Annotated in this window: 52 protein-coding genes (1 of these 52 only partly in view); 19 read left to right on the top strand and 33 right to left on the bottom strand. The window is 69.8% G+C overall.

What is annotated here, in order from left to right; translation table 11 throughout:
- Positions 1-1,515, top strand: partial view of a Stk1 family PASTA domain-containing Ser/Thr kinase gene (gene pknB / locus DEU37_RS08135; protein ID WP_121190136.1) — the 3' portion only. 411 nt of this gene lie to the left of the window's left edge; the window shows 1,515 of its 1,926 coding nt (coding positions 412-1,926); its start codon lies off the left edge, out of view; the stop codon is at positions 1,513-1,515.
- Between the two features lie 92 nt (positions 1,516-1,607).
- Here the strand turns inward: pknB and DEU37_RS08130 are convergent, their stop codons facing one another.
- The 3 genes from DEU37_RS08130 to DEU37_RS08120 form a co-directional block, all read right to left on the bottom strand.
- The gene (locus tag DEU37_RS08130; RefSeq protein WP_121190134.1) at positions 1,608-2,945 is read right to left on the bottom strand and encodes a class II 3-deoxy-7-phosphoheptulonate synthase; all 1,338 of its coding nucleotides are present in this window, start codon (positions 2,943-2,945) and stop codon (positions 1,608-1,610) included.
- 51 nt (positions 2,946-2,996) lie between these two features.
- Positions 2,997-3,680 (bottom strand): 1-acyl-sn-glycerol-3-phosphate acyltransferase, encoded by a 684-nt coding sequence (locus DEU37_RS08125; RefSeq protein ID WP_005049096.1) that lies wholly within the window; start codon positions 3,678-3,680, stop codon positions 2,997-2,999.
- A gap of 66 nt (positions 3,681-3,746) precedes the next feature.
- Entirely contained in the window at positions 3,747-4,685 is a 939-nt protein-coding gene (locus DEU37_RS08120; RefSeq protein WP_121190132.1) for an ROK family glucokinase, read from the bottom strand.
- A gap of 192 nt (positions 4,686-4,877) precedes the next feature.
- Between DEU37_RS08120 and DEU37_RS08115 the strand changes: the two genes are divergently transcribed.
- Entirely contained in the window at positions 4,878-6,713 is a 1,836-nt protein-coding gene (locus tag DEU37_RS08115; RefSeq protein ID WP_121190130.1) for a long-chain fatty acid--CoA ligase, read from the top strand.
- A gap of 61 nt (positions 6,714-6,774) precedes the next feature.
- On the opposite strand, the gene DEU37_RS08110 is transcribed toward DEU37_RS08115, so the two are convergent.
- The 3 genes from DEU37_RS08110 to DEU37_RS08100 are packed head-to-tail and all read right to left on the bottom strand — an operon-like array spanning position 6,775 to position 12,221.
- A complete protein-coding gene (locus DEU37_RS08110) occupies positions 6,775-7,266 on the bottom strand; it encodes a peptide deformylase (RefSeq protein WP_121190128.1) in 492 nt (163 codons plus the stop codon).
- Positions 7,266-8,780, bottom strand: coding sequence for a MinD/ParA family protein (locus tag DEU37_RS08105; RefSeq protein WP_183043633.1), 1,515 nt, complete (start codon positions 8,778-8,780; stop codon positions 7,266-7,268). Before DEU37_RS08105 ends, DEU37_RS08110 begins: the two co-directional genes overlap by 1 nt.
- A 33-nt stretch (positions 8,781-8,813) precedes the next feature.
- Positions 8,814-12,221 (bottom strand): pyruvate carboxylase, encoded by a 3,408-nt coding sequence (locus DEU37_RS08100; protein ID WP_121190483.1) that lies wholly within the window; start codon positions 12,219-12,221, stop codon positions 8,814-8,816.
- A gap of 116 nt (positions 12,222-12,337) precedes the next feature.
- Here DEU37_RS08100 and DEU37_RS08095 point away from each other — a divergent pair, with 116 nt between their 5' ends.
- A complete protein-coding gene (locus DEU37_RS08095) occupies positions 12,338-13,144 on the top strand; it encodes a ParA family protein (protein WP_005049082.1) in 807 nt (268 codons plus the stop codon).
- A gap of 68 nt (positions 13,145-13,212) precedes the next feature.
- On the opposite strand, the gene DEU37_RS08090 is transcribed toward DEU37_RS08095, so the two are convergent.
- The 3 genes from DEU37_RS08090 to DEU37_RS08080 all read right to left on the bottom strand — a co-directional run bounded on the left by DEU37_RS08090 (position 13,213) and on the right by DEU37_RS08080 (position 15,036).
- The gene (locus DEU37_RS08090; RefSeq protein ID WP_005049079.1) at positions 13,213-13,758 is read right to left on the bottom strand and encodes a MerR family transcriptional regulator; all 546 of its coding nucleotides are present in this window, start codon (positions 13,756-13,758) and stop codon (positions 13,213-13,215) included.
- A gap of 103 nt (positions 13,759-13,861) precedes the next feature.
- Positions 13,862-14,545, bottom strand: a complete 684-nt coding sequence (locus DEU37_RS08085; RefSeq protein WP_121190124.1) for a MerR family transcriptional regulator — start codon at positions 14,543-14,545, stop codon at positions 13,862-13,864.
- Positions 14,542-15,036 (bottom strand): FHA domain-containing protein, encoded by a 495-nt coding sequence (locus tag DEU37_RS08080; RefSeq protein ID WP_183043632.1) that lies wholly within the window; start codon positions 15,034-15,036, stop codon positions 14,542-14,544. The genes DEU37_RS08085 and DEU37_RS08080 overlap by 4 nt, the downstream gene beginning before the upstream one ends.
- A 207-nt stretch (positions 15,037-15,243) precedes the next feature.
- Between DEU37_RS08080 and DEU37_RS08075 the strand changes: the two genes are divergently transcribed.
- Positions 15,244-15,588: a hypothetical protein gene (locus DEU37_RS08075; RefSeq protein WP_121190123.1), complete on the top strand. Its 345-nt coding sequence runs from the start codon at positions 15,244-15,246 to the stop codon at positions 15,586-15,588.
- Between the two features lie 21 nt (positions 15,589-15,609).
- Here the strand turns inward: DEU37_RS08075 and DEU37_RS08070 are convergent, their stop codons facing one another.
- Positions 15,610-16,011: a hypothetical protein gene (locus tag DEU37_RS08070; RefSeq protein WP_121190121.1), complete on the bottom strand. Its 402-nt coding sequence runs from the start codon at positions 16,009-16,011 to the stop codon at positions 15,610-15,612.
- A gap of 101 nt (positions 16,012-16,112) precedes the next feature.
- Here DEU37_RS08070 and DEU37_RS08065 point away from each other — a divergent pair, with 101 nt between their 5' ends.
- Entirely contained in the window at positions 16,113-16,691 is a 579-nt protein-coding gene (locus tag DEU37_RS08065; RefSeq protein ID WP_121190120.1) for a copper resistance CopC family protein, read from the top strand.
- Between the two features lie 9 nt (positions 16,692-16,700).
- Positions 16,701-18,101 (top strand): dihydrolipoyl dehydrogenase, encoded by a 1,401-nt coding sequence (lpdA, locus tag DEU37_RS08060; protein WP_121190119.1) that lies wholly within the window; start codon positions 16,701-16,703, stop codon positions 18,099-18,101.
- 190 nt (positions 18,102-18,291) lie between these two features.
- On the opposite strand, the gene DEU37_RS08055 is transcribed toward lpdA, so the two are convergent.
- From DEU37_RS08055 to DEU37_RS08040, 4 genes are read right to left on the bottom strand one after another with little or no spacing between them, the layout of a single operon-like run.
- On the bottom strand, positions 18,292-18,936 hold the full coding sequence (locus DEU37_RS08055) for a CYTH domain-containing protein (RefSeq protein ID WP_121190117.1): 645 nt from the start codon (positions 18,934-18,936) through the stop codon (positions 18,292-18,294).
- Positions 18,933-19,160, bottom strand: coding sequence for a hypothetical protein (locus DEU37_RS08050; RefSeq protein ID WP_039416402.1), 228 nt, complete (start codon positions 19,158-19,160; stop codon positions 18,933-18,935). Before DEU37_RS08050 ends, DEU37_RS08055 begins: the two co-directional genes overlap by 4 nt.
- Positions 19,161-19,214: 54 nt before the next feature.
- Positions 19,215-20,744 (bottom strand): CoA-acylating methylmalonate-semialdehyde dehydrogenase, encoded by a 1,530-nt coding sequence (locus tag DEU37_RS08045; RefSeq protein ID WP_121190116.1) that lies wholly within the window; start codon positions 20,742-20,744, stop codon positions 19,215-19,217.
- Between the two features lie 39 nt (positions 20,745-20,783).
- Positions 20,784-21,719: an NAD(P)-dependent oxidoreductase gene (locus tag DEU37_RS08040; RefSeq protein WP_121190114.1), complete on the bottom strand. Its 936-nt coding sequence runs from the start codon at positions 21,717-21,719 to the stop codon at positions 20,784-20,786.
- 200 nt (positions 21,720-21,919) lie between these two features.
- On the opposite strand from DEU37_RS08040, the gene DEU37_RS08035 reads away from it, so the two are divergent.
- Together DEU37_RS08035 and DEU37_RS08030 are read left to right on the top strand one after the other, a co-directional pair.
- Positions 21,920-22,771, top strand: coding sequence for a LysR family transcriptional regulator (locus tag DEU37_RS08035; RefSeq protein ID WP_121190112.1), 852 nt, complete (start codon positions 21,920-21,922; stop codon positions 22,769-22,771).
- Positions 22,768-23,499, top strand: a complete 732-nt coding sequence (locus DEU37_RS08030) for a glutamine amidotransferase (RefSeq protein ID WP_121190110.1) — start codon at positions 22,768-22,770, stop codon at positions 23,497-23,499. Before DEU37_RS08035 ends, DEU37_RS08030 begins: the two co-directional genes overlap by 4 nt.
- Positions 23,500-23,722: 223 nt before the next feature.
- Here the strand turns inward: DEU37_RS08030 and DEU37_RS08025 are convergent, their stop codons facing one another.
- The 4 genes from DEU37_RS08025 to DEU37_RS08010 all read right to left on the bottom strand — a co-directional run bounded on the left by DEU37_RS08025 (position 23,723) and on the right by DEU37_RS08010 (position 28,165).
- Positions 23,723-26,245, bottom strand: coding sequence for a glycogen/starch/alpha-glucan phosphorylase (locus DEU37_RS08025; RefSeq protein WP_259457208.1), 2,523 nt, complete (start codon positions 26,243-26,245; stop codon positions 23,723-23,725).
- A 74-nt stretch (positions 26,246-26,319) separates the two neighbouring features.
- Positions 26,320-27,336 (bottom strand): YihY/virulence factor BrkB family protein, encoded by a 1,017-nt coding sequence (locus DEU37_RS08020; RefSeq protein ID WP_121190107.1) that lies wholly within the window; start codon positions 27,334-27,336, stop codon positions 26,320-26,322.
- A 60-nt stretch (positions 27,337-27,396) separates the two neighbouring features.
- On the bottom strand, positions 27,397-27,876 hold the full coding sequence (locus tag DEU37_RS08015; protein WP_121190105.1) for an A24 family peptidase: 480 nt from the start codon (positions 27,874-27,876) through the stop codon (positions 27,397-27,399).
- Complete coding sequence (locus DEU37_RS08010) at positions 27,869-28,165, bottom strand: DUF1905 domain-containing protein (RefSeq protein ID WP_121190104.1); 297 nt, start codon at positions 28,163-28,165, stop codon at positions 27,869-27,871. The genes DEU37_RS08015 and DEU37_RS08010 overlap by 8 nt, the downstream gene beginning before the upstream one ends.
- A gap of 202 nt (positions 28,166-28,367) precedes the next feature.
- On the opposite strand from DEU37_RS08010, the gene DEU37_RS08005 reads away from it, so the two are divergent.
- Positions 28,368-29,108, top strand: coding sequence for a hypothetical protein (locus DEU37_RS08005; protein ID WP_121190102.1), 741 nt, complete (start codon positions 28,368-28,370; stop codon positions 29,106-29,108).
- 132 nt (positions 29,109-29,240) lie between these two features.
- Here the strand turns inward: DEU37_RS08005 and adhE are convergent, their stop codons facing one another.
- The 6 genes from adhE to DEU37_RS07975 form a co-directional block, all read right to left on the bottom strand.
- Positions 29,241-31,961 (bottom strand): bifunctional acetaldehyde-CoA/alcohol dehydrogenase, encoded by a 2,721-nt coding sequence (gene adhE, locus DEU37_RS08000; protein ID WP_121190100.1) that lies wholly within the window; start codon positions 31,959-31,961, stop codon positions 29,241-29,243.
- Between the two features lie 176 nt (positions 31,962-32,137).
- Entirely contained in the window at positions 32,138-33,016 is an 879-nt protein-coding gene (locus DEU37_RS07995; protein ID WP_121190099.1) for a hypothetical protein, read from the bottom strand.
- Between the two features lie 51 nt (positions 33,017-33,067).
- Positions 33,068-34,369: a helix-turn-helix domain-containing protein gene (locus DEU37_RS07990; RefSeq protein WP_183043631.1), complete on the bottom strand. Its 1,302-nt coding sequence runs from the start codon at positions 34,367-34,369 to the stop codon at positions 33,068-33,070.
- Positions 34,366-35,784 (bottom strand): NAD(P)/FAD-dependent oxidoreductase, encoded by a 1,419-nt coding sequence (locus DEU37_RS07985; protein ID WP_121190096.1) that lies wholly within the window; start codon positions 35,782-35,784, stop codon positions 34,366-34,368. Before DEU37_RS07985 ends, DEU37_RS07990 begins: the two co-directional genes overlap by 4 nt.
- Positions 35,781-37,622 carry a DUF3556 domain-containing protein gene (locus tag DEU37_RS07980; RefSeq protein ID WP_121190094.1) on the bottom strand — a complete coding sequence of 614 codons (1,842 nt, stop codon included), beginning with the start codon at positions 37,620-37,622 and terminating at the stop codon, positions 35,781-35,783. Before DEU37_RS07980 ends, DEU37_RS07985 begins: the two co-directional genes overlap by 4 nt.
- Positions 37,623-37,739: 117 nt before the next feature.
- On the bottom strand, positions 37,740-39,215 hold the full coding sequence (locus tag DEU37_RS07975) for a class I adenylate-forming enzyme family protein (protein ID WP_220699831.1): 1,476 nt from the start codon (positions 39,213-39,215) through the stop codon (positions 37,740-37,742).
- A gap of 195 nt (positions 39,216-39,410) precedes the next feature.
- Between DEU37_RS07975 and nrdI the strand changes: the two genes are divergently transcribed.
- From nrdI to DEU37_RS07960, 3 genes are read left to right on the top strand one after another with little or no spacing between them, the layout of a single operon-like run.
- Positions 39,411-39,851 carry a class Ib ribonucleoside-diphosphate reductase assembly flavoprotein NrdI gene (gene nrdI, locus DEU37_RS07970; protein WP_121190092.1) on the top strand — a complete coding sequence of 147 codons (441 nt, stop codon included), beginning with the start codon at positions 39,411-39,413 and terminating at the stop codon, positions 39,849-39,851.
- 60 nt (positions 39,852-39,911) lie between these two features.
- Positions 39,912-41,261 carry an NAD(P)/FAD-dependent oxidoreductase gene (locus tag DEU37_RS07965; RefSeq protein WP_121190090.1) on the top strand — a complete coding sequence of 450 codons (1,350 nt, stop codon included), beginning with the start codon at positions 39,912-39,914 and terminating at the stop codon, positions 41,259-41,261.
- Between the two features lie 23 nt (positions 41,262-41,284).
- On the top strand, positions 41,285-41,677 hold the full coding sequence (locus DEU37_RS07960) for an HsmA family protein (protein WP_121190089.1): 393 nt from the start codon (positions 41,285-41,287) through the stop codon (positions 41,675-41,677).
- Here the strand turns inward: DEU37_RS07960 and DEU37_RS07955 are convergent.
- From DEU37_RS07955 to msrB, 6 genes are all read right to left on the bottom strand, one after another.
- Positions 41,658-42,857, bottom strand: coding sequence for a cation:proton antiporter (locus tag DEU37_RS07955; protein WP_121190087.1), 1,200 nt, complete (start codon positions 42,855-42,857; stop codon positions 41,658-41,660). The genes DEU37_RS07960 and DEU37_RS07955 overlap by 20 nt on opposite strands.
- 4 nt (positions 42,858-42,861) lie before the next feature.
- Complete coding sequence (locus DEU37_RS07950) at positions 42,862-43,251, bottom strand: hypothetical protein (RefSeq protein ID WP_121190085.1); 390 nt, start codon at positions 43,249-43,251, stop codon at positions 42,862-42,864.
- A gap of 25 nt (positions 43,252-43,276) precedes the next feature.
- The gene (locus tag DEU37_RS07945; RefSeq protein WP_121190083.1) at positions 43,277-43,672 is read right to left on the bottom strand and encodes a hypothetical protein; all 396 of its coding nucleotides are present in this window, start codon (positions 43,670-43,672) and stop codon (positions 43,277-43,279) included.
- A 104-nt stretch (positions 43,673-43,776) separates the two neighbouring features.
- Positions 43,777-44,241: a hypothetical protein gene (locus DEU37_RS07940; RefSeq protein WP_121190081.1), complete on the bottom strand. Its 465-nt coding sequence runs from the start codon at positions 44,239-44,241 to the stop codon at positions 43,777-43,779.
- A 60-nt stretch (positions 44,242-44,301) separates the two neighbouring features.
- Entirely contained in the window at positions 44,302-44,850 is a 549-nt protein-coding gene (gene msrA / locus DEU37_RS07935; RefSeq protein WP_121190079.1) for a peptide-methionine (S)-S-oxide reductase MsrA, read from the bottom strand.
- Positions 44,847-45,326 carry a peptide-methionine (R)-S-oxide reductase MsrB gene (gene msrB / locus DEU37_RS07930; protein WP_121190078.1) on the bottom strand — a complete coding sequence of 160 codons (480 nt, stop codon included), beginning with the start codon at positions 45,324-45,326 and terminating at the stop codon, positions 44,847-44,849. Before msrB ends, msrA begins: the two co-directional genes overlap by 4 nt.
- A gap of 201 nt (positions 45,327-45,527) precedes the next feature.
- Between msrB and DEU37_RS07925 the strand changes: the two genes are divergently transcribed.
- The 6 genes from DEU37_RS07925 (at position 45,528) to DEU37_RS07900 (ending at position 52,241) form a co-directional block, all read left to right on the top strand.
- Positions 45,528-46,130 (top strand): HD domain-containing protein, encoded by a 603-nt coding sequence (locus tag DEU37_RS07925; RefSeq protein ID WP_121190076.1) that lies wholly within the window; start codon positions 45,528-45,530, stop codon positions 46,128-46,130.
- Positions 46,131-46,200: 70 nt separating this feature from the next.
- Entirely contained in the window at positions 46,201-47,247 is a 1,047-nt protein-coding gene (locus DEU37_RS07920) for a LacI family DNA-binding transcriptional regulator (RefSeq protein ID WP_183043630.1), read from the top strand.
- A 138-nt stretch (positions 47,248-47,385) separates the two neighbouring features.
- Positions 47,386-48,699 carry an ABC transporter substrate-binding protein gene (locus DEU37_RS07915; protein WP_121190072.1) on the top strand — a complete coding sequence of 438 codons (1,314 nt, stop codon included), beginning with the start codon at positions 47,386-47,388 and terminating at the stop codon, positions 48,697-48,699.
- An 87-nt stretch (positions 48,700-48,786) separates the two neighbouring features.
- Positions 48,787-49,779, top strand: a complete 993-nt coding sequence (locus DEU37_RS07910) for a carbohydrate ABC transporter permease (RefSeq protein WP_121190070.1) — start codon at positions 48,787-48,789, stop codon at positions 49,777-49,779.
- On the top strand, positions 49,776-50,702 hold the full coding sequence (locus tag DEU37_RS07905) for a carbohydrate ABC transporter permease (RefSeq protein ID WP_121190068.1): 927 nt from the start codon (positions 49,776-49,778) through the stop codon (positions 50,700-50,702). The genes DEU37_RS07910 and DEU37_RS07905 overlap by 4 nt, the downstream gene beginning before the upstream one ends.
- An 84-nt stretch (positions 50,703-50,786) precedes the next feature.
- Positions 50,787-52,241, top strand: a complete 1,455-nt coding sequence (locus DEU37_RS07900; protein WP_121190066.1) for a glycoside hydrolase family 32 protein — start codon at positions 50,787-50,789, stop codon at positions 52,239-52,241.
- Here DEU37_RS07900 and DEU37_RS07895 read toward each other — a convergent pair.
- Positions 52,231-52,746 carry a MarR family winged helix-turn-helix transcriptional regulator gene (locus DEU37_RS07895; protein ID WP_121190065.1) on the bottom strand — a complete coding sequence of 172 codons (516 nt, stop codon included), beginning with the start codon at positions 52,744-52,746 and terminating at the stop codon, positions 52,231-52,233. The two genes, DEU37_RS07900 and DEU37_RS07895, sit on opposite strands and share 11 nt — an antisense overlap.
- 65 nt (positions 52,747-52,811) lie before the next feature.
- Between DEU37_RS07895 and DEU37_RS07890 the strand changes: the two genes are divergently transcribed.
- Positions 52,812-53,576, top strand: a complete 765-nt coding sequence (locus DEU37_RS07890; RefSeq protein ID WP_121190063.1) for an SDR family NAD(P)-dependent oxidoreductase — start codon at positions 52,812-52,814, stop codon at positions 53,574-53,576.
- 72 nt (positions 53,577-53,648) lie between these two features.
- On the opposite strand, the gene DEU37_RS07885 is transcribed toward DEU37_RS07890, so the two are convergent.
- On the bottom strand, positions 53,649-54,845 hold the full coding sequence (locus DEU37_RS07885) for an MFS transporter (protein ID WP_121190061.1): 1,197 nt from the start codon (positions 54,843-54,845) through the stop codon (positions 53,649-53,651).
- A gap of 109 nt (positions 54,846-54,954) precedes the next feature.
- The gene (locus DEU37_RS07880) at positions 54,955-56,364 is read right to left on the bottom strand and encodes an MFS transporter (RefSeq protein ID WP_183043629.1); all 1,410 of its coding nucleotides are present in this window, start codon (positions 56,362-56,364) and stop codon (positions 54,955-54,957) included.
- Positions 56,365-56,499 lie beyond the last annotated feature (135 nt).

Raw genomic sequence — 56,499 nt, 5'->3', positions numbered from 1 at the left:
ATCGTCCACCGCGACGTCAAGCCCGAGAACGTGCTGCTCGCCGAGGACGGCCGGATCAAGATCGGCGACTTCGGTCTCGCGCGCGCGACCAGCGCGAACACGGCGACCGGGCAGATGCTCCTGGGAACGATCGCCTATCTCGCGCCCGAGCTCGTCACCCGCGGAACCGCCGACGCCCGCAGCGACATCTACGCCCTCGGCATCATGCTCTACGAGATGCTCGTCGGCGAGCAGCCGTACAAGGGCGAGCAGCCGATGCAGATCGCCTACCAGCACGCGACCGACTCGGTCCCGCGCCCGAGCGCACGCAATCCCGGCATCCCTGAGCAGTTCGACGAGCTCGTGATGTGGGCGACCGAACGCAACCCCGACGACCGGCCGGTCGATGCGCGCGCGATGCTCGAGCGTCTGCGCGAGATCGAGAAGGAACTCGGCGTCTACCCGCATGTCGTCCGAGCGCCGGCCGCCGGCGTGGTCGCGGTCGACGACGGGGCCGACTCGGGTGAGCTCACCAAGGTCATGCCGGGGACCTTCACCGCCCCGACGGTCACCGAGACGGTGGACAACTCCACGCGACTGCGGCTGCGCAGCCGCCGCCGAGCGCGACGGGGCGGATGGCTGGTGGTGCTCGTGCTGCTGCTCGCGGCTCTCGCGGGCGGAGCCGGCTGGTGGTTCGGGTCCGGACCGGGTTCGCAGGTCGGCGTTCCGGACGTGGCGGGGCGCACCCTGGACGAGGCGACGACTGCCCTCGCCGCCGACGGACTGACCGCGCGGCCCGTGCAGGATCACAGCCGCGACGTCCCCGTCGATCTCGTCATCCGCACCGACCCCGGCGCCGGCGCCCGCGTCGACAAGAACAGCGCCGTGACCGTCGTGATCTCGCTGGGCCCGGCATCCCACGACATCCCCGCTTTGGCGGGACAGAGTCTGCAGGCGGCCACCACCTCCCTCGGCACGATCTACATCACCCCCTCGGGCGACCCGCCGCAGATCTTCACCGATGCTCCCGCGGGCACCGTGGTGAGCGCGTCGATCACTCCGCCCGGCGGCGGCACTGCGGTGGACTGCTCGAAGGGCTGCACGGCGCTGGAGGGGTCGACCGTGGCGTTCGAGACCTCGGCGGGGCCCGTCCCGGATGTGGCCGGGAAGACCGTGGATGCCGCGACGGCGGCGCTCTCGGCGGTCAATCTGAACGCCACCACGACGCAGGCCTACGACGACGAGGTCGCCGAGGGCCGCGTCATCCGTGTCGCGGACAAGGACGGCGGCGCACCGTTCCGCCCGGGCGACACGGTCACCCTGGTCGTCTCGAAGGGGCCGCAGCCGATCGCTGTCCCCGACGTCACCGGCAAGACCGTCGCGCAGGCCATGGACCAGTTGAAGCAGGCGGGCTTCGAACCGGGAACGGCGCTCCCCGAGATCGTCTGGGGCATCTTCACCGTGTCGAGCACGAGCCCTGCCGCCGGCACCATGCAGCTGCCCGGAACCAAGATCACGGTCCGCTCCACCGGCTGAGCTGGAGCGCCCATGGCGCACACACGACCGCACCCGCTGCAGAGGATTCGGCAGCGGGTGCGGTCGTCTGCAGCGCAGGGCGCTGCCGCGGATCAGCGCTTCTCGAGCTCCTCGGCGACGAGGAACGCGAGCTCGAGGCTCTGCATGTGATTCAGGCGCGGGTCGCACAGGCTCTCGTAGCGCGTCGCGAGAGTGGCCTCGTCGATGTGCTCCGATCCGCCGAGGCACTCGGTCACGTCGTCGCCGGTGAGCTCGACGTGGATGCCGCCCGGGAACGTTCCGACGGCGCGGTGCGCCTCGAAGAAGCCGCGTACCTCGTCCACGACGTCGTCGAAGCGACGCGTCTTGTAGCCGGTCGGGGTCGTGATGCCGTTGCCGTGCATGGGGTCGGTGACCCACAGCGGCGTGGCTCCGGAATCGCGCACGGCCTCCAGCAGCGGCGGAAGGGCGTCGCGGATCTTGCCCGCCCCCATCCGGGTGATGAAGGTCAGCCGGCCCGGCTCGCGCTCGGGGTCGAGCTTGTCGATGAGTTCGAGCGCCGTCTGCGGGGAGGTCGACGGGCCGAGCTTGACGCCGATGGGGTTGCGGATCTTCGAGAAGTAGTCGACGTGGGCGCCGTCGAGCTCGCGCGTCCGCTCGCCGATCCACAGGAAGTGCGCCGACGTGTTGTAGGGCGTGCTCGTGCGCGAGTCGATGCGCGTCATGGGGCGTTCGTAGTCCATCAGCAGACCCTCGTGGCCCGTGTAGAACTCGACGCGACGCAGCTCGTCGAAGTCGGCGCCGGCCGCCTCCATGAACTTGATCGCACGGTCGATCTCGGTCGCGAGCCGCTCGTACTGCTGGTTGGCGGGGTTCTGCGCGAAGCCCTTGTTCCAGCTGTGCACCTCGCGCAAGTCGGCGAAACCGCCCTGCGTGAAGGCGCGGATGAGGTTGATGGTGGACGCCGCCGTGTGGTACCCCTTCAGCAGGCGCTGCGGGTCGGCGGTGCGGGAGGCTTCGGTGAAGTCGTAGCCGTTCACGATGTCGCCGCGGTAGGCCGGCAGCGTGATGTCGCCGCGGGTCTCGGTGTCGCTCGAGCGGGGCTTGGCGAACTGGCCGGCCATCCGGCCCATCTTCACGACGGGCATCGAGGCGCCGTAGGTGAGGACGACGGCCATCTGCAGCACCGTCTTGATGCGGTTGCGGATCTGTTCCGCGGTCGCCCCGGCGAAGGTCTCCGCGCAGTCACCGCCCTGCAGGAGGAAGGCCCGGCCGGATGCCGCGCGCGCAAGGCGGTCGCGGAGGTTGTCGACCTCACCGGCGAAGACCAGCGGCGGCAGCGTCGCCAGCTCGTCGGATACCACGGCGACGGCATCCAGGTCGGTCCAAGAGGGCTGCTGCTTGATCGGGAGCGTGCGCCAGTGATCGAGATCGGCGTGCAGGGTGGGCATCCGGTCAGTCTAGTGGCGCCCCGCAGGGCGGGGATGCCGCATGACGACGGCTCACGCGCGCGCTGCGCGTTCCTTCACGGTGGAGGCGTACACATCGTCGTACTGCTGCTCGCCGAGCCGCTGCAGCGCGACCATGATCTCGTCCGTCACCGAGCGCAGCACGTAGCGGTCCGATTCCATGCCCTGAAACCGCGAGAAGTCGAGGGGCTCGCCGATCACCATGCCCACCCGACCGACGCGGGGGATCGTACGGCCGATCGGCATGACGGCATCCGTGTCCACCATGACGACGGGGATGACCGGTACGCGCGCCTCCAGCGCCATGCGCGCGAGCCCGGTGCGTCCGCGGTAGAGCTTGCCGTCCGGGCTGCGGGTGCCCTCCGGGTAGATGCCCAGGAGGTCTCCCCGCCCGAGCACCTGCAGTCCGGTGTTCAGCGATGCCTCCGACGCTTTGCCGCCGGTGCGATCGACGGGGATCTGCCCGGTCGCCTTCATGAACATGCGGGTCGCCCAGCCCTTAAGCCCCGTGCCGGTGAAGTAGTCGCTCTTGGCGAGGAAGCTCATCGGACGGTCGATCATGAGCGGCAGGAAGATCGAATCGCTGACGGAGAGGTGGTTGCTGGCGAGGATGGCCGCCCCCGACGACGGGACATTCGTCCGCCCGACGATCCACGGTCGGAAGATCGCTTTGACGATCGGGCCGATCACGATGTACTTCATGACCCAGTAGAACATCAGCCGGGACTCACCTCTCTGTGACGTCTGTCCGTGTCCACGATGCGATGAGGATAACCCGACGGCTCACTGACTGCGCAGCCCCGCGAGATCGGCGACGCCCACCATGCCGGCGTCGTTGCCGAGCGTCGCCGTGACGAAGCGCGCGGTCGGCCGGTTGCCGAAACCGGGCAGCGAGGTCTCGTAGGCCAGGCGCGTGGGCTCGAGGAGCACCTCACCGAGGTCGGCGACCCCGCCGCCGATGACGTAGAGGTCGGGATCGAGAACCGCCTGGAACGCCCCACAGGCCTCACCCAGGGCGGTGGCGACGCGGCGCACCGCCTCGACGGCACCCGGGTCGTCCTCGGCGAGGAGTCGGGCCAGGTCAGGCCCGTGGACGATACCGTCCCCGTCGCGGTGTGCGGCCAGCCGCTCGCCGATGCCCCCGGCCTCGGCGATGTCACCCAGTTCGCGCTGCAGGGCGCGTCCCGACGCGTACTGCTCGAGGCAGCCGTTCTGACCGCAGCCGCACGGGCGACCGCCACGGACGAACCGCAGATGACCGAGCTCTGCCGCGCTGCCGTTGGCGCCGATGAGCAGACGGCCGTCGTTGATGACGGCTCCGCCGACCCCGGTGCCGAGGGTCACCATCACCATGTCGGTGGATCCCTGTCCTGCACCGAAGCGGTACTCACCCCAGCCCGCGGCGTTGGCGTCGTTCTCCAGCGTGACCGGACGGCCGATGCGCGCTTCGAACTGGGCGCGCAACGGCTCGTTGTGCCAGTCGATGTTGGGCGAGAGCAGCATCACCGAGCGGCTGCGGTCGATGTAGCCGGCGGCGGCGACACCCACTGCGGAGACCTCGTGGCGGGAGGCCAGCTCGTGCACCATCGCGGCGACGGCGTCGGCGAGCTCACCGGTGTCGACCGGCGTGACGACGCGCGCACGCTCGATGATCGCGCCCGTGTCGTCGACGACACCTCCGGCGATCTTCGTCCCCCCGATGTCGATGCCGACGTTGAGCACGGCGCTCCCTTCCGGCCGGCCCGGGCGGCACGGCATCCGAGAGTCTAGTGTGGACAGGACAGACCCACGGTCGGGGCAGGCCGTGCTTTTTCGGCCGACGCTGTCTTCCATGGGACTGAGTTCCACCAGGAGTTAGACTCGATTCCAGCCGTCGATCGCCGACGCCACCCGGTACCGAAGGAGTTGCCGCCCATGAGCGCCGTACAGTTCGAAGTCCCCGCCGTCGTTGCCGCCGACCCGCAGGCCAACATCGCCGATCTTCTCGTCGAGCGCGTCAAAGCGACGCCGTCGCTGGCGCTGTTCGCCGTCCCGGACGGTGACGGCTGGCGCGACATCACCGCCGCCGAGTTCGAACGAGAAGTGATCGCACTGGCCAAGGGCTTCGCGGCCGCCGGCATCGCCCCCGGCGACAAGGTGGGCTTCATCGCCCGCACCACCTACGAGTGGACGCTCGTCGACTTCGCCCTCTTCTTCGCGGGCGCCGTCATGGTGCCGATCTACGAGACCAGCTCGGCCGCGCAGATCAGCTGGATCCTCTCCGACTCGGGCGCCGTCGCGGTGCTCGGCGAATCGAGCGAGCACGCGGCGCGCATCGCGGAGATCCGCTCGGAGGTCCCGCTCGTCCGCGAGGTCTGGTCGATGGAGGCAGGCGATCTCGACACTCTCCGCGCGGGCGGCAGCGCCATCGAGGATGCCGAGATCGAGCGCCGTCGCCGCATCGCCGTCGGCTCCGACATCGCCACGCTGATCTACACCTCGGGCTCCACAGGGCGACCCAAGGGGTGCGTTCTGACCCACAGCAACTTCGTCGAGCTCTCCCGCAACGCCGCCAAGGCCCTCGCCGAAGTGATGAACACGCCCGGCGGCGCGTCGACTCTGCTCTTCATCACGACGGCGCACGTCTTCGCCCGCTTCATCTCGATCCTCGACGTGCACGCCGGCGTGAAGACCGGCCATCAGCCCGACACCAAGCAGCTGTTGCCGGCCCTGGGCTCGTTCAAGCCGACCTTCCTGCTGGCCGTCCCCCGCGTCTTCGAGAAGGTCTACAACTCGGCGGAGCAGAAGGCGGAAGCCGGCGGCAAGGGCAAGATCTTCCGCGCCGCGGCCCACACCGCGATCGAGCACTCCCGCCTGCTTCAGGAGGGGAAGAAGATCCCGCTGGGCACCAAGGTGAAGTTCGCCCTGTTCGACAAACTCGTCTATGCGAAGCTCCGCGAGGCCATGGGTGGACGCGTCACCTATGCCGTCTCCGGGTCCGCTCCCCTGGGCGCCCGCCTCGGCCACTTCTTCCACAGTCTCGGCGTGACCATCCTCGAAGGCTACGGACTCACCGAGACGACCGCTCCGGCCACCGTCAACCTCGCGACGAAGTCGAAGATCGGCACGGTGGGCCCGGTGCTCCCCGGTGTCGGCGTGCGTCTGGCCGACGACGGCGAGATCGAGGTGCGTGGCGTCAACGTCTTCAAGGAGTACTGGCGCAACCCCGAGGCGACGGCCGGTGCGTTCGACGACGGCTGGTTCAAGACCGGCGATATCGGGGCCTTCGACACCGACGGGTTCCTCACGATCACCGGACGCAAGAAGGAGATCATCGTCACCGCCGGCGGCAAGAACGTCGCCCCGGCGGCGCTGGAAGATCCGATTCGGGCGAACCCGATCGTCGGTCAGGTGGTCGTGGTGGGAGATCAGAAGCCGTTCATCTCCGCACTGATCACGCTCGACCCCGAGATGCTCCCGGCATGGCTGGCGAACAACGGTCTCGCGGCAGACATGTCCCTCTCGGATGCCGCGAAGAACCCCCAGGTGCGAGCCGAGGTGCAGCGGGCGGTCGACATCGCCAACAAGAACGTCTCGCGCGCCGAGTCCATCCGCAAGTTCACCATCCTCGACACCGAATGGACCGAGGCGAGCGGGCACCTCACGCCCAAGATGAGCATCAAGCGCAACGTGATCCTGACCGACTTCGCGAACGAGATCGAGGACATCTACACGGTGCCGGTGACCACGACCAACGTGTCGTTGGGCTGATCGGGCGCAAGCGACGACGGGGCGGGCCTGACGGGCCGCCCCGTCGTCGTTTGTCCAGCGGTCAGAACCAGGAGGACTCGCGGATGCGACGCATCGCGACCTTGCGCTCCTCGGGACTGAGCCGGGAGATGTAGAGCATGCCGTCGAGATGGTCGGTCTCATGTTGCAGCGCCTGCGCCATGAGCCCCTCGCCCTCGAGCACGAGTTCGTTGCCGTCGAGGTCGATACCGACGACGCGAGCCCAGGGGTAGCGCAGCGTCTCGTGCCAGAGATCGGGCACAGACAGGCATCCCTCTCCGACGAGGGCCGGCTCACCCGACACGTCCGTCAGCACCGGGTTCAGCACGTAGCCGATGTCGCCGTCGATGTTGTAGCTGAACGCGCGCAGGCCGACCCCGATCTGCGGGGCTGCCACCCCCGCACGGCCCGGCAGCTCGACCGTGTCGAGCAGGTCCTGGACGAGTGAGCGGATGCCGTCGTCGATCACGTCGATGGTCGCACTGGGCGCCCGAAGGACCGGGTCGCCGAACAGCCGGATCGGACGGACGGCCATCAGGCGGCGACCCGCTGACGCAGGCTTTCGACGACGATGGCGGCGAGTTCGCGCGCGGCCTCGCGTGTCTCGGGCTGCAGGTCGCGGAAGACGATCGCGCTGCCCGACGCGATGTGCGCGTCGTAGGGCACACGCACGACGTGACCCACGCGCGTCTGGAAGTGCGACTGGAGTTCGCCGGCGCGAACGAGCGCAGCTCCCGGGCGGGCCGTGTTCAGCACGACCACGGCGGAGCGAACGAGGTCGGCGTAGCCGTTGCTCTCCAGCCAGGTCAGCGTCTCCGAGGCCAGGCGCGCCTCATCCACGCTCAGACCCGCGACGACTATGAGCTGGTCGGCGCGCTCGAGGGTGGCCGCCATGACGGAGTGGACGATGCCGGTTCCGGTGTCGGTGAGCACGAGGGAATAGAAGTGTGCGGCGACATCGGCCACCGCGTCGTAGTCGCTGTCGTTGAAGGCCTCCGACACATGCGGGTCGGTGTCGGAAGCGATGATGTCGAGCCGGGTGTGATCGCGCGCGACGATCTCCGAGATGTCGTTGAACCCCCGGACGTCGGCGTGGGCTCGCACCAGGTCGCGGACCGTCTTGCCACTCGAGCGCCCGATGCGCTCGGCGAGGGTGCCGCGGTCCGGGTTCGCGTCGACGGCGATCACCCGGTCCTCACGGGCGTCCGCAAGCGCCATGCCCAGCAGCGTCGTGATCGTGGTCTTTCCGACGCCACCCTTTCGCGAGAGGACGGGGACGAACTTCGCTCCCCCGTGCAGCGGCGCGGCGATGCGACGGTCGAGAGCCTTGCGCGCACGCGCGCGCTTGCTGTCGCCGAGGTTGATCCGACGTCCCGACAGCGTGTAGACGAGGTGCTGCCAAGCTCCGTCGGGCTCCGGTCGTACCGCGTGGGCGGGGTCGAGCAGCCGGTCGGGGGTGAGCAGGTCGGAGCTCTCCCGCCCCGCCTCGAAGTCGCCGAGACGGCGCGACTGCAGCGTGATCTCGGACGTGCGAGGACGCAGGCGCTCGTGCTGCGCGGCGTCTGCGGTCGCGACGGAGACCGAGGTCAGCGCGACCGCTGTGGCATCGGACACCTCCACCTCGTCCGTCTCATCGACGACATCGACGTCCTCGACGTGCTCGACGACATCCACCTCCTCGACGTCCTCGACGACGAGAGCGGATGCCGCGGCGGCATCCGGCCGTTCGACGAGACTCCCGTGGATCTCAGCATCATCGTCGAGCACGACATCGTCGTCGAAGTCGTCGTCGTCGACCGCGACGGGCAACGCGACGTCGATCTGCGCGGTGGCACCGTCGACGATGCCGATCCCGGTGGTCTCGACGCCGGTCACACTCTCCAGCACGCCGTTGTCGGCGTCCTCGCTCGCAGTCTCGTTGCGGTCAGGCACGGCTACACACTCCAGTTCCGGGCCGTCGCCGTCGGGCGCCGGCCGATTCGGGTCGTCCTCGGGACGGCGCAGCCGCGGCGTCACCGCCGGGCCGCGGGGCGGGGTCCCGACCCCCATGGCTCGCGGGACGACTCACGCCCCCGCTCCAGGCTACTCGGAGGGTCGGACCACCAGCAAAAGATCGCCGGCCTCGACCGGTGTCGCCGCCCGGACGACGAGACGCTCGACGACGCCATCCACCGGTGCAGCGATGGCCGCCTCCATCTTCATCGCCTCGATGGATGCGACCGGCTGCCCCGCCGAGACCCGATCGCCCACCGCGGCCTTCGGCGTGACGACGCCGGAGAACGGAGCAGCGACATGGCCGGGCACGGCCGTATCGGCCTTTTCCGCCTGACGCACGTCGACCGTGATGGAGCGGTCGCGCACGAACACCGGACGCAGCTGCCCGTTGAGCGTGGTCATCACGGTGCGCATGCCTCGATCGTCGGCGTCGCCGATCGCCTCCAGCCCCACGTACAGCTGTACGCCGCGCTCGATCTCGACGACGTGCTCGGTTCCGGGCGCGAGTCCGTACAGGTAGTCCGCCGTGTCGAGGACGCTCAGGTCGCCGTATGCGTCGCGGATCTCACGGAAGGCCGCCGTGGGGGCGGGGAACAGCAGCGAGTTGAGCGTGGCGCGCCGGGTCGCACTGCCGGCCTCGAGGTTCGCGGCATCGGCGTCGGAGATCTCGGTGATCCCGGTGCGGATCTCGCGCCCGCGCAGCACCTTGGTGCGAAACGGCTCCGGCCAGCCCCCCGGAAGCTCACCCAGCTCCCCCGCCATGAAAGCGACGACGGAGTCGGGGATGTCGTACGTGTCGGGGTTCTCGGCGAAGTCGGCGGGGTCGGCGCGCACGGCGGCGAGATGCAGGGCGAGGTCGCCGACGACCTTGGAGGAGGGCGTCACCTTCGGGATGCGCCCGAGGATCGCGTCCGCGGCGGCGTACATGTCCTCGATGAGCTCGAAATCCTCCGACAGGCCGAGAGCGATCGCCTGCTGGCGCAGATTCGAGAGTTGACCGCCGGGAATCTCGTGCCGATACACGCGTCCCGTCGGCCCGGGAAGACCCGACTCGAAGGGGCGATAGAGGCGGCGCATCGCCTCCCAGTACGGTTCGAGGTCCGAGACGGCGCCGAGGTCGAGGCCGGTGTCGCGCTCGGTGTGCGCGAGCGCGGCGACGAGCGCGGACAGCGAGGGCTGGCTCGTCGTTCCGGCCATCGGGGCCGCGGCGGCATCCACGGCATCGGCGCCCGCGGCGGCCGCGGCCAGCAGGGTCGCGAGCTGTCCGCCGGCGGTGTCGTGCGTGTGCACATGCACCGGGAGGTCGAAGCGGTCGCGCAGTGCCCGCACGAGGCGCGCGGCGGCGCCCGGGCGGAGCAGCCCTGCCATGTCTTTGACGGCGAGCACGTGCGCTCCGGCATCCACGATCTGCTCGGCCAGCCGCAGGTAGTAGTCGAGGGTGTAGAGGTCCTCGGTCGGTGACAGGAGGTCGCCGGTGTAGCAGAGGGCGACCTCGGCGAGAGCGGTGCCGGTGTGCAGTACGGCGTCGATCGCGGGGCGCATCTGGGAGACGTCGTTGAGGGCGTCGAAGATGCGGAAGATGTCCACGCCGGATGCCGCGGCCTCCGAGACGAAGGCATCGGTCACGCGCGTCGGGTAGGGCGTGTACCCCACCGTGTTGCGGCCTCGCAGAAGCATCTGGATCGCCACGTTCGGCAGAGCGGCGCGCAGGGCGTCCAACCGCTCCCAGGGGTCTTCGCCGAGGAAGCGCAGCGCGACGTCGTACGTGGCGCCGCCCCAGGCCTCCACCGAGAGCAGCTGGGGTGTGAGCCGGGCGACGTAGGGCGCGACCGTCACCAGGTCCCGGGTACGCACGCGCGTGGCCAGCAGCGACTGGTGCGCGTCACGGAACGTCGTCTCGGTGACGGCGAGAGGCGTCTGCGCGCGCAGCGCCGCCGCGAACGCAGCGGGCCCTTGTGCGAGGAGTCGCTGTCGCGAACCCGCGGGAGGGGATGCGGACAGATCGACGGACGGCAGCTTCACGCGCGGGTCGACGACGGCGGGGCTCTCTCCGTGCGGACGGTTGACGGTCGTCTCGGCCAGCCAGGCGACGATCTTCGACCCTCGATCCTTGGAAGCGCGACCGCGCAACAGCTCGGGGCGCTCATCGATGAACGACGTGCTGATGTCGCCCGCGACGAAGGCCGGATCGTCCAGTACCGCCTGAAGGAAGGGGATATTGGTCGAGACCCCGCGGATGCGGAACTCGGCGAGGGCACGTCGCGAGCGCACGACCGCGGCGCCGAAGTCCCGTCCGCGGCACGTGAGCTTGGCCAGCAGCGAATCGAAGTGCGGGCTGACCTGCGACCCTGCGGCCGTCGTGCCCCCGTCGAGGCGGATGCCGGCGCCGCCCGGCGAGCGGTAGGTGGTGATCTTCCCCGTGTCCGGACGGAAGCCCTGCGTCGGGTCCTCGGTCGTGATGCGACACTGCAGCGCCGCCCCGCGCAGGCGGATCTGATCCTGACGCAGTCCGAGGTCGGCGAGCGTCGCGCCCGCGGCGATCCGCATCTGCGACTGCACCAGGTCGACGTCGGTGACCTCTTCGGTCACCGTGTGCTCGACCTGGATGCGCGGGTTCATCTCGATGAAGACGACCTCGCCGCCGCGAGGGCCTGCCGTCTCGAGCAGAAACTCCACCGTTCCTGCATTCTCGTAGGCGATCGACCGGGCGAACGCGATCGCGTGCGCGTGCAGCGCCGCGGCGATCTCGGGGGCGAGGTTGGGGGCCGGCGCGATCTCGACGACTTTCTGATGGCGCCGCTGCACGGAGCAGTCCCGCTCGTACAGGTGCACCGTCTCGCCCGTCTTGTCGGCGAGGATCTGCACCTCGATGTGGCGCGGCCGCTGCACGGCCTGCTCGAGGAAGACGCGGGCGTCGCCGAACGCGGCATCGGCCTCGCGCATCGCCTCCGCGATCGCCGGGGCCAGTTGCGCCGCGCTCTCGACGCGGCGCATGCCCCGTCCGCCGCCGCCGGCGACGGCTTTCACGAAGATGGGAAAGCCGATCTCGTCCGCGTGCGCGACGAGATCGTCGACGTCATCGGACGCGGGCGTCGAGCGCAGCACCGGCACGCCCGCGGCGATCGCGTGCTCCTTGGCGGTCACCTTGTTGCCAGCCATCTCGAGCGCGCGGGACGGCGGGCCGATGAAGACGATGCCGCTGCGCGCGGCTGCCGCGGCGAGCTCGGGGTTCTCCGAGAGGAAGCCGTAGCCGGGGTAGATGGCATCCGCGCCCGACTCCTTCGCGACGCGGATGATCTCCTCGACGTCGAGATACGCGCGGACGGGCTGGCCGACCGTGCCGATCTGGTAGGCCTCGTCGGCCTTCAGGCGGTGCAGGGAGTAACGGTCTTCGTAGGGGTAGACCGCCACCGTGCGCGCGCCGAGTTCGACGGCGGCACGAAACGCCCGGATTGCGATCTCTCCGCGGTTGGCCACCAGGATCTTGCGGAACATGCGGACCTCTTCTCCGAGCGGCTCCCGCGTGCCGAGAGACCACATTCCCCGACGAGCCCCCTTTTCACGAGGGCCTGAGTGTCCTCACAGCCTAGAGGACGGTAACGTAGAGCCTCGTGCACGTACTCTCCGTCTCCTCGCTCAAGGGGGGTGTCGGCAAGACCACCGTGACTCTCGGCCTCGCCTCCGCGGCGTTCGCCCGAGGGGTGCGGACTCTCGTCGTCGACCTCGACCCTCAATCTGACGTGTCGACGGGCATGGACATCCAGGTGGCCGGCCGGCTGAACGTGGCCGACGTGCTCGCCAACCCCAAGGAGAAGGTGGTCCGCCAGGCCATCACCTCAAGCGGCTGGGCCAAGGTGCACCCGGGCACGATCGACGTCATGATCGGCAGCCCGTCGGCGATCAACTTCGACGGCCCGCACCCGAGCGTGCGCGACGTCTGGAAGCTTGAAGAGGCTCTGGCCACCATCGAGGCCGACTACGACCTCGTGCTCATCGACTGCGCGCCCTCGCTCAACGCGCTGACGCGCACCGCGTGGGCGGCTTCTGACCGGGTCATCGTGGTGACCGAACCGGGCTTGTTCTCGGTCGCCGCCGCCGACCGCGCGCTGCGCGCGATCGAGGAGATCCGTCGTGGTCTGTCTCCGCGCCTGCAGCCTCTCGGAATCGTCGTGAACCGCGTGCGGCCGCAGTCCATCGAGCATCAGTTCCGCATCAAGGAACTGCGCGACATGTTCGGTCCGCTCGTGCTGTCGCCGCAGCTGCCCGAGCGCACGTCGCTGCAGCAGGCGCAGGGCGCTGCGAAGCCCCTGCACATCTGGCCGGGCGACTCGGCTCAGGAGCTCGCCGGAGACTTCGACGCACTGCTGGACCGTGTCATGCGCACGGGCCGGATCACCGCGGGCGAGCAGCGCGCCTGAGCCTCACGACCGGTCGTTGAGCGAGCGCCGCCGCGGGCGGGAGTCGAAACGCAGCGCGTCGACGCGTCTCAGGCGGACTTGACGGCGCGACGAGCGGCGAGCTCGTCGACGGGGTCCGGCGCCTGCGGGTCGAAGTCGAGCAGCGTCGACTCCACCTCGTGCAGCACCTTGCCGACGGCGATGCCGAACACGCCCTGACCTCGGCTGACGAGGTCGATGACCTCGTCGTTCGAGGTGCACAGGTAGACGGAGGCTCCGTCGCTCATCAGCGTGGTGCCGGCCAGGTCACGGATGCCGGCGACGCGAAGCTGCTCGACCGCGGTGCGGATCTGCTGCAGAGAGATGCCGGTGTCGAGCAGGCGCTTCACGAGCTTGAGCACCAGGATGTCGCGGAAACCGTACAGCCGCTGCGATCCGGAGCCGCTGGCTCCACGAACCGTGGGCTGCACCAGTTCGGTGCGCGCCCAGTAGTCGAGCTGACGGTAGGTGATGCCGGCCGCGCGTGCGGCGACCGCACCACGGTAGCCGACCTCGTCATCCATCTGCGGCAGACCGTCGGTGAACAGCAGCTCGGTGGCGAAGCGGACCTCATCAGGCGCATCGTGCGCAGTCATGCTCGCCTCCACGGGGACAGTCTGTCGTTTCCTCCACGGTAGATCAGCGCCGTGCCTGCGGCAACGACATCCGCATCCCGGGCCACGGCGTGTCGCGTCGCCGTCACGGCGCGATGCGGTCCAACGCCGCGTGCGCGAAAGCGGCGCGCACTTCGTCCAGACGACGAAGCAGCTCGGGCGCGAGCTCGCTCGCGCGTGCGCGCGACACCGCATCCGAGCGCCGCAGCAGAGGTGTCAGAGCACTCTCCACGAGCGCGACCTCGCGCTCTGCGGCCTGCCGGATGCCCCGCACGTGTCGGGGTTGGATGCCGTGCCCGTCGAGGGCGACGAGTGCCCGCAGCACGCCGAGCGTCTTCTCGTCGTAGCTGTCGGCTGCCGCGATGAGCCCTGCGCGCACGGCGTCGTTCAGCAGCGCCGCCGACGCGCCTGCCGTCTGCAACAGTTCCTCGCGGCGGTAGCGGCGCGGGGCGGTGACGATCGACGCCGTCGCCGGGGGTGCGACGGAACCGCCGTGCTGTTCGTCGAGGTACTCACGGATGCGAGCCAGAGGCATGTAGTGGTCGCGCTGCAGCGTGAGCGCGGTGCGCAGTCGCTCGACATCCAGCGGCGAGAACTTGCGGTACCCCGATTCGGTGCGAAGCGGTGTGACGATGCCCTGCACCTCGAGGTAGCGCAGTTTGCTGGCGCTGAGATCGGAGAACTCCGGGGTCAGGCGTGCGAGCACCTGACCAATGCTGAGATAACCCGAGGACGACGCACGTCCACGGGGCGAGGCAGCCGGGCTCACCCGCTCGTCACCTGACCGCGGTCGGCCGGCGACGCGAAGAAGTTGAGACGGAACTTGCCGATGCGCACCTCGGAGCCGTCGACGAGCACGGCGCGGTCCACGCGCTCGCCGTTGACGTAGCTGCCGTTCAGAGAGCGCTGATCGACGAGCTCGAAGACAGCGCCGGTGCGCGTGATCTCCGCGTGGCGACGAGAGACGGTCACGTCATCGAAGAAGATGTCGGCCTCGGGGTGGCGCCCGACGGTGGTGACGTCGGTGTCGAGCAGATAGCGCGCGCCCGCCGTGGGGCCAGAGCGGACGAGGAGCAGCGCGGCGCGCGACGGAAGCGCATCGATCGCCTCCCGCTCGACGTCCGTGAGGTCTGTGCCGAACGGCACGAAGGAGAGGTCGGAGTCGTGACCGAAAGTCTGGGTGGTATCGGCCGAGCCGCCACTTCCGGCGTCACGTCGGATACCGCTGACACCAGCGTCTCGAGCGTTCTCTTCCACCATGACCTCCTTCCCCTTCACCCTAACGGATCGGCCCGGGCTGCGAACCCCCGCGCAAGACTCGGTTTCGCACAGTGTGCTCCCCGATGCCGCCGAGCGCTGCGGCACGGCGGCGTGTGTCGATGTATGACGACACCCGCGCGGCCGGCGATCCGCTCGACGTAGCCTGATCGCACCGCCGACACCGGCGCCACCCACGAGAGGATCCCCGTGTCCGCACAGCAGAACCGCCTCACGCCCGCCCCGGTGCGTCAGGACGCCCTCTGCATGTGCGCGACGGGACGCTCCTGCTCCTCGTTCGCCGCCGGTCACGCCGTCCACCTGATCCAGTCCAGGCTGGTGTCGGCCACGCCCAGCGAGTGGGTCGATGCCATCGCCGTGCACTCCGCGACGGACGGCACACTCACCGTTCTCACCCTCGAGGGCCGCGAGATCGAACTGTGGAACGGCTCCGGGGCCGCCGCGTCTGTGCCGCAAGGCGCGCCCGTCGCGTTCCACCCGCGCTATCACGCCCTCCACGCGGCGGGACGGCTCTTCAACGTGCTCGTGGTCTGAGCCGCGTGAGACGGGGACCGCTCAGGCGGCGGCCATCATCGCATCCTTGACGGCCATGCACGCGTCCATGCAGGCTCGGCACGCCTCGGCGCACATGGCGCAGACGGCACTGTCGTCAGCGTGCATCATGCACATGTCCATGCACGTCTGACACATCGCGATGCAGGCGTCGAGCATCGCCATCATCGACGCCGGCGTCATGCCCGGCATCCGCAGCATCGCACGCATCATGGTGTTGCACATGTCTGCGCAGTTCATGCACGACGGCGCACAGTCCATCATCTGCATCGAACACACCGTGCACGCCTGCTCGCAGGCGGCGCAGGCGTCCATGCAGGCCTGCATGAGCGCGGCATCCACCGCGGGCATCTCGGTCATCGACATCATCTCGCCGGCCATCGCGTCCATCATCCTGGCGTCCATCACGCACCGTCCTTCCGGTCACCGCGAGCGAGACGCCCGCCTGCCGCCATGCTAGGACTCTGATCCCGCGCACAACAGGCGCGGTTAGTGTCGAGGACGTGATGTCACACAGAGTTCATACGTTCCGTTCGGTTCTCGTCGGCCTCGTCGCGCTCCTGCTCGGAGGGCTCTCCATCGCCGTGGCCTCTCCTGCCTGGGCGCATGATGAGCTGATCGGCGCCGACCCGAGCGTCAACGCCGACGTCGGCGCGCTGCCCGCCCAGATCACCATGACGTTCAGCGGCGTGCTGATGGACGAGCCCGGTGCGACGCAGGTCGTGGTCACGGATGCCGCGGGGACTTCGCTGACCGACGGCGACCCCACGCTGGACGGCACGCACCTGATGCAGTCGCTCAGCGGCAGCGCGTCCGGCCCGGTGACCGTCACCTGGCGCGTCGTCTCCAGCGATGGTCACCCGGTCTCCGGCCAGTACACCTTCACGGTCCAGGGGGGCTCGTCGCAGACGGTCGCACCCGGCGAGACGACGACCACGCAGACGCTGACGGCGACGCCGACATCGAGCGGCGACGCAGGCGTCCCGGTGTTCGTCTGGGTGCTGCTCGGGCTGGTGGTCGCCGCCGCGCTCGGCGCCCTCGTGGCGGTGCTCCTGCGGAAGTCGCGAGCCACCCCTGAGGACTAGGCTGGGAACATGCCTCATTTCAACGTCGTCGTCCTCGGTGCCGGCCCTGGTGGCTATGTCGCAGCGGTCCGCGCCGCTCAGCTCGGCCAGTCCGTCGCCATCATCGAAGAGAAGTACTGGGGCGGTGTCTGCCTCAACGTCGGCTGCATCCCCTCCAAGGCGCTTCTGAAGAACGCGGAGATCGCCCACACCCTGAAGCACAAGGCCGACTTCTTCGGCATCTCGGGTGAGTTCACGCTGGACTTCGGCAAGGCGTGGGACCGTTCGCGCGTCGTCGCCGACGGCCGCGTCAAGGGCATCCACTACCTGATGAAGAAGAACAAGGTCACCGAGTTCGAGGGCCGCGGATCGTTCACGGGCCCCAAGGCGATCACCGTGACGAAGACGGACGGATCGACCGAAGAGGTCACCTTCGACAATGTGATCATCGCGACCGGCTCGACGGTGCGTCTGCTTCCGGGTGTGACCCTGAGCGAGAACGTCGTCACGTACGAGGAGCAGATCCTCACGCGCGAGCTGCCCGGCTCGATCGTCATCGTCGGTGCCGGCGCGATCGGCATGGAGTTCGCCTACGTGCTGACGAACTACGGCGTGAAGGTCACGATCATCGAGTTCCTCGACCGCGCCCTCCCCAACGAGGACGCGGACGTCTCGAAGGAGATCGCGAAGCAGTACAAGAACCTCGGCGTCGACATCCTCGTCTCCACCAAGGTCGAGTCGGTCGTCGACTCCGGCGACAAGGTCACGGTGACCTACACCGACAACAAGAGCGGCGCACAGGGCTCGATCGAGGCCGACAAGGTGCTCATGTCGATCGGCTTCGCTCCCCGCGTCGACGGGTTCGGCCTGGAGAACACGGGCGTCAAGCTCACCGAACGCGGTGCCATCGAGATCGACGACTTCATGCGCACCAACGTCGAGGGCATCTACGCGATCGGCGACGTCACCGCGAAGCTGCAGCTCGCGCACGTCGCGGAGGCGCAGGGTGTCGTCGCGGCCGAGACGATCGGCGGCGCGGAGACGATGGCGCTGGGCGATTACCGCATGATGCCGCGCGCGACGTTCTGCTCGCCGCAGGTGGCGTCGTTCGGCTACACCGAGGCGCAGTACAAGGAGACCGGCCGCGAGTACAAGGTCGCGACGTTCCCCTTCATGGCCAACGGCAAGGCGCACGGCCTCGGCGAGCCGGTCGGCTTCGTGAAGCTCATCGCGGATGCCGAGCACCTCGAGCTCGTCGGCGGGCACCTCATCGGCCCCGACGTGTCGGAGCTGCTGCCGGAGCTCACCCTCGCCCAGAAGTGGGACCTGACCGCTCTGGAGCTTGCCCGCAACGTGCACACGCACCCGACGCTGTCCGAGGCCCTGCAGGAGGCCTTCCACGGTCTCGCGGGACACATGATCAACCTCTGAGTGCACAGCGGCCGCCTGTGTGCTGACCATGTGAATGCATGGATCACAGGAGTACGCTGACACCTACGACTGACGCCGCCCCAACCGAAGCCGGGGGCGGCGTCAGTGGTTTCCGGCATCCGAGCGACGTTCGTCGGTCCCTTCTCGACGTCATCCGCAGGCGGAAGCGACCGGACGGGACCGACGGGAGTCAGAGTCCGAGGGTGCGGGCAAGTTTCGAATCGGATGCCGCGGGGCGTCCGCCGACCGCCGCGACGGCGGCGGTGACGGCGTCGAAGAGCGCGGTGCGGGCACCGTCGGCCGGCGCCGCAGGCCCCAGCTCGAACTCCCACTCGCGCCACGTCGTCTGCACACCGCGGACCTCGTCGGTCGCGACGACGTGGTCGTCGACGAACTCCGCGACGAGCGCGCCCACCTCGTCGCGGAGGGCGTAGGCATGGCGGTCGTTGACGATGCGGGCAATCGGCGCCAGCTCTCCGGCGGCGATCTCGGCCACGGCGGTGGCGACGGCATCCGGGACCGTCACCTCACCGGCGGGCGCGCTCGCTGGCGCCTCATCGAGCGGCCAGTGCGTCTCGACCCGTCCGCCGTCGGCGGTCTTGGGCCCCTTGATGTGCCACCCCTCGTCCGGTCCCCCGGTGCGGCGGCGCACCGCGTAGCCGGCGCGTCCCAGGGCGAAGCCCGGCACGTCCAGGTACCGGGCATCGAGGTCACGATGCGCGGGCCCATCGACGACGGCGACACCCGGCAGACCCGACAGGTCGGGCAGCGGGGTGTCGCCGTGGACGTCGAACGTCAGCTCGATCTCGAGCGCGCGCTGGGGATGCGGTGTCACTCGTCCCGGCCGTCGGGGTCGGGATCGATGTCGTCCTCCGCCTCCACGAAGTGGAACTCGGCGGATGTCGGGCCGTCACCCTCGCCGGTGTTCTCGGCCGCGCCGGCGCGCTCGTAGACGATCTGGGTCTCGCTGTAGGGCAGGATGAGCCGGTCCTGGCTCTCGTCGTCCAGGGGAAGGACCTGCCCGTCCAGCGGGCCTCCGTGCAGTCGTGCGATCGCCATGGTGTACCTCCGACGATGGAGCGGAATGTGGAACTTCAGCCTATCCCGAGCGATTCAGTGGGTCGGGAAGCCCAGGCTGATCTGGCTCTCGCTGGGGTCGGGCCACCGCGTCGTGACGACCTTTCGGCGTGTGTAGAAGTTGAACGCCTCGGGGCCGTACATGTGAGTGTCACCGAACAGCGAATCCTTCCAGCCGCCGAACGAGAACGCCCCGATCGGCACCGGAATGGGGACGTTGACCCCGACCATTCCGACCTCGATGTCGTACTCGAACTGGCGGGCGGTCTTGCCGTCGCGGGTGAACACCGCGGTGCCGTTGGCGTAGCGGTTGTCGTTGATCAGCGCGACGGCGTCGTCGTAGGAGGCGACACGCACGACCGAGAGCACCGGCCCGAAGATCTCCTCGTCGTAGACGCGCATGCCCGGCGTCACGGCGTCGACGAGCGACGGTCCGATGAAGAACCCGTCGCCGTCCACCGCGAGCTCGCGGCCGTCCACCACGACGCGGGCGCCCTCGTCCGCAGCCCCCGCGACGAATCCGCGGACACGGTCGAGGGCATCGCGCGTGATCAGCGGGCCCATGTCACTGTCGGGGTCGGCGCCGTCGCCGACGACGAGCCCGCCGATGCGTTCGGCGACCTTCTCGATGAGGGCATCGGCGACACCACCCACGGCGACGACGACCGACACGGCCATGCAGCGCTCCCCCGCGGAACCGTAGGCCGCAGACACCGCCGCATCCGCGGCGGCGTCCAGATCGGCATCGGGCATGACGATCATGTGGTTCTTGGCACCGCCCAGCGCCTGCACGCGCTTGCCGTTCTCGGCGGCACGCGCGTAGATGTACCTGGCGATCGGGGTCGAGCCGACGAACGACACGGCGCGCACGATCGGGTCGTCCAGCAGTGCGTCGACCGTCTCCTTGTCGCCGTGGACGACGTTCAGGATGCCGTCGGGAAGCCCCGCCTCGGAGAAGGCCTCGGCCAGCCAGACCGCCGCCGAGGGGTCGCGCTCGCTGGGCTTGAGGATCACCGCGTTGCCGGCGGCGATGGCGGTCGTGACCATCCACAGCGGCACCATCGCGGGGAAGTTGAACGGGGTGATGCACGCGACCACACCCACGGGCTGACGCACGTGGTGCACATCCACGCCCGACGCGACCTGCTCGGAGTAGTCGCCCTTGAGGTGGTGCATCAGGCTGGTGCAGAACTCGACGTTCTCGAGCCCTCGAGCCACTTCGCCGAGGGCATCGTCCACCGTCTTGCCGTGCTCCGCCGTGATGATGCGGGCGAGCTCCTCGGCGCGGGAGGCGACGATCTCGCGGAGCCGGAACATCACCTGCTGACGCTTGCCGAGGCCGGTGTCCCGCCAGCCGCGCTGAGCGGCCTGGGCGCGCCGGGCCGCATCGTGGACGAACGCCGCCGAGGCCAAGGCGACCTCGGCGCTCTGCCGGCCCGTGGCGGGGTTGAAGACGGAACCGGTCCGCCCTTGGGGGCTGAGGCGTTCTCCGGCGACGATGTGCGGGATCACCGTGACCGAAGCTGTGGGATCGGCGGAGGTCTGCGGTGCGGATGCGGTGGTCATGGATTGCCCTCTCGATCGGGGTCTGCAGGGGATGGCCGCTCAGGCGGCGGACGCGCCGTCGCGGGACGGGTCGTAGCCGCGGAGTGTGCCGTCCGGCGAGGCGAACCGCGCGACCAGCGTGCAGTCCTTGTCCCCCAGCCCTTCGGCGATGAGGTCGTCGAGCTGGCCGAGTGCGAGACGTGCGGCCGGCAGGTGCACGCCGGTGTCGTATCCGGCCTGCACGGCCAGTGCGCAGTCCTTGCGGGCGAGCTCGACGGAGAAGGTCGCGTCGAAGTTCTTGTTCGCTGCCGCCTTCTCGACGATGCCCGGCACCGGATACCAGGTGCGCAGTGCCCACGAGTCGGCCGACGAGACGCGGGCGACGTCCCAGAACACCTGCGGATCCAGGCCGAGCTGCTCCGCGAGCTGCGAGCCTTCCGACACGGCCATGACCGAGATGAAGAGCATCATGTTGTTGACGAGCTTCGCGGCGATGCCGGCTCCGGCCTCACCGCAGGCGATGACGTTGCCCGCCATCGGCGCCACGACCTCCCGCGCCCTCTCCACGTCGGCAGCGCGCCCGCCGAGCATGAACGTCAGCGTGTGGGCCTGCGCACCCGCGGTTCCGCCGGAGATCGGCGCGTCCACGAACGACACACCGCGCTGCTGCGCTTCGGCATGGCACCAGCGCGATGTCTCCACGTCGACGGTCGAGGTGTCCAGCAGCAAGGTCGACGGCGCCGCGTGCGCGAGGATGCCGTCGACGCCCCCGTACACGCCGCGGACGTGCTCGGGTTTGGGCAGCGAGGTGATCGCGGCATCCGCGCCGTCGAGGGCCTCGGCAACCGAGGAGACGATCTGCACTCCCCGCTCGGCGGCGGCCGCCGCGGCGGCGGGGTTGAGGTCGACACCGCGCACGGTGTGACCCGCGGCGACGAGGTGCGCCGACATGGGTGCACCCATCTGACCCAATCCGATGAAGGCGATCGTGGACATGAGACTCCCTTCGACACCGGCGACGGTCGTCGTCGCGGGCGGTGGCGGCCGTCGTCCTCGACGTCGCCCGTGGCCAGCGTAGGCACGGCGTGACCGTGGATCAATGCACACAGCCGCCGCAAACTTGCACCGCGGGTGTGCGCTGGTGCACACTCGTCGGCATGCCTACCGCTCCCCCGGATCCCCCGCTGGACGCGCTGATGACGTTCCTGTCGGTCGCGCGCCTGGGTCGCTACACCGCGGCCGCCGAGGTTCTCGGGGTCAACCACTCCACGGTGTCCCGGCGCGTCACGGCACTCGAATCCGCAATGGGAGGACGTGTGCTGGTGCGCACCGCCGGCGGATGGGAGGTCACCGACCTCGGTCACCGTGCCGTGGCCATCGCCGAGCGCATCGAAGCGTCACTGCGCGAGCTCGTCGACGGGGAGAACGCCGACGCCGTGCACGGCATGGTGCGCATCTCCGCCCCCGATGCCTTCACCTCGGTCTTCCTCGCACCGGCGATGACCGCGCTGCGACGCGAGCACCCGCAGCTCGCGGTCGAGCTGCTCTCGGCGACGCAGCGCGTGCGACAGAACCGCTCCGGCGTCGACCTGGAGATCGTCGTCGGACGACCCCAGGTGCTGCGGGCGTACGCGACACCGGTCTGCGCGTACGCGCTGCGTCTGTACGCGACGCCCGACTATCTCGACGAGGCGGGTAGGCCCGACTCCATCGCGGAGCTGGCCGCACACCCGCTCGTGTACTACGTGGAGAGCTCGCTGCAGGTCGATGAGCTCGACCGCGCGCTGCAGGAGCTGCCGGACTCGCCGGCATCCGTCCGTTCCACGAGCGTCTTCGCCCACGTCGAGGCGACGGCGGCCGGAGCGGGCATCGGAATCCTGCCCGACTTCCTCGGCGACGCCGACCCGCGCCTGACCCGGGTGCTGGACGGCGCCTACGCGCATCCCCTCGCCTACTGGGCCGTCGCTCGCGACGAGGGTCCGCGAAACCCCGCCGTCGCGGCCACCTTGGAGGCCCTCATCTCCTACATCGAAACGGTCCGAGGATGAAGCCGTTCCTGTTGCTCGCGACGCGGGCGGAGGACGTACCCGCCGACGAGGAGTACCGCCTCTTCCTCCGTTTCACCGGACTGTCGCCGGACGAGCTCGTCCGCGTACGGATGGAGGCAGGGCCCCTCGGAAAGGTGGACCTGGACGCGTACTCGGGCATCTTCGTGGGCGGCGGACCGTTCAACGCGTCGGACCCGATCGAGAAGAAGTCACCCGCACAGCGGCGCGTCGAGGCGGAGATCGCCGCCCTTCTCGACGAGGTGGTGGCGCGGGACTTCCCCTTCTTCGGCGCCTGCTACGGCGTGGGAACCCTCGGCGCACATCAGGGCGCTGTCATCGACGGCACCTACCGGGAGCCCATCAGTGTCATCGAGGTCGACAAGACCGGCGCCGGGCACGACGACCCGCTCCTGGCCGGCCTGCCCGACCGCTTCGCGGCATTCGTCGGCCATAAGGAGGCGATCTCCGCGCTGCCGGCGACGGCGACACTGCTCGTTCGAGGCGAAGCCTGTCCCGTGCAGATGTTCCGCGTCGGCCGCAACGTCTACGCCACGCAGTTCCACCCGGAGTGCGACGTCGAGGGCATCAGCACGCGCATCCGGGCGTATGCCGGCTACGGGTACTTCGCGCCCGACGAGTTGGATCTCACCCTCGACGCCGTGCGGCGCCTGCCCGTCGTGCACACCGGCAGCATCCTGCGGGCTTTCGTCGAACGCTACGCCCGCTGACACCGCCGTGCACAGGCGCGAGCCGACATGCAAGGGATGCCGCGCGACACGCCGCCGCATCGCTCGCGGAGGCGGCGTGTCGGTCAGCACGCCTTGCAGTTGCGGACGGGCAGGGCGAGGCGCGGCGGCGCGTTTCGACTCGTCGCTGCGCTCCTCGCTCAACGGCCGGGACGCGAGGCGGGCCGGTCGTTGAGCGAGCGCAGCGAGTCGAAACGCGCCCGCGTCAGAGCAGGGGCGGCGTGTGCCAGATGCGCTCGATGTAGTCGCGCATCGAGCGGTCGGACGAGAAGAAGCCGGAGCGCGCGACATTCAGGATCGCGGACCGGGTCCACGCATCCTGGTCGACGTAGGCGGCATCCACCCGCTCCTGCGCCGCGACGTACGACGAGTAGTCGGCCAGCACCATGAAGCGGTCGTCGTAGAGCAGGTTCGACACGATCGGCTCGAACACGCTGCGATCGCCGCCCGAGAACGCGCCGGAGGCGATGAGATCCATCGCGCGGCGGAGGTTCTCGTCACCCTGGTAGAAGTCGGCGGGCTTGTAGCCACGAGCCCACAGCGCCTCCACCTCGGGCTCGCTCATGCCGAAGAGGAAGAAGTTGTCATCGCCCACGAGCTGACGGATCTCGACGTTCGCGCCGTCGTCGGTGCCGATCGTCAACGCCCCGTTGAGCGCGAACTTCATGTTGCCCGTGCCCGAGGCCTCCTTGCCCGCGAGCGAGATCTGCTCCGACAGGTCGGCGGCCGGGATGAGGCGCTCGGCGAGCGTGACGTTGTAGTTCGGCGGGAACAGCACCTTCAGGCGCCCCTCGACGCGTGGGTCGGTGTTGACGACCTCTCCGACGGCGTTGATGAGGTGGATGATGCGCTTGGCCATGGCATAGCCCGGAGCGGCCTTCGCGCCGAAGATGACGGTGCGCGGGAGCACGTCGGATGCCGCGACCCGCCCCGACACGATGCTCTCGTACTGGGTGACCACGTGAAGGAGCTTGAGCATCTGCCGCTTGTACTCGTGCAGACGCTTGACCATCACGTCGAGCATGTGGCCGTCGCTGATCTCGAGGCCGTCGCGCGCGCGCAGCACATCGCCCAGCCGACGCTTGTTGGCGGCCTTGACCTCAGCGAACGCCTGACGGAACTGGGGATCTTCGGCGTACGCCTCGAGCTCCCGGAGACGCTCGAGGTCGGTGAGCCAACCGGTGCCGATCGCCTGGGTGATGAGCCCCGACAGCCCGGGGTTGGCCAGCCGCACGAATCGGCGCGGCGTGATGCCGTTGGTGACGTTCGTGAACTTGCCCGGGAAGAAGTCGTTGAAGTCGGGCAGCACCTTGTCGCGCAGCAGCTGCGAGTGGAGCTCCGCGACGCCGTTCACCTTCGCCCCGGCGACCGTGGCGAGGTACGCCATCCGGACGCTCCGCTCCGGGAACTCCCCGATGATCGACATGTTGCGGATACGCATCTCGTCATCGCCGTAGCGTTCGCGCACCGCCTCGAGGAACTCCTCGTTGATGCGGTAGATGATCTCCAGGTGGCGCGGCAGGAGGCGTCCCAGAAGGTCGACCGACCACACTTCGAGCGCCTCCGGCAGCAGCGTGTGGCACGTGTAGGCGAAGCACTGCTGGGTGATCGCCCACGCGGCATCCCACTCGAGCTTGCGCTCGTCGACGAGCACGCGCATGAGTTCGGGAACACCGATCACCGGGTGGGTGTCGTTGAGCTGGAAGATGACGCGGTCCGGCAGCTTGTCGATGTCGAAGTCGGCCGGGAGAGTGTGCTCCAGGAAGTCGCCGATGGATGCCGCGACGAAGAAGTACTGCTGCTGCAGACGCAGCTCCTTGCCCTGCGGCGTGGAGTCCTCGGGATAGAGGACCTTGGAGATGTTCTCGGCGAACGTCTGGGCGCGCACGGCCTCCTCGTAGTCGCCGGAGTTGAAGACGCGCAGGTCGAACGAGTCGGTCGCCTTGGCACTCCACAACCGCAGCGTGTTCACCCGCCCGTTGAGGTAGCCGGGTACCATGTAGTTGTAGGGGACGGCGAGCACGTCCCAGCCCGGCACCCAGCGCGACCGGGTGACGCCGGCGTCGTCGTAGGTCTCGGTGTGGCCGCCGAAGGAGATGCGGCGTGCCGCCTCGGGGTGCGGGAACTCCCAGGGCGAGCCGAGCGTCAGCCACGCGTCGGGCTGCTCAACCTGCTGTCCGTCGACGAACGTCTGCCGGAAGATGCCGTACTCGTAGCGGATGCCGTAGCCGATGTTGGGCACGCCCATCGTCGCGAGCGAGTCGATGAAACAGGCCGCGAGGCGCCCGAGGCCGCCGTTGCCGAGTCCGGGCTCGACCTCCTGTGCACGCAGGTCGTCGATGTCGATGCCACACGCGGCCATCGCCTCGGTCGCGATCTCCGTGAGGCCGCTCGCGAGCAGGTTGTTGTCGAGCTGACGGCCCAGCAGATACTCGGCGGAGAGGTAGCAGACGCCCTTGGCCTGGACGACGCGCTGTCGACGGAGGTCCTCGAGCCAGCGCGCCATGAGGTAGTCGCGGACGGTCATCGCGAACGCGAAGTAGCGGTCGTTGGGGGTGGATGCCGACAGCGGCACGCCCCGCTCGTAGTTGAGGTTGCGCAGGAACTGTCGGACGAATCCGTCCACGGAACTGGCGGGCCCGGTCACGGGCGCGAGCGCCAGGGGGTGGGTCGCGCTCAGCGAGTGGGGCGCGGGAGCAGGAGCGGTCACGGCTTCGGGTTCTGACACAGATCACACGCTAACGTGCGCCCCCGTGGGATGCACATCGGCGGGGGTCATTTCACGAGGCCCTTACCTGGCCGTTACACGCCACCCCCGGCGGCGGCCGCGCGCTCGCGCTCCTCCTGCTCCGCGCGCCGCGCCGCGTCCAGGTCGGCGGCGGCCCGCGCGAGCGCGTTCTCGGCTGTCTGCACGCGGCGTTGCGCGAACGTCGACGCGCCGTGGCGGGCCCGGACGCGGTCTTCCTGCTCCTCGACGAGCGTGAAGACGTAGGCCGTGGCGATGAGGATCACCTGCGCGGAGAGATTGATCCAGAGAAGCAGCGCGATCAGCGCGGCGAACGATGCGAGAAGGGGGTTCGCCGACGCGCCGCCGACGAACAGGCCCGACAGCAGCTGGAGGACCGTGAGCCCGACGCCGCCGAGCACCGCGCCCGTCCAGAGCGCTTTCGCCGGGGCGCGTACGCCCGAGAGCACACGGAACAAGACCGCGATGGCCGCGGCATCCAGCGCGAACGTCACGAGGATCGCGAGCAGCCGCGTCCCCCAGGCGATGGCCACACCGTCGCGGGCGACACCGAACCACTGCGCGACCAGGTCGAGGCCGGCCGTGCCCAGCATCGTCACGAGCGCCGAGGCGACCAGAGCCACCCCGACGACGACGGCGAGCGCGACGTTGCGCAGCAGGACGAGCCAGAAGGGCACGTCGTCCGTCAGCTTGTCGCACATGATCCGCATCGCGGCACGCAGCGACCCGATCGCACCGATCGCCGCCCCCACGAGGCCGACGAGCGAGACGATGCCGGCGATCGACAGACCGATCGACACATCGATCTCATCCGCCTTGATCAGACCGTTCTCCCCCACGAGACCGGGGATCGTGCGGTCGACGGACGCGATGAGCGCCTGCCAGGCCTCGGGGTTTCCGGAGAGCCAGAGGGCAGCGGCGGAGAAGCCGAGCAGTGCCGCGGCGAACACACTGAACAGCGTGCGATACGTGACGCTGTCGGCGAGCATGGCGCCGCGGCGCTCGCTGTAGCGGAGGAACGCGCGAACGGGCGTCAGCGACAGTGCGCGAGCGACGACGCGGGAAATGTCCATGCCGCCCAGACTATGCGGACGCACCGTCGCGCCGGAGGGCCTTGACAGCGTTGGCCGCGATCAGACGCTCTCGGACAGCACTCCGATCCACGTCCCCGCGACGAGGAACGGGCCGAACGGGATGCGGGTCGAACGCGAGGCGCGCCGCGTCAGCAGCAGGACGGTACCGACGAGACCGCCCAGGAGGAAGGCTGCGGCCAGGCCGACGACGACAGCCGACCAGCCGACCCAGCCGAGGAGCACTCCCACGAGCGCGGCCAGTTTCACGTCGCCGCCGCCCATCGCACCCCGCCCGACGATGCGCAGCAGCAGGAAGAAGGCGAACAGCACCGCCCCGGCCGTGACCGCCCGGACGAACGCCGACCAGGGGGCGCCGGCCGCACAGGATGCCGCGAACAGCGCGAGCGTGGCAGCGAGCGCGGGAAGCACCAGCGCGTTCGGCAGGCGGTGGGTGCGCAGATCGACGATCGTGAGGATCACGCCGACGACCGCGGCGACGACGAAGGCGGCCGCGGCGAGGGCGGCGGCCGGATCAGCCACCCTGCACCTCGAGGCGGACGTGAACCGGGGCCGCGAGCTCGATGGCTTCCGCTTCGCGCACCGAGCGCTTCAACGGCAGCACGTAGCGCCCGCGCTCGGCGTCGGGGAAGACCGAGGTGCGCCAGCGGGATCCTCCGATGCCGGCCTGCACGCGTACCGCGCCGAACCCGCGCGGCGGCCGTGGCAGCTCGCGGATGTCGGCGCTGGCCTCGGCCGGCAGCTCGACGAAGTACCAGTCCTCCTGTCGGGCCGACCAGCGGAAGATCTCACCGTCGAACTCGAAGCGCACCCGGTCATCGTAGCGATCGCACGCTCGACGCGAACGGCCCCTGTGGAGAGCGCTCCTCGCCGGCACGGCACACCGCGGCGACCAGCGGATGACGCGGAGCGGGTGTCGGAGGCCCGTGAGAGCATCCCGTATGCGAACCGATCCGATACGAGCGCCCGGGTCGCCCCGCGACGAGGTGCCTCCACCCCCGCGTCGCCTCCCGGTGTTCGACGACGATTTCCACGACGGCATCGACGAGGGCCGGTGGATCCCCGCGTACCTGCCGCATTGGACGACGGCGCGGCGCGCGGCCGCACGAACGCTCTGCGTCACGGGCGGGCTCGAACTGCGCATCGAGAGCGATCAGCCCGATTGGCGGAGCGAGGACGCACCGCTGCGCGTCTCCAACCTGCAGACCGGCACGTTCTCCGGCCCGGTCGGCTCGCCGAGGGGAACACACCGCCATCGCCGCGACGGGCTGCTCGTGCGCACCCACACGCCCACACGACTGCTCTTCGCGCCCTCTCGCGGCCGCATCGAGATCACGCTGAGCGCAAGCATAGATCCGGGCTGCATGACAGCGGCCTGGCTGGTGGGGACCGAGCATCGCGCTCCCACGGAGGCGGGAGAGATCTGTATCTTCGAGATCGACGCGGCGGCGGTCGGCATGTCGACGACGGTTCGCACCGGCATCAAGAGCCACCACGACCCGCGGCTGGTCACGCAGATGCGGGAGATCGAGGTGCCGGTGGATACCGCAACGGCGCACACCTGGACGGTGATCTGGGACGGGCGCGAGACGCTCATCGGCTGCGAGGGCAGAGTGGTCGGGCGATGGGCGCAGTCTCCCTCCTATCCCGTCTTTCTCATGCTCGATCTCTTCGAACTGGGCGGACGCGGCGGCGCGTACCCCAAAAGCGCCACGCTTCATCGGGTTCGGGGGTGGAACGTGCCCTACGGGTAGACGATCACGGCGCTGCCGACCCGGATGGCGCCACCGCTGCCGCCGCCCCCAGGAGGATCGCCCCGACGGCGGGCGGGCACGGAGAAGGGGGCCGGGTATGCTCCCCCGGCCCCCCTCGTTCCGCAGCGTCGGTCAGGCGCTGGCCTTGGCCTTCTTGGCGGCCGCCTTGGCGGGCACGGTGCGGACGGTTCCCGTCACGGCCTCGCTCTCGGCGTGGGCGACCTTGCGGGCCGCATGGACCTCCTCGAAGGAGGTGCCGTAGTACGCGGCCTCCATGAGGGTCTTCATGTCATCGATCATCGGCATCCGCGGGTTCGCCGGGGCGCACTGATCGCGGTAGGCGGCCAGGGCGAGCTCCTGCAGGCCCGAGATGAAGGTGGTCTCGTCGACGCCCTGCTGCTGGAAGGACCGCTCGATGCCGACCCGGTCGCGCAGCTCCTCGACGGCGCGGGCGTAGCTCTCCACGCCCTCCTCCGGGGTGGCTGCGGGAAGGCCCAGGTGCTTGGCGATCTCCTGGAACCGCTCGGGCGCGATGTAGCGCTCGTACTTCGGCCAGCTGGTGAGCTTGGTCGGGACGGTCCCGTTGTAGCGGATCACGTGCGGCAGGTAGACGGCGTTCGTGCGGCCGTGCACCAGGTGATAGGTCGCGCCGGTCACGTGCGCCATCGCGTGCACGATCCCGAGGAAGGCGTTTCCGAAGGCCATACCCGAGATGGATGCCGCGTTGTGCATCTTCTCGCGGGCCTTGATGTCCTCGGCATCCGTCGAGTTCGGCTGCGCCTTGGTGCTGCGCTCGATGTTCTCGAAGATGAGCTTGATCGCGTGCAGGCAGAGGCCGTCGGTGTAGTCGTTGGCGTAGACGGAGACGAACGCCTCGGTGGCGTGCGTCAGAGCGTCGAAGCCGGCGTCGGCGACCAGGAAGCCGGGCAGCATCTTGGTGAGCACGGGGTCGATGATCGCGACCGACGGGGTCAGCGCGTAGTCGGCGAGCGGGTACTTCATGCCCGTCTCGTCATCGGTGATGACGGCGAAGGGGGTCATCTCGCTGCCGGTGCCCGACGTCGTCGGGATGCAGACGAGCTTGGCCTTCTTGCCGAGCTCCGGGAACTTGAACGCACGCTTGCGCACGTCGAAGAACTTCTCGCACATGTCGGAGAACTCGATCTCGGGGTTCTCGTAGAGCAGCCACATCACCTTGGAGGCATCCATGGGCGATCCGCCGCCGAGAGCGATGATCGTGTCGGGCTGGAACTGGCGCATGAGGTCGGCACCCGCACGCACCTCGGAGACCTTCGGCTCGGGCTTGACGGTGCTGATCAGCTGCACCTGCACGCGGTTGTCGCGGCGGTTCAGCACGTCCATGATCTTGTCGACGTAGCCGAGCTTGGTCATCGTCTCGTCGGTGACGATGGTGACGCGCTCGACGCCGCGCATGTCGGCGAGGTAGCGGACCGCGTTCGGCTCGAAGTAGGTCTTCGCCGGGATCTTGAACCACTGCAGGTTGTTGTTGCGACGACCGATGCGCTTGACGTTCAAGAGGTTCACCGCCGAGACGTTGTTGGAGACCGAGTTGTGTCCGTAGGAGCCGCAGCCGAGGGTCAGCGACGGCATGAAGGCGTTGTAGATGTCGCCGATGCCGCCGAGGGCCGACGGGCTGTTCTCGATGATGCGGACGGCCTTGACGACGGCGCCGAACTGGGCGATGACGTCCTGGTCGTTGGAGTGGATCGCACCCGAGTGGCCGAGGCCGTCGAAGTCGACCATCTGGCGGGCGAGGTCGATGCCCTCCGCCGGCGTCTTCGCGCGCAGCACCGCGAGCACCGGCGCGAGCTTCTCGCGCGTCAGGGGCTCGTGCGGACCGACGCCGGAGACCTCCGCGAGGATGATCGACGTGTTCTCCGGGACGGTGAAGCCCGCGTGCTCGGCGATCCACTGCGGCGACTGGCCGACGACGGTGGGGTTCAGCTTCGCGCCGGCGCAGTTCTCGCTGTCGGCGGTGACGCCGAAGATGAACTCCTCGAGCATGCGCTTCTCGGCGGGCGTCGCCATGTAGGCGTGCAGACGCGCGAACTCGGCGAGGGCCTCGGCGGCGATCGGCTCGTCGAGGATGACGGCCTGCTCGCTGGCGCACACCATGCCCATGTCGAACGACTTCGACAGCACGATGTCGTTGACGGCGCGACCCACCTTGGCGGTGCGTTCGATGAAGGCCGGGACGTTGCCGGCGCCGACGCCGAGGGCGGGCTTGCCGCACGAGTACGCAGCCCGGACCATCGCGTTGCCGCCGGTGGCGAGGATGAGGGCGACGCCCGGGTGGTTCATCAGCTCGCCGGAGGCGTCCATGGAGGGCTCCTCGATCCACTGGATGCAGTTCTCGGGAGCGCCGGCGGCGATCGCCGCGTCGCGGACGATCTTCGCCGCGGCGACGGAGCACTTCTGCGCTGCCGGGTGGAAGCCGAAGACGATCGGATTGCGGGTCTTCAGTGCGATGAGCGACTTGAAGATGGCCGTCGAGGTCGGGTTGGTGACGGGGGTCAGCGCGCAGATGACGCCGACCGGGTCGGCGATCTCGGTGATGCCCGTGATCTCGTCGTGGGAGATGACGCCGACCGTCTTCTGGTTGATGATCGAGTTCGTCACGTGCTCGCACGCGAACATGTTCTTCACGGCCTTGTCTTCGAACAGGCCGCGGCCGGTCTCTTCGACCGCCATGAGCGCGAGTTCGCCGTGGAAGTGCAGGGCCGCGACGCTCGCCTTGCGGACGATGTGGTCGACCTGTTCCTGCGTGAAGGATGCGTACTCTGCGAGCGCGGCTTGTGCGCCTTCGACCAGAGCATCGATCGAGGTGGACATTGTGGGTTCTCCTACCCGGCGCGGACACGGTGTCCGCGTCATCGCTTTCCGGGTCCGAGGGCTCTCGGGCCTGTCTGAGACCAGTATGGCACTTGTGGTCTGACCACACAAGACCCACGTGATTCCGCCGAAGTACACCGACCGTGAATAACCATCACGGCGCAGGTCTTCACGCCTCAGGGCGCGAAGCCGCAGGTGGTTGCGACGAAGTCGTAGAGCCGCGCGCGCTGCGGGTCGCTCGCGACGAGGGTGAGGCTCCCCCGGTCGATCGGGTCGCTCAGCACGGACACGGCGGCCTCGAAGCGGGTGCCGACCTTGTCTTCGGCGATGGCGTGCAGGTCGCAGCGCGCGGGTGCGGCCTCGAGTCGAACCGTGACGCTCTCCCCCGCCGCGACGACCTGGGCCGGCTCCCACAGCCATCCACCGGCGGCCGGCTGCAACAGCGTCGTGCTCTTGACCGTGTCGAGCCGCACGGGCGCGGCCCCGTGGTTGACGATGCGCACGGTGAGCTCCGCGACCGCGGCACCGGCGCCGGTCACGACAGCGACGTCGACGAGATCGACGGCGGCCGTCGCGGCGAACCGACTCGCGAAGCACCCCTGCTGCGCCGCACGCGCGACGAAGCCGAACGGATCGTCGACCCCGTAGTCGTCGGATGCCGCACCGCGGTCGGTCTGAAAGACCAGATGCGCCGTGCCTGCGACATCCGTCGGACTCGTCGCACAGGCGGGCGACATCAGGTCGGCGGTGACCGAACGGGCGCGGCCGGCCGGCACCGGCAGCGCGCCCGTCCACTCCAGCACGGAAGCCCAGCGCGCGTCGGCGTAGACCAGCGACGTGAGCGTCACGGCGCTGGCACCGCCGTTGTGCACGACGACGGTCATCTTGCCGCGTGCGATGTCGAGCCTGTTCTGCTGCACCGAGACGGCGATGCCGGCGGGTGCGGGAGGAGGCGGTGTGGGCGCGCACCCGGCGAGGGCGGCGACGACGAGGGCGGCTCCCAACGACGCGCAGGCGCGACGGCGCTGGGCATCGGGTGCGCCGGACCGCTGCATGCGGTCAGTGTAGGCCGCACCCGCGGGCCGCGTGCGACCGATTGCTGCCGGTCAGATCAGCGGATGCCGAGATGATGCCCGAGCACCCACCGCATCGGCCGGGAACGCGTCGAAGAGCCGGAGCGCCAGGGCGATCTCGATGGAATCGTAGGGTTCCGGCCGACTGTCGAGGCAGCGCGAGACGCGCGCGCGGACCGTGTTGCGATGAAGGCCGAGGGCGTCGGCGGTGCGCATCACGTTCTCACCGTTCGCGAAGTAGCCCGCGAGTGTCGCACGCGAAACCGCCGCCTGTTCCCCCGGCTCGGCGAGGGGGCCGAGAACACCGGCGGCCCATGATCGGGCGGCACCGGGGTCGGCCGCGAACAGCCCCAGCAGCACCACTCCGGGGTCGCTGTGAGCCACCACCGCCCGCTCGCGCCCGTGGGCGCTGGACAGCGCCACCAGTCGGGCGGATGCTGCGGCCTCGTGCGACGCGGCGAAGCCACGCGCGCCGACTCCGGGAGCACCGATGGCGACCCGCAGCCGTGGCCACTCCGTCGCGACGCGCTCGGCGGCGGCGCGCACCTCCGCGGTCGCCGCACGCGTCGCGATCCACGCCCACGCGGTGCCCCGGTCGGCCGCGACGGACAGCGGCGCCTGCGACGTGCCGGCTTCGGCGGCGATGCGGCGCACGGTCTGTTCGATGCGCTGTTGGTCGGCGTCGTCGGCGACGCCGTCGACCCACGCGATGAGTGCGACGTGCGTCTGATCCAGCGCGTAGCCCGTCTCGACTTCGAAGGCATGGGCGCTGCGCACATCGCCGTTCAAGATCTTCATGACGGCGGCGACGTTCATGGTCGCGCGCGCGTTCCACCAGCGGCGTCGCTCGGCCTCGTGCACCGTCGAGACGTACTGCAGGATCCAGTCGATGTAGCGGTGCACGACGTCGGCCACACTGCGCACCAGCTCGATGCGCTGGTCGTCGCGCACGGGCAGCTTCTCGACGGCGTCGATACCCAGTCGCAGGAACATGCTCTGGCCGAGGTAATACGCACGTGTCAAGGCGGAGACGGGCACGTCGTGCTGAGCCAGTCGCGCCGCATACTCCACGGCGGCCGTCGTGGGCTGCAGGTTCTCCAGGCTGATGTCGTTGCCGAGCACGTGGCAGATCGTCGAGACGTTGCCCTCGATGCTCGCCTGCAGCATCTCCACGAGCTGCGGATCTCCGCCAAGGGGACCGATGCTGGTGGCCAGCAGATCGCGCATCTCGCGGACGATCTCCGGAAGCCGCTCGTCCAGCTGCGACGCGACCTGAGCAAGGTACGGCCGCAGGTCATCCCGCCCCGCGGCGACGGGCATCGCGTTCGCGGTCACTGCGCCCGCGCCCATCGCAGTGCGCGCCGTGCAGCATTGACCCCGCTCATCCCGTGGATGCCGGGTCCGGGCGGCGTCGCCGCCGAGCAGAGGTAGCTGCCGGGCACCCCCGTATCGTACGGGAACGGGCTCAACCGAGGCCCGAGCAGGAACTGGAGGGGGCTCTTCGCGCCCGTCAGAATGTCGCCGCCGACGAAGTTCGGGTTGCGCTGGGCCATCTCGGTGGCCGTGACCACCCCCGTGGCGACGATGCGCTCCCGAAACCCCGGGGCGAACCGCTCGATCTGCGCGATGATCGCCGCGGTCGCATCGCCGGTGTATCCCGCGGGCACGTGGGCGTAGGCGTACACGGGCTTGATGTCGCCCGCCGCGCGCGTCGGGTCGGCGACGAACTGCTGCCCGACGAGCACGAACGGTCGCTCGGGCATGCGCCCGCGCGCGATCTCGCCCTCTGTCGCTGCGATCTCGCTCGCGCGGCCGCCGAGGTGCACGGTGCCCGCGCGAGCGACGTCCGGATGGGGCCACGGGATCGGCCCGTCCACCGCGAAGTCCACCTTGAACGCGGCGGGTCCGGGTCGGAAGCGCCGGTAGGCCGAGAGGCTGCGGCTCGGCATCCGGTCGGCCAGCAGACGTGCGGCCTCGTGCGGATGCACGTCGAGCATCGCGATGTCGTGCCGCGCGAGCGCGCGCAGATCCCGGACCCGCACGCCGGTCTCGAAGCGCACGCCGAGCTCGCGCAGTCCCCCGATGATCGCGTCGGTCAGCACCCCCGTGCCGCCGGCGACCACGGGCCAGCCGACCGCGTGACCGGCCGTGATGATCCCCGCGCCGATCCCGCCGACGAGCGGCACGTCGATGCGGTTGATCGCGTGCGCCGCGACGCCCGTGAACAGCGCCCGCGCCTTCTCCGTGCGAAACGCCTGCCCCGTCCATGTCGGCGGAAGCCCCGCGACGGCGCCGAAGCGGGCGAGCAGCAGCGGATGGCGCGGCATCCGGAGCAGCGGCTGGAAGATGTCCTCGGTGAGCGCGGTGAAGGAGCGGGACGGCGCCCCGAACATGCCGCGCCAGGTCGAGCCGTCTCGACCCAGCCGGCTCGCCGTCTCGTCGATCGACTGGCTGAGCAGCGCCGCGTCGCCGTCGTCGAAGGGATGCGCCGCGTCGAGGGGGGCCCGCGCCCAGTGCACACCGCGTTCCTCGAGGCGCCAGGAGGCGATGTAGTCGGAGGCCGCCGCCATCGGGTGCACGGCGGAGCAGTGGTCCTGGATCAGTCCCGGAACGAGGCTCGCACCCGATCGCGCGCCGCCGCCGAGCTCGACATCGGCCTCGTAGACCGTGACCTCGACGCCGGCGCGCGCGAGCACGGTGGCGGCCGCGAGCCCGTTGGGCCCGCTGCCGACCACCACCGCGCTCGTCATCGCTGTGCGACCCCTGTCTCGGGCGCACCGTCTCGCGTCGAGGACGGCACCCGCGTGCTGTTGGTCGCCGTCGTCGAGGGCGTCGTCTGGGCACGCCACTCGACGGTGACCGGGATCGGCCCGTTCGGCAACCAGGGCTGCTCGGCGACCGCGTCCGCGACCTTCCAGGTGCCGCGCTCGATCACGCCGAGGGCCGCGTCGATGATCTGGTACGACTGCGTCTTCTTGTGGATGGGCTGCGACTCGACCCAGAACACGACGAACTCCCCCGGCGCGAACCCGCAACGCGCCTGGAGCGCACGGATGAGGTCGATGTTGTGCAGGTGCCCGTCGCCGAAGTTGAAGCCGATGAGCGAGTTGCAGGCGAACTCCCCCTCGCGGATGGTGCGCGTCTCGATGTCGGGCAGCGTGCGGTAGGCGAGGGAGAACAGCCCTCGGCCCTGGCTGTGCATCGACCGCCACGCGAGCGTCTGCTGCAACGTGATCTCGGCCACCGCCTGGGGGTAGCCCATCGCCTGGAGCTGGTCGATCTGGTTGCGCGTCGGGCGCACGACCGCGTCGAGCTTCGCCTCCGCGCCGGGTGCGAAGGTCCAGATCGCCGACGCCCAGTTGCCGGCGTACTGACGAAGCGACGGCAGGAACGAGACCTTGTCGGGACGGAGGTTTCCCAGCACCGGGAAGAAGAGCAGCGCCGCGGCGACGGCGACGCCCACCCACACGGAGGAGAAGTCGAACACCCCGTAACCCTGCCACGCGGGGAAGCCGAGGAACAGCGTCACCGCGCCGAACGCGAACAGCAGGTTCCACTCCAGCGGCACCGCGAGGGGGAAGGTCGAGACGATGAACAGGCAGAACCCGACCATCACGATGACCGCGCCGAGCGTGAGCCACGGGTTCGTGGAGAACAGCAGGACCAGCGGGACCACGAGTTCGACCGTCGTCCCCATGACGTGCGCCATGAACGTCGCGAGCTTCGAGGGGCGCAGGTCGTTCGGGAAGTCGCGGTAGTGGGCGCGCTTGAGCCACAGCGGCGGCCAGAACGGCGTGTTCGACAGCATCGGGGGAATGACGTTCACGAAGTGCTTGCCGAACTTCGAGATCGCCGCACCGACCCACACCAGCACGATCAGCATCTTCAGCGCGATGATCATGTCGGTGAACGGGAGCACGACGAACATCACCAGGGCGGGCAGGTACTGCTCGATGCGCGCGGCGAGCGCGATCGTCTTGTCACGCACGCCGACGGCGACCAGCAGCACGATCGCCACGATCACCGGAATCGGCTGCACGAGCCCGCTGGTGTTCTCCGGCAGCACCGCCGTCAGCGAGGCCGAGGGGGCCCCGGGCATCAGGAGGGCCGTCGCGAGCGCGCCGAGGAAGGCGAGGTAGAGCACGACGTCGAGCACCGTGCGCGTGTCGCCGGCGGTGCCGGGCACCCAGCGCCAGGGGCGCAGACGAATCGTGCCCGGCCGCGCCCAGAAGAGGATGCCGCCGGTCATGGGCTTGAACTTCCCGGCCATCGGCCCCCATGATCCCGCGATGCCGATCGCCTCGAGCAGCATCGTCCAGACGATGGCCTTCTGGTAGACGATGGGCTGGTTCCACCACAGGTCGACCTGCCAGAACCAGCCGACGCCGCTGGTCGCGGTGATGATCACGGCGCCCAGGAACACCCAGAGGAAGACGACTTTCGCGATGTAGGTCGTCGCGATCATGCGCGGCGAGCCGAAGCCGAACTCCGCCCAGTGGAGGGCGAGTGTGCGCAGACGGTCGCGCAGCGGCCGGTGCAGGAACGTGTCGAGATCGACGGGCGGAAAATCGCCGGTGGTGAATCCCATGTCAACTCCTTCGGTGATGGGTTTCGTGGTGTCTTGCGGATGAGGTGAACGTGTTGCGGGCGCGCGCGTTCTGCCGATGCCGCGGCGGCGGCATGCGCGAGGCGTCTGCGGGCGGGGTCAGACCTGGGCGAGCAGGGCGCGGCGAAGCGCCGGCTTGTCGACCTTGCCGACGGGGTTTCGCGGCAGCGCGTCGACGATCTCGAGCGCGACCGGGACCTTGATCTTGGTGAGACCGGTGGCGCAGTGCGCGAGGAGGTCGTCGACGGTGATGCCCGCGGCATCCGGTGTCAGCACGACCTGCCCCACCGGCACTTCGCCGAGCACGGGATCGGGACGCCCCACGACGGCCGACTCGACGACCGCGGGGTGGGTCGCCAGGAACGCCTCGATCTCCTTCGGGTAGATGTTCTCCCCGCCACGGATGATCATGTCCTTGATGCGGTCCACGATCGAGAGGTAGCCGTCGGCGTCGAGGATGCCCACGTCGCCGGTGTGCAGCCAGCCGTCGCGGATCGTCTCGGCCGTCGCGTCCAGCTTCCCCAGATAGCCGCGCATGACGGTGGGACCGGCGATGACGATCTCTCCCCGCTCACCGACAGGCACGTCCCGCCCCTCGGCATCCACGACGCGGATGCGCTGACCGGGCAACGCCGGCCCGACGGATCCGGGCTTGCGCGGGCCCTCCATCGGGTTGCACGCCGACGCGCACGTGGCCTCGGTGAGCCCGTACCCCTCGGCGATCACGATGGTGAACCGCTCCTCGCAGCGGGCGAGCAGCTCGGGTGACGCCGGCGCCGCGCCGCACACCGCGAAACGCAGGCTGGACGTGTCGAATGCGGCGTCTGGGGGCAGCACGGACAGATGGGCGAAGATCGCGGGGACGGCGGAGAAGTACGTCGGCCGGTAGCGCGCGACGGCGTCGATGAAGGATGCCGGTGCGAACCGCTCCAGCACCGTGACCTGCGCCCCGACGGTGAGAGGCGCCAGAAAACTGACGCAGATCGAGTTCACGTGGAACAGCGGCAGGACCAGGAGCGCGTGATCGGCGGCGGTGAGACGGAAGTGCGACGCCATCTGCGTCGCCATCGCCTCGAGGTTGGCATGGTCGAGCATGACGCCCTTGGGCCGGCCGGTCGACCCGCTCGTGTACACGAGCAGGGCGAGCCGGCTCGGCTCGATGCGCGGGTCGGGGACGGCATCGCGGGGCTCGCGCTGCAGGCTGTCGGGGCTGAGGCGGGGAAGGTCGATCCCCTCCAGTGCGGGCCCCACGATCAGCCGCGCTCCCGAGTCGGAGAGCTGGTACCCGGCCTCGCGGGCAGTGAAAGTCGGGTTGATGGGAGTGACGGCCACACCCGCACGCCACGCGCCGAGGATCGCGACGAGGAGCTCGATCGAGTTGGGCAGCATCACCCCGATCACATCTCCCGTGCCGATCCCGAGCGAGCGCAGCTGCTCGGCGAAGCCGGCGGCCTCCTGTTCGAGGCCTCGGTAGCTGAGCGCGCGGTGCACGTCGCGGACGGCGGGGGCATCCGTTCCGGCGGCGGGTCCGTTCCAGGGCAGCTGCGCCATGCGCGGGGCGGAGGTGGAGAGCATCGGGTCGTCCTCTTCGTCGACGGTGACAATGGGTCGTGACGTCAGGTTAGGCGGCCGTGAAAAACACGCCATCGGCACAAACGGCCCAATTCACCGTCACCGTTGTGCAGAGTGCACAGCGTGCGGGATCGCCCGATCGGGTTTGTCACGCCGATGCGGCGAGCGGGCGCCGCGGCATCCGAACAGACTGGCGGCATGCGGAAGATCCCCGTGTACTACTACTCCTCGTCATCGAACCTGACCGGCCGGTTCGCCGAGGCCCTCGCGCGGATCGACGGGCGCCGAGTGCTCAATCTCGCCCGCTCCGACGTGCGGCGCGGCGAGCCGAGCGGCCCCTGGGTGCTGCTGACACCGTCGTACAAGGCCGGAAACGCCGACGAGGTCACCCTGCCGGCCGGGGTGCGCGCGTTCCTGCGCTCGCCGATGACGCGGCGCCGGATGGTGGGCATCATCGGGTCGGGAAACCGCAACTTCGGCGACTACTATCAGGCGGCCGCGCGGCAGCTGTCGCAGACGTCGGGACGCCCGGTGCTGTTCGAGTTCGAGCTGTCCGGCACGCGAGAAGACGTGGAGCGGTGCGCGACCATCCTCGCGACGCTGGATGCCGCGCTGGACGAGGTCCGCGGCACCGGCTGAGGCGCTAGCCTCGCTCGTACGACGCCGCCGACGGCGCCGTCTCGACGGAAGGACGCGCCGATGGCCGCATTCGATTCGATCGTGGTCGGCGCGGGCATCGCCGGTCTCACCGCCGCGCGCCTGCTGACCGATGCCGGGCGCCGCACCGTCGTCCTGGAGGCGCGCGACCGCATCGGCGGGCGGGTGTGGAGCGACCGCTCCGGCGGCCGCGTCACCGACCGTGGGGCCTCGTGGATCCACGGCATCACCGGCAGTCCCGTCGCCGCCGCCGCGCAGGCGTTCGGCATGCCGATGGTCGAGTTCACCGTCGGCGGCTACCAGCCCGACAGCCGCCCGATCGCCCACTACTCCCCCGGCGGCACGCGGTTGAACGCCGCGCAGGCCGCCGCCTACGTGGCCGACATCCGGAGCGTGGACACCGCCCTGGGGCCGCTGATCGCGGCATCCGCCCCCGACGCCAGCTACCGGGACGTCACGGAGGCCGCTCTCGGCGCGCAGGCGTGGGATGCCGAGCGCGCGCAACGGGTGCGGGAGTACCTGGAGCACCGCAGCGAGGAGCAGTACGGGGCGGACATCGCCGACCTCGCCGCACACGGCCTCGACGACGATCAGATCGACGGCGACGAGGTCGTCTTCCCCGAGGGGTACGACGCCCTCGCGACGGGCATCGCGGCCGGGCTGGACATCCGGCTCACCCAGGTCGTCACGCGCGTGCGCTGGGGCGCCGGCGGCGTCACCGCCGTCACCGCCGACGGCACGGAGCTGACGGGGCACGACGCCGTCGTGACCGTGCCGGTGGGCGTGCTGCAGTCGGCGGCGTTCACCATCGAGCCGCCTCTGCCCGAGCCGGTCGCGGGGGCGCTCGGACGGCTGCGCATGAACGCGTTCGAGAAGGTGTTCCTCCGTTTCGGCGAGCGCTTCTGGGACCGGGACGTCTACGCGATCCGTCAGCAGGGGCCCGCCGGGCGGTGGTGGCATTCCTGGTACGACCTGACCGCGCTGCACGGCGAGCCCACGCTGCTCACGTTCGCGGCGGGCGCGGCCGCCGCGGCGACACGGGAGTGGACGGATGGCGAGGTCGTCACCTCGGTTATGGCACAGCTGCGCCGCCTCTACGGGGACGCGGTGCCCGCTCCGTTGGACGTCCAGCGGACGGCGTGGCAGAACGATCCGTTCGCGCACGGCTCGTACGCCTACATGCTCCCCGGGTCGACGACCGACGACCACGACGCCCTGGCCACGCCCGTCGGCGGCGTGCTGCATCTGGCCGGCGAGGCGACCTGGACCGACGATCCCGCCACCGTCACGGCGGCGCTGTGCTCGGGCCACCGTGCCGCCGAGAACGTCCTGGGCCGCACGGTGCCGATCGCCGAGGTCTGGCGCACGACACAAAAGCTTCAACACAACTGAAGGGTTTCGCGTAGAGTGGCCGCATGCTCCCTCTCGCCATCGTCATCATCACGGCCGCCCTCGTGTTCTACAGCATCGGCGTCTGGGCCGAGCGGATCCAGCGCACGCTGCGGTGGTGGCACGCGGGCATGTTCGCGTTGGGGCTCGCCGCCGACACGACCGGCACGCTGCTCATGACGCAGATCTCCGCCGGCCGACGCGCCGACGGCATCGCCGAGACCGCGGCGGGAACCCTGATGGCCTTCACCGGCACCGCCGCCATCGTGCTCATGGCGATCCATCTGATCTGGGCCGTGATCGTGCTCCTGCGCGGCCGCGAGAGCGAGAAGCGCGCGTTCCATCGCTTCAGCATCGTCGTCTGGGCGATCTGGCTGATCCCCTACGTCGCCGGTGCGATCAGCGCGATGGCGGGCTGACGCTCGTCGCCGCGTCGGGCGCCTCACCCGCGGCATCCTGGCCGTTCGGCGGCGATGCCGTGCGTCGCGACGCGACCGCGGTGGATGCCGCGAGCGCCGCGATCGTGACGATCGCCCCGAGCACGAGCGCCGCCTGCTCCCCCGCCGTGAGCGCTCCGGTCTCGGCGCCGATCGTGGCGGCGGCGATCGGAACCCCCAGCTGGGCGGCCGCGATCACGGCCCACAGCGGACGCTGGCGCAGCAGCACGCCGGACAGGTGCGCGATCAGCGCCCCCACGCCCAGCAGCACTCCGAGCAGGAGATACGCCGGTGATGCGAACAGGCTGCCGAGCGAGAGCGACGCCCCCAGCCACACGAAGTAGAGCGGCGACAGGAAGCCCTCCGTCACCGCGAACAGCTGCCGGGCGAGCCGCCGCGGCTCCCCCGCGCTCGCGACGGCGAGACCGCCGGCGAACCCCGCGAGCAGCACGGAGACGTGCGACACGGTCGCCAGCGCCCCGAGGCCGCAGACGAGGATGAGGCTCACGCGCAACTCGATCGCGAGCTCGTGAGCCTTGCTCGTCTCGCGCAGCCGCCTCCACCGGTCGCCGCGATCAGCCCACCGCAGCGCGAGAGCAAGCAGCAACGCCACCGCCGCGATGCCGAGCGCGCCGAGCGCGGCGACGGGCGCGCGCTCGGGATCCATCGCGAGGGGCAGCGCGACGATGCACGCCGTGTCGGCGATGGCGACCTGCGCGATGGTGGGCAGCAGCTGGGGGCCGCCGAGACGGGTCTGCTGCACGGCGGGCAGCACGAGCGCGGCGGACGACGATGCCATCACGACCGCATAGACGGCGCCATGACCCGTGTCGAACATCGCCGCGAGGCCCCAGCCGGCGAACGCCGCGACGACACCGACGACGATCGCCCCGAGGGCACCGCGTCCGAGCGCCGGCCGCAGCCGGGCGTCGCGCAGCGGCACGTGGGTGCCCGCGACGAACATCGTGAGACCGAACCCGAGCGTCGCGAGAAAGCTGAATGTGACGTCGGTGGTGTCGACCAGACGCAGCCCCGACGCGCCGATGATCATGCCGGCGACGAGCTCGCCGATCACGACCGGCACGCGCCACCGGCTTCCTGCCGACAGCAGCGGACCGAGCAGGGCGACCGCGCCGACGAGCGCGAGCGTCTGCAGGTTCACGCGTTCACGCCGCGGTGGCGTCGGGGCCGACGATGCGGCACGGGATCTCGCTGTTCTCGTCGAGGTGCCAGCTCGCGCAGACCCGGTGATAACCATCGGCGATCTGCGCGGGAACACCGCGTGCGAGGTCGCCGTGCACGATGAGCACCGGCGACAGCGGCTTTCCCGCGCGCACCTTGCGCAGGTCGTCGGCGACGTGGGGGTTGTCGGTGGGAAGCAGCGGCAGGTTCGCCGCGCGGAGGATGTCCTTCGCCTTCTTCACGACCGTCGCCCGCGTGCGCAAGGCCGCAACGAGCGAGCGGGCGCGGTCGGCGTCGGCCACGAGACGGAGGTAGTCCTCCGCCGCGGGGAAGTCGTGCTCGTCCGGGTCGTTCTTCCAGATGGGGTCGGCCATGAGGCCATTGTGCTCCGCCGCCGCGTCAGCGCTGGGCGAACTCGCCCAGCGCGGCGGAGGTGGGCAGGTCGACCCAGAGACGGATGCTGCCCGGGAGGGATCCGGCACCGTTGATGATCGCCGCACCGCCGATGCGGCGCAGGAGCGGAGCGATCGACACCGCGGCCTCGGGCGGCAGCGAGCCGACTCCGCGTCCGTTCGAGGACACCGTCACGGTGGCGTCGTCGTGGCGGGTGGAGGCGACGTGGCGCATCACGTACGCGCGCCGCTCGTCACCGCGCCGCTCGCGGTCGTTGACGAGGAAGTGCGTCTTCTCGAGAGCGACCCGCCGCGTGTCGAGCCCGCGCAGATCGGGCAGATCGTCGTGCCGGCTGACACGACCCGTCACGATATGGAGCACTTCTTCCCACCACGCTCGCATGGCACCGTCCTCTCAGGTCGGTATGCCGTCACCGCAGTGGAGCATGCACCCACCGTCTCACACGGGTCTGTGGGAGTGCTGACCGGCCTCGGAGCCGGAACTGATCATCCGGCGGCGTTCGCGCCCGCACCGAAGCTGACCGAGGCGGCGAGGGCGACGACGGCCGCGGCGCGCTCGCGCTCGCTCTCCGCCGTCTTCTCGTCGCGCCGCGCGGCCGCATCGCGACGCTCGTGCGCGTGGTCGCTGATGGCGGCGAGACGCTCGGCGAGGACGCACCCCAGGCCGTCGCGGAGCTCTTCGAGAGTGGTGTTCGCGATCTCCAGCCGACGGTCGGAGACCGTGAGCTCGACCGTGGGATACCCCTCACGGACGAGGGTCTGCCGCGTCTCATCGCCGAGGATCTCGACGATCTCCTCACGCTGGGGACGCCGGGTGAACACCGCCTCGACGGTGTAGCGGGCGGGCGCGTCGGCGGTCATCAGCGCGGACGGCAGCGAGCCGACCAGCACCGATCCGAGGCCGAGGGGGGCGCTGGCGGACGAGGTCGTGGTCGTGCTCGGTGTACTCATGGCCTGACGGTACGCCCCGAAGATGTGCGGCTCACAGCTTCGGGGCGCACGGGCCGTCGATCAGGCGTCGGCGCGGGACGGCAGCACCCAGCCCGCTCGCGGGAAGTGGCAGGTGTAGCCGTTCGGGTACCGCAGCAGGTAGTCCTGGTGCTCGGGCTCCGCCTCCCAGAACGGCTGGAGGGGCTCGATCGTGGTGACGGCGGGAGCCGGCCACAAGCCCGACGCGTCGACGTCGGCGATCGTCTCCCGCGCGACGTGCTCCTGCTCGGGGCCCACGGGGAAGATCGCCGACCGGTAGCTCGTGCCGATGTCGTTGCCCTGGCGGTTCAGCGTCGACGGGTCGTGGATCTGGAAGAAGAACGCGAGGATGTCGCGGTAGGTCGTCGCGCTCGGGTCGAAGACGATCTCGACCGCCTCGGCGTGACCGGGGTGGTTGCGGTAGGTCGCGTGGTCGTTCTGACCTCCCGTGTACCCCACGCGGGTGCTGATCACGCCGGGCTGGCGGCGGATCAGATCCTCCATCCCCCAGAAGCAACCTCCCGCGAGAATCGCGGTCTCGGTGCCGGCAGGCTGGGTGATCGCTCCGGTGTCGCTCGGTCCGCTGGTCATGCTGCATCCTCCTCGGTGGTGGGGCTGTCGGGGGTGGGGAAAAGATCGAGATACTCACCGTAGCCCTGGGCGGCGAGCTCCTCGACGGGCACGAACCTCAACGAGGCGGAGTTCATGCAGTAGCGCAGGCCGCCGTCTTCGCGGGGGCCGTCATCGAAGACGTGACCGAGGTGGCTGCCCGCACCGGAGGAGCGCACCTCGGTGCGCGTCATCCAGAGCGTGCGGTCGGTGGTCGTGACCACGGCATCCGAGTCGATCGGTCGGGTGAAGCTCGGCCACCCCGTGCCGCTGTCGAACTTGTCGGTCGATGAGAACAGGGGCTGGCCCGAGACGACGTCGACGTAGATGCCGTCCTCGTGCAGGTCCCAGTAGGCGTTGCGGAACGGCGGCTCGGTGCCCTCGTCCTGCGTCACGGCGTACTGCCGATCGGTGAGGCGGCTGAGCGCCTCGGGAGTCTTGCGGTAGTCCTTCGACATGGTGTCTCCTCTGCGACACCGCTGGCTGCGGCGTCACCCGTTCCAACAGCGGATGCGCCGGTTTTGGTCCCTCGAGGCTGGATGCCGGCTGTGAGTTCCGATCACGGGCCGCCGGCGACGTCGACTGTGTTGGCAGGAATCGGACGAGGCTCGGCGGGTCCCGGCATCCGCTCGAGCCGTCGGCGTGGCGACACTGGAGGCATGCACCTCACCGACCTCCGCGCGCCCGACACCGCCGCCGCGCGGGGAGCGCTCGCGCTCGCCCGCCAGTACCACTCCCCCGCCATCACGGCCCACGCCCTGCGGTCGTGGCTCTGGGCGGAGGCGTTCGCGCGCGTGGACGGCATCGACGACGTGGACCACGAGCTGCTGTACGTCGCCGCCGTGCTGCACGACATCGGCACGGTGCCTGCGTTCGACAACCACACGATCTCCTACGAGCACGCCGGCGGCCACGTCGCCGTCGCTCTCACCGCGGGAGCGGGCTGGCCCGAGGAGCGGCGAGAGCGGGTGCTCGACGTGATCGTGCGGCACAACTGGCCGCGCGTGGACCCCGCGGTGGATGCCGAGGGGTATCTGCTCGAAGCCTCCACCGGGCTCGACATCTCCGGCGCGCGACCGGACGCACTGCCGGCCGCGTTCCTGCGCGAGGTGCTCGCGGTCTACCCGCGCGGCGGGCTGGCCGCGGAGTTCGGGGCGTGCGTGACCGATCAAGCCGCGCGCAAACCCCAGACGGCCGCGCGGCGCCTGGTCGACGGCGGCATCGTCGCCACGCTCGCGGCGAACCCCCTGGAACACCTCTAGTCGCGGCACGGGCCGGGCGACCGGCGGCCACCCGCGCCCGAGTATGTTGGAGCATCGAGGAGGTGGCGCGGTGACCGGTAACGACAACAGGGGCAAGCCTGTCGGGATCGAAGACGTCGCGCGAGCCGCCCAGGTGTCGGCCACCACCGTCTCCCACGCTTTGAGCGGCCGCGGCCAGGTCGCGACAGCCACGCGGGAGCGGGTTCGACGCGTCGCCGACGAACTCGGCTATGCCCCCAACCGCCTGGCCAGCGCGCTGCGCAGCAGGAGATCGAACATCCTGGGTTTCGTCTCCGACGACATCGCGACGACGCCGTACGCGACACGGGTGGTGCTCGGGGCGCAGAGCGTCGCGAGGGAGCGCGGGCAACTGCTCGTCGTCGTGAACTCCAACCACGACGCGGATGCCGAGGCCGATCAGCTGGCCGGTCTGCTCTCGGCGCAGGTCGATGCGATTCTCTACGCGCGCATGTTCCACCAGGAACCCGTCCAGCTTCCGGATCAGCTGTACTCGATCCCGTCCGTGCTCATCGACATCACCGACGCGCAGGGCCGCGTCGGATCCGTCGTCCCCGACGAGGTGGGAATCGGCGCCTCCGCCACTCGGACGCTGCTGGACGCGGGACACCGCGACATCGCGCACGCGACGGTGTCGCGACCGGGCCCCGGCGCCAACGGCCGCATCGAAGGGTATGAGCGGGCGATGCGGGAGGCGGGCCTTCAGCCACGCGTCGTCATGGGTGGCGATCCGCCGGATGCGCACGCGGGCAGGGTCGCGCTGTCCCGTCTGCTCGCCTCCGATGCCCCCCGCCCGACGGCGGTGTTCTGCTTCAACGACGCCATGGCGATGGGCGCCTACCAGCAAGCCGGAGCCGCGGGACTGTCCGTGCCGGACGACCTGTCGGTGATCGGCGTCGACGACTTCGAGCCGATCGCGGCCGGACTCATGCCCGGCCTGACGACGATCGCCCTCCCCCACTTCGAGATGGGAGCGTGGGCCGTCAGCACCCTTCTCGACGCGCTCGACGGCGACCTCGCGGCCGCACCGCCCATCGCCGTGCTTCCCGGACGCCTGAAGAGCCGCGGTTCGGTACGCCCGCCCGCAGCCCTCGCGTGAGCTGAGGAGCGGGCGGGATCGTTATGCCGCCGTTACCTAAATCGTTTTGGGGTGCCCTGTCGATACAGGTAGGCTAACCCCGCACGACCCAAAACGATTTGGGTCCGTGCCCTTACATCGGAGTAAAGGAGAGAATCAATGAGGCTTCGAAGCGGTCTCAGTGCTGTGGGGACACTCGCCGTGGGGGCGGTTCTTCTCGCGGGCTGCAGTACGTCAACGCCGACGGATCAGGCGTCGGGCTCCACGGTCACCATCATGGGCGCCTTCACCGACGCGCAGGCGACGGCCTTCCAGGCGGACCTCGACGCGTGGTCCAAGACGAGCGGGATCACGGTGAAGTACGAGCCGAGCTCCGACTTCCAGACCGCGATCGTCGCGCGCGCCACCGCCGGCAACCCGCCCGACATCGCGATCTACCCGCAGCCGGGCGTGCTCAAGAGCCAGGTCAACCAGCTCTATCCCCTCGAGGATCTCGGGGTGGATGTCGCGGACATCACGGCCGACGAGGCGAATGGCCTGGGGACCATCGCCCAGAAGGACGGGAAGACCTATGGCCTCCCCTACTCCATCAACGTCAAGTCCCTCGTCTGGTACAACCCGAGCGCCTTCACGGCGGCGGGCCTGTCGGTGCCCACGACGGATGACGAGATGACGGCGCTGGAGAAGAAGATCGTCGACCAGGGCCTCGGCTACCCCTGGTGCGTCGGGCTGGAGTCGGGTGGGGCGACCGGCTGGCCGGCCACCGACTGGCTCGAGGAGTACGTGCTGCGCTACGGCGGGCTCGACGAGTACAACAAGTGGATCACCGGCGACGTGAAGTTCGACAGCAGCCTGGTGACCAAGGCGGGTGACAAGGTCGCCGCGGAGCTGCTGGCCCCCGGTCAGGTGAACGGCGGCGGCGCGGCGGCCGCGACCACCTCGTTCCAGACGGCGGGCAACCAGCTCTTCGTCAACGGCAAGGGCAACGGTCAGTGCTTCATGATGCGTCAGGGGTCGTTCGTCGCCGACTTCTTCCCCGACGCCATCAAGGCGCAGATCGCGAAGGGCGACCTGAGCAACATCGACTTCTTCCAGCTGCCGTCGCCGGCGGGGACGGAGAACTCGATGCTCGGCGGTGGCGACCTCGTCGGCGCGTTCAGCAAGAGCGAGGCGACGAAGAAGGTCGTCGAGTACCTGACCGGCAAGGACTTCGGGACGAACGGCTATGCGAGCCAGGCGATCTTCCTCTCGCCGCATGGCACGTTCGACTCCAGCGCCTACACGACGCAGTTCCAGCGCAAGGCGCAGGACCTGCTGAAGAACGCCAAGGTCTTCGGCTTCGACGCGTCGGATCAGATGCCGGGCGAGGTCGGCGCCGGCACCGAGTGGACGCAGCTGACGAGCTGGTTCGCCGGTCAGACCACGATGGCGGACGCCTTCACGGCGATCGACGCTTCCTGGCCGAAGCGGTAGCGACAGCGGGGGTGGGTCGCCGACGTTCGGTCGGCGGCCCACCCCACGGCCGTCTTCCTCCACCCACGACGATCTAGGGCTGCCCTCATGGCGATCATCAGCGCACTCGCGTCCGTGACCATCGGTCTCGGCGTCTCGTTACTCATCTTCTGGCTGCTCAACTGGGCGGTCGGTCGCGCGCCCGGGCGCTGGCGACCCCGGCTCATCCCCTACGTGTTCCTCGCCCCGGGGATCGTGCTGGTGGCCGTGTTCCTTCTCTACCCGACGATCCGCACCATCATCGAGAGCTTCACGAAGGCCAGTCAGCGCCGGGGCGAAGGCGCGTCCTTCGTCGGTCTCGACAACTACATCGACCTGTTCTCCAGCCCGAGCTTCCTCGGAACCCTGGTGAACAACCTTCTCTGGGTGCTCGTGGTGCCGGCGGTCGCGGTGATCGTCGGACTCATCGTCGCCGCGCTCACCGATCGACTGGGACGCCGGCGCGAGTCGACGTTCAAGGCGATGATCTTCCTCCCGATGGCGATCTCCGGCGTCGCTGCCGCCGCCACGTGGAGGTTCGTCTACGACTACGAGGCTCCCGGTCTGCCGCAGACCGGCATCCTCAACGCGCTCTGGACGGCGGGCGGCGCCGATCCCGTTCCCTGGATGACCGTGGATGCCGGTCGACTCAACAGCTTCCTGCTCATGGTGATCGCGATCTGGCTGCAGGTCGGCTTCGCGATGGTGCTGCTGTCGGGCGCCATCAAGGGCGTTCCCGAGGAGACGATCGAGGCGGGGCGTCTAGACGGCGCCAGCGAGCGCCGCATCTTCCTGACGATCATCGCTCCGCAGATCCGCGGGACGATCCTCGCCGTGTTCGTGACGATCGTGATCTTCGTGATGAAGATCTTCGACATCATCTACGCGATGACCGGAGGTCAGTACAACACGAGCGTGCTCGCGGTCGAGTTCTACAACCAGATGTTCAGCTTCCAGAACCCGGGCAAGGCGGCCGCCGTGGTGGTCGTGCTGATGATCGCGATCGTGCCGCTGATCGTGTACCAGATCCGCAGCTACAAGGCGCAGGAGGAACTGCGATGACCGAGATCCCGACGATCGGCGACACCCGCGCACCCGCGAAGCGCACACGCGGCGCCGTCCGCGAAACGACGGCGACGAGGTCGCACCCCGTGATCACCGTCGTGACGGGGATCATCGCCGTCGCCTGGCTGCTTCCGCTGCTGGGCGTGCTCGTGACGAGCTTCCGGTCCAAGGCGGACGTCGATGCGACCGGATGGTGGACCGCGCTGGCGAACCCGTTCGGACAGTCCTGGACGTTCGACAACTTCTCGCAGGCCTGGGACGCGCTCGATGTGGGCACATCGCTGTGGAACACCTTCGCGGTGACGATCCCGGCGACGGTGCTGCCGATCCTGGTGGCCGCGATGGCGGCCTACGCGTTCACGTTCTTCAGCTTCCCGGGCAAGGAGGTCTACTTCGCGATCGTCCTGGGCCTCATGGTCGTCCCGATCCAGCTGGCGATCATCCCCGTGCTGCAGCTGTTCGTCTGGTTCGGAAACACGACCGGCATCCAGATCGTCGGGCAGTATCCGGCGGCGTGGATCGTGCACGCGACCTTCGCGCTGCCGCTGGCGATCTACATCTTCCGCAACTACATGTCGACGCTGCCGAACTCCCTCATCGAGGCGGCGCGCGTGGATGGCGCGAGCCACTTCCAGATCTTCTGGAGGCTCGTGCTGCCGATGTCGGTGCCGGCGCTGGCATCGTTCGCGATCTTCCAGTTCCTGTGGGTGTGGAACGACTTCCTGGTCGCGGCGATCTTCATCCAATCGGGACCGCACGCCGTGCTGACGCAGGGGCTCTACGGCCTGCTGGGACAGTACGGGCAGGGGTGGCCGCGGGTCGCCGCGGGCTCGTTCATCACCCTCGTGATCCCGCTCGTCCTCTTCTTCGCGCTGCAGCGCTACTTCGTGCGGGGCCTCACCGCGGGCTCGGTGAAGTAGCGCCGCGACGGCACGACGTCGACCCCGCCCCCGCCCGACATCACCTCGGATGCCGCCGCCCCGCGCGGCAGGAATGGAACAACCGTGAACGCCGCCAGCCCGTGCGCGACCCCCGCTATCCGCACACGACCCGTCGCGCACCTCACCGCCCGCGACACGTGGCTGAACGACCCGAACGGGCTGGTGTACGTCGACGGCGTGTATCACGCGTTCTACCAGAACAATCCGCTCGGCTCCGTGTGGGGGAACATGTCATGGGGCCACTCGACGTCGACGAACCTCGTCGACTGGACTGCGCACGAGACCGCGATCATCTTCGCGGAGGACGAGCAGATCTACTCGGGCAGCGTCGTGGTCGACGCGGCGAACACCGCGGGATTCGCCGGAGCGGGCCAGACCGCGCTCGTGGCGATCTACACGAGCGTGCGTGCTGGTGTCGGGGGCCGGGGCGAGCGGCAGGCTCAGGCTCTCGCGTACAGCGTCGACGGCGGGATGCGGTGGACGAAGTATGCGCACAACCCCGTGCTCGACGTCGGCTCGGACGCCTTCCGCGATCCGAAGGTGTTCTGGCACGGTGACGCCGACGGAGGACGATGGGTCATGGTGGCCGTGGAGGCGACCGACCGTCGCGTCGTCATCTACACGTCAGCGGACCTGATCCACTGGGAGTTCGCGTCCGATTTCGGTCCCGCGCACGCCGCGGACGGGGTGTGGGAGTGCCCCGACCTGTTCCCTCTCTCGGTCGACGGGTCACGGGACGTCAAGTGGGTTCTCCTCGTGAGCCTCAACCCCGGCGGGATCGCGGGCGGATCGGGCACGCAGTATTTCATCGGCGACTTCGACGGCCGCAGGTTCGTGCCGGACCGCCTGTCGGCAAGCGCTGACCTCTCGGCATTCGACTGGCTCGACTATGGCCCCGACTATTACGCGGCCGTGTCGTTCAGCAACGTTCCGGGCGACCGCCGCCTCACTCTCGGCTGGATGAACAACTGGGAGTACGCCGAGGTCACTCCGACCTCTCCGTGGCGCTCAGCCCTGACGCTCGTCCGCGCGCTGTCGCTGTCGGGGACGCCGGGAGACTACGTCCTGCGACAGCGTCCCGTCCTGCCGCCGCGCGTCGACGGGCTCACCGTCGCCCGCCTTCAGGCGTCGACCGCGCGCGCCGCCCACAGCGTCGTCGAGGTCGGCGACGGGGATGCCGCGGCGCTGACCTTCACGTTCGACGGCGCGGCGCAGCGGATCCGGGTCACGCGCACAGAGGCCCACGGCGGGGGCTTCCACGCGAGCTTCGCCCGAGAGTACGACGCGCCGCTCCCGAGCGGGCGGGACGGTCTGGTCGACGTTCTCGTCATCATCGACGCGACTTCGGTGGAGGTGTTCGTGGACGACGGCGCCGTCACGCTGACGCAGCAGGTCTTCCCGGAAGCCGCGCTGACCCACGTGAGGGTCGGCGGCGACGCCCGCGTGTACGGCGAGGGTCCCGGCTTCCACGACACCGCACCTCTCCGCGGTGCGCGCCATGCTGGCGTCAACCCGTGAGGTCCTTCTGATCGACGACGGCGCCGAGCGCGTCCCGCAACGCGGAGACGGCGGTGTCGAGGTGCGCGCGGGTGTCACTGGTCAGGCGTGAGGTCGCAGCCTCGATGAGGCCGTCCCCCGCGCCGTAGATCGCGGCGACGACGGCATCGCCCCGCGTGGAGAGATGGATCTGCTGAGCTCTGTGATCGCCCGGATCGCGGCCGACGCGGAGGAACCCCAGGTCGGCCAGGCGGCTGACGAGCTTGCTCGTCGTCGGTGCGGACTGACCCAGACGCTCCGCAAGTTGGCGCTGGGAGAGCCCCGGCGCTGCGCCGATGAACCAGAAGGCCCGCACCTGCAACCAGGTCAGCGGGTAGCCCGCCGCCGCCGCGAGCGCTTCACCCAGATCGTGGGACTCCAGCATCCGGACGATCTCGAACACGTCCTGAGCCAGCGCCGTGCGGTGTCGATAGCCGTCACTCAAATCCGATCCCCATTTCTCGCCCCACGGGAATACACTTGCCATTGGCAACTATATGAAGGCGTTCTCCCACGGAGGAAGCCTACGAAACAGAACCGAGAGGTGAGGTCATGGCCGACCTGACAGGAAAGAGCATCATCGTGACGGGCGCGGGGCAGGGCATCGGCCTGGCACTCGCGCGAAACTTCGCACGCAACGGCGCGTCGGTCACGATCGCGGAGTACAACCCGGAGACGGCCGCCTCGGCCGAGGCCGAGCTCGTCGCCGAGGGCCTGAGCGTCACCGCCGTCGCCGGCGACGTGCGCAGTCGCGACGACATCGCGCGCACCGTCGAGCGTGCGCTGGAGAAGTTCGGGCGCATCGACGGCCTCGTCAACAACGCGCAGATCTCGTTCAACGGCATCCCCCTGATCGACCACACCGACGACCAGCTCCAGCAGTCCGTCGAGAGCGGCGCCTTCGGGTCGATCCGCTTCATGCAGGCCGTGTTCCCGCACATGAAGGAGCAGGGCGGCGGGAGCATCGTCAACGTCACCTCGTCCACGGCCCTGCAGGGGTTCGAAGGCGGCCTCGGCTACGTGGCCAGCAAGGGCGCCATCATGGCCGCCACCCGCACGGCGGCGCGCGAATGGGGACGCCACGGCATCCGGGTCAACGCATACGCACCCTCCGCCATGACGCCCGCCTCGAAGGCCTTCTCCGAGGCCCAGCCCGAGCAGTTCGCCGCGCTGCTGAGCGCCATCCCGTTCGGGCGCCTGGGCGACCCGGATGCCGACGTCGCCCCCGCGGTGTCGTTCCTGCTCTCCGACGACAGCGCGTTCGTCACCGGCCAGATGTTCGCGATCGACGGCGGTCAGTACATCAGCCCCATGTGACGCGGGAGGGCGCCGCGCGTCGGCGAGTCGGCCCGGCGGCGGCGCCCGCAGCGTCGAGCGGGACTCCCCCGCTCAGCGTCGGCGAGAGCGCGCGGCCGCGGCTTCGAGAGCGGCCACGGCGAGCGCGAGCAGGCCCACCACGGCGCTGAAGGCGAGTCCAGCTTCGCGAAGACCGACGAGGTTCGCCAGCACCCCGACGCCGACGGCGGGAACGGCCAGCATGGCGTACAGACCCGCGAAGAACGACGAGGAGACCTCGCCCCGGTGCGCCGGGTGCACCTGCTCGACGGTCGTCGCGATACCGGCGTTGAGGCACAGGCCCGCGGCGACTCCGAGCACGATCGCCGCCGCGAGGAGGAACGAGAGCGCCAAGAGGGCGAGGGCGCCCGCGAGCGCCGCGGCGGCAGCGGCCAGTCCGAGGCATCCGATGACCAGGCTCGTGCCGGGGCGCAGCCCGCGCGCGATCAGCTGCCCGACGGCCATGCCGGCGAACGCGAGAAAGACGACGAACCCCGACAGGGCGTGACTGTCGAGGTGGAGGTCGCGCGCGAGGAAGATCGCCGACACCGCCGTGAGCACCCCGGTGACCGCGAAGCCCGTCCCGGCCGCGAGCACGCCGCGAACGAACGCGGGCCGGATCTCGCGCGGCACGTGCAGGCGGTGTGCGCGCACGCGCAGCGGCCCGCGACGATTCGACCTCGGCGCCCAGGCCGCGAGGCCGAGGAAGGCCACAGCACAGAGGATCAGGTGCACGACGAAGGGGATCACCAGCGGGAACGGCGCGAGAGTGGCGAGCACTCCGGCGGCCACGGTGCCCAGCGCGAGCCCTCCGGTGTTGACGGCCACCGCGAGCGTGCCCGCCGCTGCCTTCCGCTCGGGCGGGAAGAGGTCGAGGATCGCGGCGGTGCCGGTGCCGCTCATGAGCCCGGCGGCAAGCCCCGAGACCACACGCGCCACCACGAGCGCGGGCAGCGACGGGGGCAGGAGGAACAGCACCGCGCTCAGGAGCGCGAGTGCCAGGGAGCCCATCATGACGGGGCGCCGCCCGAGGTCGTCGGAGAGGCGCCCGAAGAGCATGAGCGCGCCGACGACGCCGATGGCGTAGACGGCGAACAGGACCGTCACCGTCAGGGGCGTGAACGACAGCAGGGCCGAGTAGATCGAATACAGCGGGGTCGGGAGGGTGGTGCCCATCATCGCGACGAGGAAGGCGAATGCCGTGGCGACGATCGCCCGGCCGCGGCCGGTGGAGGGGCGAAGGGAGGTCATGTGACGTGTTCTCGTCTCTTCGGAGGTGTCCTCGTCACGCGGATGCGGACGGGGTGGTCGGTGGGTGCGGGGCGACTGGCCGGCGGATGCGGGAGCGGACGCTGCCCGCTCATGGCGCCCTTGTCGCCGCCGCGTCCGCATCGGGGATGCGCAGCGCCAGCGCCGCGCCGACGCCCGCGAGGATCGCTGCGGTCACCAGCGCCGCGTGGTAGGGCGCGGGACTCGAGCCCGATACGCCGAGGGTGTCGGCGTATGCGCTGAGGACGGTGGCGAGCACGGCGACGCCGGCGGCGCTACCGACCTGGCGCACCATGCTGAACAGGGCGCTCGCGTGGGCGCTCTCGGAGACCGCGAGGGAGGCGAACGCGGATGTCTGCAACGACACCTGGACGAGGCCGAACGACAGGCCCGCAACGAACAGCCCCGAGGGGAGAATCCCCGTCGGGCCGGTCGGCACCACGGTCGCCAGCGCGCAGGCGCTCGCGGCGATGCCCGCCATTCCCGTGGCGGTGAGTCGCCGAGGGCCGACACGGCGGTACAGCACACGGCTGGTGAGCTGGATGCCGAGCAGCACACCGATGGCCTGGGGCACGATCGCGAGTCCGGCCTGCACCGGCGCGAGCCCGATGGACTCCTGCACGAAGAGCGCGGTGATGAACAGCATCCCCTGCAGCCCGCCGGCGGCGCACAGCACGATGAGCGCCGCGGACGAGAAGAGCCGGTTGCCGAGGAGCTCGAGATGCAGCAGCGGCATCCGCGCTCGCCGCTGCTGCCAGACGAGCAGCACGAGCAGCGCCGCACCCGCCACCAGCATCACCGTCGGGCCGAGCGACCAGTGCTGCGTCGGCCCGGTGCCGGCACCGGTGACGAGCAGCCCGAGGGATGCGGCCGAAAGGAGCGCCCCGGCCCGGTCCAGGGCCGGCGGGGCCTCTGCCGCCGGCGTCGGCGGGAGGGCGCAGCCGCCGAGGGCGACGGCCGCGGCGCCGATCGGAACGTTGATGAGGAAGATCGGAACCCATCCCCAGGCTTGTACGATCGCTCCCCCGGCAACCAGCGCGACGACGGGCGCGAGCGCCGCCGGGACGCTGACGATGGCGGCCATGCGCGTGCGCTGGTCTTTCGGGTAGACCCGCAGCAACCAGCCCATGCCCACCGGGGTGATGAGACCGCCCGCCAGCCCCTGACACGCCCTCGCCGTGATGAGTTGCTCCGGTCGTAGCGAGAGGGCGCACGCCAGCGAGGCCAGGGTGAACAGGGTCAGTGCTGCAAGGAGGACGCGACGCGCACCGAAGCGGGATGCGAGCCAGCCGGAGAGCGGCATCGTTGCCGCAGCGCCGACGAGATAAGCCAGCACGACGAGGGTCAAGGCGGCCGGCGGTGTGCGCAGGTCGCGTGCGATGGCCGGAAGGGCCACGTTCACGATGCTGGAGTCCATCATCACCAGGAACATGCCGGCAGACGCGATCGAGGTGACCGCCAGCCGGCCCGGGCTCGCGTTCGCCGCTCGTGTGAGACTCATGCTGCACTCCATATCGAGACACCCTGTCTCTTATTCGAAGGCTAGCTGTGCTGCCCAGGGACGTTGGTCAATCTGCTGATGGGTGGGTGGCCGCCGATCGCGGTGTGGGGCCTGTGGTGATTGTAGGAGTGCAGC

This window comes from Microbacterium sp. AG790, assembly GCF_003634765.1.
Taxonomy (GTDB): Bacteria; Actinomycetota; Actinomycetes; order Actinomycetales; family Microbacteriaceae; genus Microbacterium.
This window is presented reverse-complemented; position numbering and strand designations above follow the sequence as displayed.

What these genes read in the sequence shown, in the direction of transcription:
- DEU37_RS08130 (WP_121190134.1), bottom strand. Translation starts at nt 2,945, where the DNA reads ATGCCCACCCTGCACGCCGATCTCGATCACTGGCGCACGCTCCCGATC.
- DEU37_RS08125 (WP_005049096.1), bottom strand. Translation starts at nt 3,680, where the DNA reads ATGTTCTACTGGGTCATGAAGTACATCGTGATCGGCCCGATCGTCAAA.
- DEU37_RS08115 (WP_121190130.1), top strand. Translation starts at nt 4,878, where the DNA reads ATGAGCGCCGTACAGTTCGAAGTCCCCGCCGTCGTTGCCGCCGACCCG.
- DEU37_RS08110 (WP_121190128.1), bottom strand. Translation starts at nt 7,266, where the DNA reads ATGGCCGTCCGTCCGATCCGGCTGTTCGGCGACCCGGTCCTTCGGGCG.
- DEU37_RS08105 (WP_183043633.1), bottom strand. Translation starts at nt 8,780, where the DNA reads ATGGGGGTCGGGACCCCGCCCCGCGGCCCGGCGGTGACGCCGCGGCTG.
- DEU37_RS08100 (WP_121190483.1), bottom strand. Translation starts at nt 12,221, where the DNA reads ATGTTCCGCAAGATCCTGGTGGCCAACCGCGGAGAGATCGCAATCCGG.
- DEU37_RS08090 (WP_005049079.1), bottom strand. Translation starts at nt 13,758, where the DNA reads ATGACTGCGCACGATGCGCCTGATGAGGTCCGCTTCGCCACCGAGCTG.
- DEU37_RS08080 (WP_183043632.1), bottom strand. Translation starts at nt 15,036, where the DNA reads ATGGTGGAAGAGAACGCTCGAGACGCTGGTGTCAGCGGTATCCGACGT.
- DEU37_RS08070 (WP_121190121.1), bottom strand. Translation starts at nt 16,011, where the DNA reads ATGGACGCCAGGATGATGGACGCGATGGCCGGCGAGATGATGTCGATG.
- DEU37_RS08065 (WP_121190120.1), top strand. Translation starts at nt 16,113, where the DNA reads ATGTCACACAGAGTTCATACGTTCCGTTCGGTTCTCGTCGGCCTCGTC.
- lpdA (WP_121190119.1), top strand. Translation starts at nt 16,701, where the DNA reads ATGCCTCATTTCAACGTCGTCGTCCTCGGTGCCGGCCCTGGTGGCTAT.
- DEU37_RS08050 (WP_039416402.1), bottom strand. Translation starts at nt 19,160, where the DNA reads ATGGCGATCGCACGACTGCACGGAGGCCCGCTGGACGGGCAGGTCCTT.
- DEU37_RS08045 (WP_121190116.1), bottom strand. Translation starts at nt 20,744, where the DNA reads ATGACCACCGCATCCGCACCGCAGACCTCCGCCGATCCCACAGCTTCG.
- DEU37_RS08040 (WP_121190114.1), bottom strand. Translation starts at nt 21,719, where the DNA reads ATGTCCACGATCGCCTTCATCGGATTGGGTCAGATGGGTGCACCCATG.
- DEU37_RS08035 (WP_121190112.1), top strand. Translation starts at nt 21,920, where the DNA reads ATGACGTTCCTGTCGGTCGCGCGCCTGGGTCGCTACACCGCGGCCGCC.
- DEU37_RS08030 (WP_121190110.1), top strand. Translation starts at nt 22,768, where the DNA reads ATGAAGCCGTTCCTGTTGCTCGCGACGCGGGCGGAGGACGTACCCGCC.
- DEU37_RS08020 (WP_121190107.1), bottom strand. Translation starts at nt 27,336, where the DNA reads ATGGACATTTCCCGCGTCGTCGCTCGCGCACTGTCGCTGACGCCCGTT.
- adhE (WP_121190100.1), bottom strand. Translation starts at nt 31,961, where the DNA reads ATGTCCACCTCGATCGATGCTCTGGTCGAAGGCGCACAAGCCGCGCTC.
- DEU37_RS07995 (WP_121190099.1), bottom strand. Translation starts at nt 33,016, where the DNA reads ATGCAGCGGTCCGGCGCACCCGATGCCCAGCGCCGTCGCGCCTGCGCG.
- DEU37_RS07985 (WP_121190096.1), bottom strand. Translation starts at nt 35,784, where the DNA reads ATGACGAGCGCGGTGGTGGTCGGCAGCGGGCCCAACGGGCTCGCGGCC.
- DEU37_RS07980 (WP_121190094.1), bottom strand. Translation starts at nt 37,622, where the DNA reads ATGGGATTCACCACCGGCGATTTTCCGCCCGTCGATCTCGACACGTTC.
- DEU37_RS07975 (WP_220699831.1), bottom strand. Translation starts at nt 39,215, where the DNA reads ATGCTCTCCACCTCCGCCCCGCGCATGGCGCAGCTGCCCTGGAACGGA.
- nrdI (WP_121190092.1), top strand. Translation starts at nt 39,411, where the DNA reads ATGCGGAAGATCCCCGTGTACTACTACTCCTCGTCATCGAACCTGACC.
- DEU37_RS07965 (WP_121190090.1), top strand. Translation starts at nt 39,912, where the DNA reads ATGGCCGCATTCGATTCGATCGTGGTCGGCGCGGGCATCGCCGGTCTC.
- DEU37_RS07960 (WP_121190089.1), top strand. Translation starts at nt 41,285, where the DNA reads ATGCTCCCTCTCGCCATCGTCATCATCACGGCCGCCCTCGTGTTCTAC.
- DEU37_RS07950 (WP_121190085.1), bottom strand. Translation starts at nt 43,251, where the DNA reads ATGGCCGACCCCATCTGGAAGAACGACCCGGACGAGCACGACTTCCCC.
- DEU37_RS07945 (WP_121190083.1), bottom strand. Translation starts at nt 43,672, where the DNA reads ATGCGAGCGTGGTGGGAAGAAGTGCTCCATATCGTGACGGGTCGTGTC.
- DEU37_RS07940 (WP_121190081.1), bottom strand. Translation starts at nt 44,241, where the DNA reads ATGAGTACACCGAGCACGACCACGACCTCGTCCGCCAGCGCCCCCCTC.
- msrA (WP_121190079.1), bottom strand. Translation starts at nt 44,850, where the DNA reads ATGACCAGCGGACCGAGCGACACCGGAGCGATCACCCAGCCTGCCGGC.
- msrB (WP_121190078.1), bottom strand. Translation starts at nt 45,326, where the DNA reads ATGTCGAAGGACTACCGCAAGACTCCCGAGGCGCTCAGCCGCCTCACC.
- DEU37_RS07925 (WP_121190076.1), top strand. Translation starts at nt 45,528, where the DNA reads ATGCACCTCACCGACCTCCGCGCGCCCGACACCGCCGCCGCGCGGGGA.
- DEU37_RS07915 (WP_121190072.1), top strand. Translation starts at nt 47,386, where the DNA reads ATGAGGCTTCGAAGCGGTCTCAGTGCTGTGGGGACACTCGCCGTGGGG.
- DEU37_RS07910 (WP_121190070.1), top strand. Translation starts at nt 48,787, where the DNA reads ATGGCGATCATCAGCGCACTCGCGTCCGTGACCATCGGTCTCGGCGTC.
- DEU37_RS07905 (WP_121190068.1), top strand. Translation starts at nt 49,776, where the DNA reads ATGACCGAGATCCCGACGATCGGCGACACCCGCGCACCCGCGAAGCGC.
- DEU37_RS07895 (WP_121190065.1), bottom strand. Translation starts at nt 52,746, where the DNA reads ATGGCAAGTGTATTCCCGTGGGGCGAGAAATGGGGATCGGATTTGAGT.
- DEU37_RS07890 (WP_121190063.1), top strand. Translation starts at nt 52,812, where the DNA reads ATGGCCGACCTGACAGGAAAGAGCATCATCGTGACGGGCGCGGGGCAG.
- DEU37_RS07885 (WP_121190061.1), bottom strand. Translation starts at nt 54,845, where the DNA reads ATGACCTCCCTTCGCCCCTCCACCGGCCGCGGCCGGGCGATCGTCGCC.
- DEU37_RS07880 (WP_183043629.1), bottom strand. Translation starts at nt 56,364, where the DNA reads ATGAGTCTCACACGAGCGGCGAACGCGAGCCCGGGCCGGCTGGCGGTC.